Below are 57,376 nucleotides of genomic sequence, written 5' to 3'. Positions count from 1 at the left end.
GAAGGAGCCGGCGCAGTTATGGATCTCAGTCACGTCCGCGAAGGCCGCCGTGCCGCCCACCAGGATCTCAGGCGCGTCGAAGTCGACGATTGCCACGTTGACGGGTTGTGTCAGACCGTGCGTGCGGAGCCACCGCATGACGCGAGCTCCTGATTCGCCAGTTCGCACCACCGCGGTCACGTTCGCGCCTGCTTCGGCCAGGGTCATGACGAGGTGTCGTCCGATGAGTCCGGATGCTCCGAAAATTAGTGCATGTCGTGACGTTCTATGAGTTTTCATCGGGCCTCTTCCGTGTTGTTGATGCGATGTGCGATGAGTTCGGACACAACTTCGGCGGCCGTGTGCAGCGGCTGGGTGCTACGCGTCGCGCGGGAGACAATGACTGCGCCCTCGATCGTCGAGACAATGACGGTCGCTAGGCTGCGGGCGTTCTCGGTAGCGAGCCCGTTCGCTTCGAGGAACCTCGCAGTCGGAGCGATCCATGATTCAAAGGCCGTTGCGCAGGCATGACGCAGCCGCTCGCTCTCCGCACCCATTTCGAGAGTAACGACGGATACCGGGCAGCCGAGCCGGAAGTCGCTCTCGCCCACGATGGTGGCCAAAGTCTCGACGACGGTGCGTGCCGCTGCGGCAGCGCCGCCCGACGAGGCCACAGATTCGGCGATCAGAGCCTCGAACTGCTGAGTGGCGAGTTCGATCGCGGCGACCCCCAAACCCTCCTTCCCGTCAGGAAAGTGGAAGTAGATCGATCCCTTGGGGGCCGTGGCGTGCTCGATCACTGCGTTCAGACCAGTGCCGCTGTAGCCGCTGGTTTGGATGAGTTCGAGCATCGATTCGGCGAGCCGAGCCCGGGTCTTGTCTCCCTTGGATGCCATGACCCAAAGAATAGACCGGTCTATAGATTTTGCGCAAGTGATCCGCCTCAGCTCGAGGCCTGGTCGGGTAGGACCGCCGCGTTGCTGCGGCGGTCCCCCTCAGAGGGCGGTATGCGAGTTTTTGCCTTGTATATGACTCTGCTAGGGGATTGGCGTGCAGATCAGGGCTGTTAACGAGTGCCGGTCACATGGCGAGGACGAACAAATCGACTGGGATTCGGCCTGGCGGACGTGTTGCCGCCGCCCGGTGCCCTGGCATGGGACCGAGCAAAAGGGCCATCTCGGCCCGGGCTCGGCGGCATACTGCGGTCATGAGCGGAGAGGATTCGACACGGCTGGCGAGAGCCCTCATCGAGTTCCGAGAGGCCGAGGGCATCTCGGAGCGTGAACTCGCGCGCCGCACCTGGCTGAGTGAGGCGACCATCAGGACCTTTGAACGCGACCGTGGGGACCTGCCCACCCCGACCGTTGCCCGAAGCTTCGAGGAAGTACTCGGCTGGGCTCCGGGCAGCATCAAGACCGCGCCGTCCGAGGCGATGGGCCGTGAGACATCGGCCGACGCGGCCATGGACCTCGAGTAGGCGTGCTGGTCAGGGCTGAGTTCCGGGCGATTGCGGTCGTGGCCTGGCGAAGAGTCCTGGCTCGGTCTCGGCCAGGATTCCGCGGCCGGCCAGCCGCTTGAGCTTGAGGCGGACGTTGTTGATGTTGTTGGGCGCGACCGCCACGTCCATCGCCTCGCACACCTGCCGCGCACGCAGCGGATGGTCGGCCGCGGTGAACACCGCCATGATCTGCTGGTAGGCCGGATGATCCGGCAGTTTCGGTGCCGGCGGCGCGGGCGGCCCGGGGTCGGGCAGCGCCAGCAGTGTCTTGCGGGTGATCCGGACTTCTTCGGCGGCCCGGCCGAGTTCGTCGAGCCGGGCGGTCAGCTGCGTGATCTGTTCCCGCGTCGTCTCGGCCTGCGCGGTGATCTCCCGTTCCCGCTCCTCCAGCCGTGCCAGTACCGCGCCGAGCGTCAGCTCCCCACCGGTCATGCGGTGCGCCAGGCGGGTACGGTCGCCGCGGTCAGCCGCCGCAGTATCACCGCAGTCATCGCCCAGTACACCCGCGACTCCGAAGTGCGGGGCAGATGCTCGTAGTCGCGCACCAGCCTGCGGTGCAACATCAAGATCCCACAGGCGCGTTCCACGACCCACCGCTTGGCCTGGGGAACGAACCCGGTCTGCGCGGGATTGCGCTCGACAATCTCCACCTCGATGCCCACCTTCTGACCATGCGCGACGACGGCGTTCTTGAAGCCCTGGTCGACCAGGGCCTTCTCCACGGCGTCGGTGTCGGCGGCGACCTTGTCCAGCAGCGCGATCCCGACGGCGTTCTCGTGCGCCGACGCGGCCGCCACGACCACCGCGATCACCAGCCCCAGAACGTCAACAGCCAGGCCGCGCTTGCGGCCCGGTACTTTTTTGCCGCATCACACCCCGTCGACACCGCGGGCACCCCGGCCGCCGCGTGAACGCTCTGGGTGTCGAGCACCACCAGGCCCGGGTCCGCCTTCCGGCGCTGTCGGGGCTTGGTTTATGTCGCCGGTTGGTGGGTCTGCGTAGGGAGGGTTTCTGTGGGCTGGGGTTTCGCGGGTTGACTGGGTGATCTTCTGTTCAGGGGGTGGGGTTCCAAGCCGGGTGTGCGCGGCGGTCACCAGCCAGGTCCAGCGGTCGGCGGCCTCGCAGTCGCGCAGGCGGGGCCGGGTCCAGCCGAGGGTCTGCTTGAGCAGGCGGAAGGTGTGCTCCAGGTCGAAGCGGCGGAGGAACGCCTGCCAGCAGCGGTCAACGTCGGTCGGGGCGGCGTCGGTGCGTGACCACCAGAGCCAGACCGGCCGGTTCACCCCGCCACTGGGCAGCTTGTCGACCGCGAGCCGGATTACCGTGCCCTCGATCACCGGCAGCGGCCCGTTGTGCTCCAGCCATGCCGCCCGCCGGGTCAGCCGCGGGTGCAGCCGGTCCCAGGCCCGGACGTAGCGGCGGGTCGCGGTGGTGGTCACTGCCTGCTCGGTGCCCCAGGTGGCGGGGGCGCCGAAGATGAACTCGCCACCGTGCTTGGGCGGTCGGCCACCGGCCGGGTTCGCCGCAGCGAACTCCGCGCGACTGGGCGCCGGTCGGCGCATCACCCGGTCCGAGCGGAGCCTGCCCAGGACCTGCACCGGCAGGTCGCCGAGAAGGTGCGCGATCCGTGGGGCGTCGTAGCCGGCGTCCATAACCACCAGGACCTCCGGAGCACCCGCCTTCCACGGCCCGGCACCGATCAACCGGACCATCGTGTTGCGGAGGTGGGCGGCGGTGACGGCAGCGACATCGGCGCCGGGTTCCAGCCGCACTACGTCCGGGACCACCGTCCGCGATGTCCGCCCGGGCTCCAGCGCGACCACGAACGAGTACGGCTGGCCCGGGATCATCTGGTGCTTGGCGTCGCCGCGGCCGAAGGTGTGGCAGAACGAGCGGTCCGGGCAGGTATGCGCGGTCGGCCGCAGCCACGGCGAGACGTCCACCGCGAGCACCAGGCGACCGTCGGCGGCTCGCGGCAGCGGCAGGCCGGCCAGCTCGGTCCGCAGCCGGTCGGCGTCCACCCGGCCCCGGCTCAGCGCGGCGTAGAGGGCGCCGTGCCCGCGCCAGTGCTCGGGCGCCAACGCCAGGTCGACCAGTGTCCTGACCGGCCCGTTGCTGCACAACACCGCCTCGGTCAACTCGAACAGCGCGTCGCGCCGCCCAGTCAGGCAGCCGTAGGAGACCCCCGGAAGCGTGACAGTTCCGCGAACGGCTCGCCCTGCACACCCTGCTGCACCACACTCATCACTGCGGCCTTCGCATCAAGTCCTTTACCTCTTGGTCGAGTTCAGGACCATGCGAAGGCCGCACCGCCGTCCCGGGAACACCCGAACGAGTGATCACTGGACCCTTCTGTTCGAGGCCGGACGCTAAACGACAAGCTGACGCGAGAAGCTACCCGACGAGGCTCGGCGCGCACCAGAGGCACTGGGGGTAGTTGAGGCACGGGGCGTGATGCGTGCTGGGGATATCCGGGATTGGTTGAGACCGTGTGAGCGCGGGTTCGCGGGGGCGTAGGCCTGCTGGTCTGGGGTTGTCTCTTGTCCACCGGGGAACGGGTCGGTCCACGGCAGCTCGACCAGGCGCGTGAGTTCCGCGGGGAGCGTCGCGATCACTCGACCCAGAGACTCGTACACCGCCCCCTGGAAACCTCTCCGCAGAGGACGCTCCGGGGAGCAGGCCCCCGGCCTGGGCGTCGGCGAAACCCCGCCGCAGACGGCCGATCGCGGGATTCGCCTCGGCGGCCAACGCTGCGCCCACGGCGGTCAGCGTGACACGCCGGCCCGTGCGCTCGAACAGCGCCCGCCGACCTGTCCTTCCAGCCGTTTGATCATCTGTGGGACACACCACCGGAGATCCGGGGCCGCTCGGCCGTGCGCCCGGAATGGAGTTCCCCGGACAGCCCCGAAGAACACTCGAGTTCCCACAGGGAGAGGTCCGGCAGGAGCGGAGAGGTCATCACCGGCTGCCGAGACGGGCGACGATCAGACGGGCCGCGGCGATCGCTTCCGTCTGCCGGGCCGTGTGATCCTCCGGGCGGCCGGCCGCGACCCAGCGCGAGGCATCGACCAGTGCACCGTTGAGAAGTACGGCCAGGGTCGAGGCGCTTACCTGTGCGGATACGTCCCCGGCGCGTTGCGCGCGGTCGATCGCGTCGGTGATCGACCGGATGCAGGAAGCAGTGGACGACTCGACCGCAGCGGGCAGCACGGCCGGGGCGTCATGGAAGATGATCTGCTGTACGTCCGGCGCCTGGGTGAGTTCGATATAGGCCACACAGCGGGCCGTCAGAGCGCCCAACGGGTCCGGGGCTTCGGCCGCGGCGGCGTCCAGGCTCACACCCAGTTCGGCGTCCACCGCTTCCACCACAGCCGCCAGCAGACCGCTCTTGCCGCCGAAATGGTGATACAGCGCGCCCCTGGTCAACGAAGCCGAGGCCGTCAGGTCGTCCATCGACGTCGCCGCGTAGCCGAATTCGCCGAAGTGGCGCCGGCCTGCCTCGATCAGGGCTTGCCGGGTGGTGTCCAGCATCTCCGCACGGGTCCTGCGCCCCACGGCTCCTCCGTCCCTCGGTGAGGCACAACGTAATTGACATACGCGGCGTATGTCAATTAGCGTCCTTCACATACGCGATGTATGTGAATGGCTCGCGTTCAATCGGCAGGCAGGAGAATCGTGTTCACTCGCTATGCGACGCTGTTCCGGCATCCCGGTGCCACCCCCATGACCACCGCCGGTGTGCTCGCGCGCATGCCGTTGTCCATGGTCGGTATTGGCATCATCACGATGGTCTCCCGGACCCACGGCAGCTACGCCCTGGCAGGTGCGCTGGCCGCCTGCTACACCCTGGTCGCCGCTGTGGCCTCACCACAGGTGGCCCGCCTCGTCGACCGGTACGGGCAGGGTCGCGTCGTCGTCCCCGTCGCGCTCTTCGGCACCGCCTGGATCTGGGCGATGGCTGCCGCCTCGGCCTCCGACGGGCCCGAGGTCCTCCTGTTCGTCTTCGCCCTGCTGGCCGGAGTGACCCCGAGCGCCCCGGCGTTGGTGCGATCCCGCTGGAGTCACATTCTTCGTGACACGGACGACATACACACTGCGTACTCCTGGGAGACCGTGCTCGACGAGCTCTGTTTCATCCTTGGGCCTCCCCTCTCCATAGGTCTCGGCATCGCCCTGTTCCCCCAGGCGGGACTTGTCGCCGCGAGCATCTTCTCGCTGGCGGGAACGTTGTGGCTGACCGCGCAGCGCCGCACCGAGCCGCCGATCACCGGGACACTGCCCGGTGAAAAGCTGAACGGTTCGGGATTGCTCCGGGTTCTCTCGGATCCGACCGTGGCCCTCGTGGCGGTCGCCATGGCGGCAATGGGAGTGATCATCGGCACCGTTGATGTCGTCTCCGTCGCGTTTGCCGAGGCCGGGGGCAACACGGCACTGGCGAGCATCGTGCTGTCCGCCTACGCGGCAGGATCATGCCTCTCGGGCTTCGTGTTCGGCAGCAGGGTGATCACGCGCCCGATCGACGAACTCCTGCGGGCCGGCCTCATAGCCACCGCGCTGACCACCGTACCCATGGTGTTCGCCGGATCGATCGGCGCACTGTCCGCCACGGTCCTGGTCGCCGGAGTCTTCTTCGCCCCCACCATGATTCTCAGCTCCCGCCTCATCGAGAAGAATGTCCCACAGGCTTCACTCACCGAGGCCCTCACGTGGGCGACCGCGGGATTGAGCCTCGGCACCGCGATCGGTCCCGCAGCCGCCGGGCCCGTGATCGACGGGCTCGGCGCGGGCAACGGATTCTGGGTCGCGGTCGTCGCGGGCGCAGTACTGCTTCTCCCCGTCGTGATCCTCCGACGCGCCCCTGCCTGACGCCGAGAGACGGGCCCTGACCCAAGGCCGGGTAGTTAACGTTTTCGCAGGTCACGCAAGGGGTGTTGGGGTCCATGCAGTGGCGGCGTAGAGGCCGGGGCCAAGTTTGTGGATGAGGCCGGTCTCGGCCCATCTGGAGAGCTGCCGATACATGGTCTCCATGGTGATGTCGCCGAAGTGGGAAGCGATGTCACGGGGGCGCCAGAGGCGGGTGGGGTTTTCCTCGAGCAGGCCCAGGATCCGGTGACGTCGGCGCTCGGCGAGGGCTGTGTGCCGGTCGTCGCGGGAGATGGCGGGGAGTTGAGGGTGCGGTTCGCGAGGTTCGAGGACGCTGATGTCGAGACCGGTGATCGTGCGGCTGGTGTCGGGCCTGCCGTCGTCATGGCGGGTGCTGTAACGGGACATCGGTGACTTGACCTTGCGGGTGCTGACGCGCTGCCGTCGGGGCGGCAGGAGACGGGCCAGGATCCGGTGCCCGATCAGCCCGACGCGGCCGACATCGGCGGGGTCGGTGATGACGGCGGCGGCCTGGACGACCTGGTCGCGGGCGGTCTGGAGCGCGATGGTGAAGCAGCAGCGGTCCGGATCGGTGCCGGGCAGCGACTCGGCGGCCTCGACCATCATGGTGCGCAGGGCCTGGTAGAGGGTGAGAAGGGCCCACATCTCCTGTTCGACGCCGGCCGGGTCGCCCGAGCGCAGGACGCGCCCGTTCGTGATCGTGTGGCGGAGCGCGTAGTACGCAGATTCGTGTTCCCACCGCTGGTGGTAGAGGCCCACCAGCGCGGCCGCCGGGTATCGGCGGGCGTCGGTCAGAGTGGTGACCAGCCTGTAGGAGCCGGTGAAAACGGTGCCGTCCGCGCAGGTCACCGTGATGTTCGCGTCGATCACACGTACCTTCACGGCGGCGATCACCGACAGGTATGAGCCGTCGGCGAGACGTGTCAGGACGGGGGTACGCCGGTTGCTGCGGAGTCGGCCCAGGAACTGGGCGCGGGTCGCGGTGACGGAAGCGAGGAAGTCGTTGCCGTCGAAGCCCTTGTCCCACAGGACGAGCATGTCCGGCCGCAGCAGATGCAGCAGGCGCGAGGCATAGCTGGTCTCGCCCTCGGCGGTGGGTCCGAACACTGCGCCGATCAGGGCCCGTGTCCCGGTCTCGACCAGCGTCATCAACTCCAGTGTGGGATAGCCGTGATGGGAGGTTCGCCCCAGCCAGGCCCTGTTTCGCCCGGAGTCGGGGACCTTCTGCGAACTGCAGCCGTCGAATGACACAGTCCGGTACGGCCCGAACCGCACACCGGGTGTCGTCGGCCGTGCCAGAGGCCCCGCGAGAACCTCGAATAACGCCCGCACCGGCGCACTGCCCAGTCGTCGGCGCAGATCACGCAGGGCCTTCGGCGTGGGGGAGGCCACCGGCACTTCGGCCAGCCCGGCCGTCAGCTTGTCCCAGACCAGCCGGTAGCCGACTTCAGGGAACAGACACATCGCGAGCAGGAAGTAGATCCCGACCCGCGAAGGAAGATCGCGCAGTCGTCTCTGCACCGAGCGGGTCTCCGCCAGGACCGCGTCGATGAGCTCGAACGGCACGACGGGCGTCAACTCGCCCAGACGCCCGGGCGCGAACCGGCCCGCGGCCACTGTGACCGTACGGGTGATGGCCATCACCGAGGCCGGCAGGACATGATGAAACGGCAACGGAGCTCCTCGAGTACAAGCTGTCTTGGACGACTGCCTGTACCAACGAGCTCCGTTGCTCTTGCGTCGGAAATCTTTCAACTGGCGCGCATGACCTGCGAAAACGTTAACTACCCGGCCTTGGGTCAGGGCCCGAGATCGGTACCACCGTCTGGGAGACCCGCGAGGCTGCCCGGGCCGACGTCTTCCGTTACATCGAGATCGAGTACAACCGCAGCCGACTCCGCAGGCATCCCGAGTACGGGTACGTCACCCCGCTCGAAACGAGAACCTTGCTCAGGCAGGACCTCACCCCCGCAGCGTAAACACCCGCTGTCCAGGCCCCGGGGGGAACTTCAGATTGAGAACCGCTGGCCACTGTCGTCACTTGTTCGGGTGGCCTTGCCTCAGGTCCGGCGTGTGCTGTCCGGTCGCACCGAAGCTGACGAATTCTCACCGGATCTCATCCGTGTTGTCGGATTCTCACCGTTTCGCATTCCGGGCGTTCGCGGCAGGACCTGTCCATAGCCGCGCAGCCGTGCGGACCAGGTCGGCCAGGGCGAGGGAGCGGCTGTGCGCGGGCCAGGCGATGTGGGTCACGACGGGAGGTGCGTCGGTCAAGGGGACGGCCGTGTGCTCGGCCCACAGCCAGGAGCGAGCGGAGTCGGGGACGACCGCCACGGTGCGTCCGAGAGCGATCAACTGAGCCAGTTGCGTCTGGTTGTGGATCTCGGGGCCCGGACCGGGTGCGTAGGTGCCGTGGGTGGGCCAGCGGGCGAGCGGCAGATCCGGGACGTCCCTGACATCGGCCAGGGACAAGGTCTCGCGGGCGGCGAGCGGGTGCCCGGCGGGCAGGATGGCGATCTGCCCTTCGGTCGTCAGCGCCTCGCTGTCGAACCCCGCGAGGGAGTTCCACGGTGCGTGCATGAGCGCGACATCGGCACGTCCGTCGCGCAGCAACTCTTCCTGCTCGCACAGACCGCACAGCAGCACCTCGATCTCGGCACTGCCGGGCTCGACCGCGTAGGCGTCGAGGAGCTTCCGCAGCAGTTCGTGCGACGCGGCGGCCTTCACCGCAAGGACCAGCCGGCCGTGGGGGCCGCCAGGGCTGTCGGCACCGCCCGCGCGCCGGGTGCGGCGAGCAGCGGCAGCGGTCGCGTCGAGGGCCGCCAGGCCCTCGCGCAACAGCACTTCTCCGGCACCGGTCAGGAGGACACCGCGGCGGTTGCGCTGCAACAGGCGGACCCCGAGGCGCCGTTCGAGCTGCTGGATCGCCCGCGACAGCGGCGGCTGGGCCATGCCGAGACGCTCGGCGGCGCGTCCGAAGTGCAGTTCCTCGGCGACAGCCACGAAGTACCTCAACTCGCGGGTCTCCAGGGTGTCCACGGCCGCAGCATACGCGGTGATACCCGGAAGGTATGACAGGACACCGTATCGGTGTTGGCCGCGCCACTCGTCCGCGAGCCAACATCATCGGCATGAGCGAAACGATGATTACGCTGGTGACCGGCGCGAACAAGGGCATCGGATACGAGATCGCGGCCGGGCTGGGTGGCCTCGGGTACCGCGTGGGCGTGGGAGCCCGTGACGCGGCCCGGCGCGAAACCGCCGTCGGGAAGCTGCGCGCCGTCGGCGTGGACGCGTTCGGGGTACCGCTGGACGTGACCGACGACCGGAGCGTCACTGATGCCGCGGAACTGATCGAACGGCTGGCCGGGCGTCTGGATGCCCTGGTCAACAATGCCGGCATCTCGGGCGAGATGGGCCCGGGGTGGGTGCAGGACCCGACCGCACTCGACCTGGAGGTGCTTCGCACGGTCGTGGACACCAACGTCATGGGTGTCGTCCGGGTCACCAACGCGATGCTGCCGTTGTTGCGGCGTTCGGCCTCGCCACGCATCGTCAACGTCTCCAGCAGCGTCGGTTCCCTGACCCGGCAATCGGACCCGGACCTCGAGATCGGCCCGATCATGGCGGCCTACGCGCCGTCGAAGTCGTTCCTCAACGCCCTCACCGTGCAGTACGCCCGGCAGTTCGCCGGTACGGGCATCCTGATCAACGCCGCCTGCCCGGGTCTGGTCGCGACCGACTTCACGGGCTTCCAAGGGCCCCGTACCCCTGAACAGGGTGCGACCACGGCGATCCGGCTCGCCACGCTGCCCGACGGCGGCCCGACCGGTTCGTTCTTCGAGGACGACGGCGTCGTCCCCTGGTGATCACGAACCCGCCGTGGATTCCGCAGAAACCAGATGCGCTGAGAGTCCGGGGCCGGGCGTTCTCGTCGAACCTGGCAACCCCGCAGCTCAGCGCAAGATCCACAGACAAGCCCAACGCGACAGGACATGTGCGCCTCACGCGGATGCAAACGTAGTGCTCGCGGAGGAGGCTGCCCACGTTCACTCGTTTGGGGACTCCGTTGCCAGCGGGATATCGCACCGCGGGCAGCCGTTCGCGTGGTCGTCCTGGCAGATGTAGCCGATGGCACCTTCCACGCACCATTCGGCGGCCTCCTCGGACAGCAGGTCGGGCCCGGCATGGAGCAGCCGACGAAGTTCCGTGGTGTCCGCAATGTCGGCCGGGCGGTTGGTGAACCACTCGTCGAACCAAGGCTCGTCCCGGTGCATGCGCCAGTGCGCATTCTCCCGGTTGTTGACAGCTGTAAGGAACCGATCGACGATGCGCTCCCAACTCGGTGCTCCGAACCAGCCGTTGTCGAACGCGCAGAAGTATTCGATCAGGGTTCGCAGGCCGAACTCCTTCTCGCGAAGGCGGTACGTTCGCCCCCAAGCGATCGCGTCCTGTGCCATCTCCGCGAGTTCTTCGCGCGGATCAACCTCGTGCGCCGGGTCGTCAGGGTTGTGGCAGGCCAGCCCGAGCTCGAGCACGGACTGCCCGGTCGGTAGAACCCGGGACGGGTTGACGATCGCGAGACCGAGATCGATCCAGTTGACATGGTCGAACGACAGCATTGAGCGCACGAGTCGGGTGGTTGCCGTGTTGATCCGCATCATCGTGCCGTCGTGCAGCGGACTCTTCCCGGCGTGCCAGTTCTCGACGGGTGTGTTGCGCCACACGGCGAGCGTGATGCGGGTGGCAGCGAGCCACAGCAAGGCGTCGTCGTCGAGGTGCCCGAACCGCTTGGCACACTCCTGGGCGCCGTAGGTGATCAACTCTTCCGGTTTCGGCCACCTGTGGCTGTCGGGCCCTTCAGGCGCGTACTCGTAGTCGCCGGCGTACTCGTCGAGGATCTCGCTCAGTTCGGCTGCGCTGTAAGCCTCGCTATACTCGGAGCCGTCCGGCCCCTCAACGGTGTACATGTCGTGGTCCCAGGAGACGTACACGTCGCCCCAGAGCACGACGTCATCGCACTCGCTGGCGTTGTCCGTCACAACCGGCCTGATGGTGATCGGGGTAGTACGCCCGTCGGTTCCCTCGCCGTCCTTCTCGGCGGCCCATGCGGTGATGACCCCGAGCGGCTTCGGAAGGAGAGGACCGACCTCGGTGATGCTGAACGGCTCGTCGTCGTCATCGGTGGCGAACCGGCTGTTGACGAACGCGACCGCCTCGGAGGGCGTGCTGACGATGGACTGGCTGCCACTCTCGCTGTCAACTACACGCCACAACGCCCTGTTCTTCACGGTGCTCTCCGATCGCGGTGAGTGCACCCGGGGCGGGTGCGGTGCGCCGGGTCGCTCGGCACTGACTCCAATTATGGGCTGATCATCCCGTCCGTAGTACCGCAGGCGCTTGTCGGCGACGACGCTCGGGACGTTCGTGTGCAACCTGCTTTTCGCGACCGCAGCGACACAGCCGAGATCACGCAAAGTGCAACGGCGTGTCCGCGCAACCTGCGCTGCACGTCAACAGGAACTGTACGGTCTCAGACCGCCTGGCACAGTCTCAGTCGGTGGGGTCTCCACTGATCAGCCGAAGTGTCGACTCGCCATATCGTTGGCAGTGCTGGCGACGGCTGGACCGCGCCGGTCGGCAGACCGGCGGTCACCCACGCGATCGGTTGCTCAACTCGAACGATCAGCCCGTCCGACTACCAGAAGCACCGGCCTGCCGCCGCTTCTCCGACCCCCACCCATCTCCTCATCAGTCGGCCCATCTCGGCGAGGGGGAAAATCGCCGCACTCCAGCGAGAACTACTGGGGAGGTGAACCTCTACATTGAAGGACACCGTCAGCCGTATCGAGCGAGCAGTGAAGGTGTGTGAGTGGGTGGAACGGATGGTTGCCGATGCAGGTTCGTAACGCCCCGGACCGCGTTGCAGCCTGCTGGACGGCCTGAGGAAATGACACCGATCTGAGACAGCCGCCTGCCGACACATCGTGAGACTCAAGGGAAACATCCAGGTCACAGGGTCGGCGCCTGACACTGAAGTTGAGAACCTACACGGGCATGACGCGTCGCTGGACGAAGGAGAGTAGCCGTGGCACGCAGCATCCGGCCGGGCACCGCGGATGCCGACGACGTCCTGGTCGTCGACGCGATCGAGCGCACCGCCCAGGAGACGTTCACCGCCGCCCCGCCCGCCCAGGCCAACTTCCTGGTGAAGCAGCTCAAGACGGACCAGGGCCGTCGCCGCCGAACTCGGCATCATCCAGCGTTCCGTCGAGCGCTACCGCAAGGGCCAGCGCAAGAACCCGCCGAAGAACATCGCGGCCCGGATCGAGACCGCGGTCCGGGCCCGGTGGCAGCCCAGGATCCGCCGGCGGGCGAAGAAACGGGCCGCGACCAGTACCGGCATCACCATCGAGACCCGCGCCACCTTCGGCTACCGGGTCCCCGTCGGCACCACCGACGAAGGCCGCCAGCGCCGCCTCACCGTCCACTACGCCAGGCGCCTCTTCGATGCACGGCAGGGCATCGGCGACCAGACACCGAACAAAGTGATCGCCGACGGAATCAAAAAATCTATTTTCAGGACGGCGGACACCGCACCCAGGACCTGGAAATGGAATTCACAAGTATCGAATACGTCGATATTTCCTACTGAAAAAGAAATTCCTGACCCCGGCATTACAGCTGCCGATGAGTCGAAGCAAGGTAGTTGTCACCGGCAGTGTCGTGAGCGGTTGTCGATTGCCGTGGCCAGGTGTTTGGCGTGGTCTTCGAACAGTGGCTTGAGAAGCGATTCCCAAACCGGAAGGCAGGGGACTTGCTCGAACCGTCCTCCAAGCGGGTCTCGTTCAGGCAATCAAGGCTCAGCCGTGCATAGCAGCAGGGCCTCTTGAACATCTCGGTGATGTCGAGTCAGTCGAGGATAAGAGGCCCTGATGTCCCGCTGTGTCGCTCCGCACCTTCCTCGTCCACTTCCGGTGCACCGACGTGTGACTTTCTTGCTGGCCGGGACTGTGGCGCATGGTTGCGAACCTGGGTGGCAACGGAGGCCACTCGGATTGATCGGTGCGGCCGCCTGGTAGGCGGACAATGATCGCCCCTGGATATTCTGTGAATATGAGATCGATGGATCCGTTCCGCGACCTAGCCCGCGACCAGGGCATACCCCAGGACGAGGTCGAGCGGTGGCTCGATACAACAGTCCGTCCATGCGCAATGCTGGGCGCAGGAAAGCCGAGTCACGGCCCGGTGGTCGGACAGCTCGGCGGGCTGCCGCCGATGCCCGAGGACGAGCCCGTGCCGGACTTGCCGTTCCTCGCCTCGGTCGACCTCGCGGCCATCCCACCGGGCGCGACGGACCTCCCGTTGCCGAAGGACGGCACGCTGCTCTTCTTCGCGGACACATCTGAATCTAACCCGTGGACACGACGCGACTGGTCCCGGCTCCTCTATGTCCCGGCTGGCAGGCCAGTCTCCAGACGCGGTCCGGGCGATGAGTGGCCGCCACAGGTCCACTCGGCCCGTGATCTCTATCTGGTGATCGATCCCTCGCTGCCCAACCACGGCGACTACACCGAGGAGTTCCCGCACGGTGAGGAGCTGGGCGAGGTGTGGTGGGAAACCTCCGACGATGTACAGACGAGCGGATCGGTGCAGATAGGCGGCTACCCCTGGGTCTGGAACAACGATCCCGTCACGGACTACGACCACGGCCCGGACGACTGGGTGCTGCTCGCGGAGATCGGGGCGAACGACGGTGATCTTCTGGGCAGGGTCCACTGGGTGATTCGCCGGGACGACCTGGCCGCTGGCCGTTTCACCCGGGCCCGGGCCTGCTACGACATAGTCGGCTGACGTGGTCCAGAAGGCATTCCCAGATGGCGCGAGGTCCGGTCGAACTGTCGTCCTGGCAGGTCTCCTTCAGGTGATCAACGGATGCTGGAGATAAGTGCAGCTCGGGCAGGCCGCAGCCGTGCTGGAGCGGTACCCGCTCTCCGCGCTGGAGACGTGCAGGACGGCCCCGGCCGCAGAGGGAGGCGACGTCGTCGACGAGCTCCTGGGCGGCTACGGCACGGACAGGTTCGAACGGGTCCGGCCGGTGGTGCGCCAGGCCCTGGCGCACCACCGGGCCGACGGCGGCCCCCACGTGCGGATCGCCGACCGGCGCCTCGCCCTGCGTAACACCGGCGCCCCTGTACATGGATTACTGACCCGGCAAGACGAGACCGGATCGAGTCGCCCCGGCAGGGAAGCCGCAGGGCGGTGGTCGGCACCACCGTCCCGCCACCGTTACTTGTCCGGTGTGCCCGTCCTTGCGGCGGCCTGGGCCAGTTCGGGCTGGGCGACAGGTGCGCCGTCGTCGAGCGTGATGCGCACCGTGTGCTGGGTTCCTCTGTCGACGGTGTCGAGTTCGTTGGCGAACCGGTCGTATGCGGTGGCTGCCAGGGCCCAGTCGGCGGTGAGGAACTCGGCCTTGTCCCGGGTGTCCCACAGGGCGATCAGGAGTGCGATGAGCGACCGTCCGGACAAGGCGACACGTACCCGCCCGTCCTTGATGTCGTCGACGTTGGGCGGGGTCCGGAAGTGTGTCTGGTTGGTGCTCAGGCCGGTGAGGTACTCCCATGTGTCGCGGTGGCACACGAGCTCCGCCAGGGCGACACCGGCCGCCTTCATCAGCCGGACACCATGCTGTACCTCCGGCGCGAGCCCGTCGGCGGCGGGCTGCTCCTGGCGGCGGGCCTGCTGCGGGATCACCGGCCCGGACTGCGCGGCGGGGGCCGTGCCGCGGTACGCGTCCGCCGCCGCCTGTTTCAGCGCGTCCTGGCCGTTTCCGTTCTGGAGGCCGGTCCCGGTGGGGCGGATGCCAGGGGCGTGGGGGGCCGGGCCGGGCTCGCTGTGGTTCATGGGCTCCTCTTCGGATTCGGCGGGTTCAGGCAGGGGGCGGGTCTCGGTGGCCGGTGCGGCAGTGTTTTCCGGCAGTGCGGGAGGAAGAGCAGCGCGCAATGCCTGGGCGAGCTCGGTGCGGACTGTTGCCACGTCCTGCCGGGCGTCGGTGACGTCCGAGATCAGCCGTTCCTGGCGGCGGCGCAGTTCCCGGTTCTCCTCGCGCAGTCCGGAGACGCCTGCCTGGCCGGTTTCCAGGATCTTCAGGTACTGCTGGCGTATCGCTTCCTGCCCGTCCGTCACCGGTTTCAGCCGGGCCTCCAGCTGTTCGGCCAGCTCCTTCTGAAGCTTCTGCAGGGCATTCTCGAAGTCCGCTTTCCTCATGTATCTGTCCGATCACCTTCTGTTAGCGATGATCGGAACCTCCCCACCCCGCAGGTCCGGTAATGCGATGATTTCCAGCCGCCCGTACCCCACCTTGGAACGCCGCGGTCCGGAAACAGAGGAGCCCTCGCAGAAGGGGGTATCCGAGCACGGGTACGGGCCCTGATGGAGTGCTCGGAGGGCCGCACGGGTCGGGGCGGCCGTTGCGCGAGGGGGCTGCCGCGTGTTGCCAGGCACCGGCAGCGTTGCAGTGCAACAGCCTGTACTGAATTGGTCCGCCGCCGCCCTGATCAGCCAGAACGCTTACGGCCGGGCGGCTCCGGGCGGTGGCAACAGAACCATCGTTGCCCCCTGTTCTCCGATCACGTACTGCAACGGTTCAGGTGTCCTCCATCCTGTGATTCCCCTTCCGCAATCCGCCGGACGGGTGACCAGCCCCCGGGCACTTCGACGGGGCGGATGAACGGAGATCTTGGTGGACCAGCCGCTGCTGTCACTGAGGACGACCCTGGTGCTCCTGCTCGCCTTACTCGCCGGCGCGGCAGCGGGCGGGCTGACCGCACTCGCGGGGGAAGGCACGCCGCACAGCCTGCTCGCCGCCCTGGCCACCGTGGGACTGGCGGTGCCCTTCTTCAACCACCTGATCGCCGCCGAAGACAACCAGGGCCGGCAGCACGGAGACACGGGTTCTCAGGCCGGGGAAGGAGAGGGAAATGGGTGAGCTGCGACCGCTGGGAGACGACCTCACGGACACCTCCCGCGCACTGGCCCAGGCCCTGCGCGAGCTGTTCGAAGGGCTGGAGGTGTCCGTGCGCCGGTACGCGGCCCGGCGCCGACGTGATCCGGGAACGTTCTCGCGCTACCTGAACGGCACCCGCTTACCCCCGTGGCAGGTGATCACGGACCTCTTCACGGACCTCGCCGAGCACCGTGGAGCCGCGGTCACCACCGATGCCATCGAGTTCGTCCGAGGGCTGTACGGAGCGGCCGTCGATGCCGGGGCCTCTCCCCGGCACGCGGTGGAGATCCTGGAGCAGCAGCTGGCCGACGCCGACCGGGTCTCCCGGCGGTCGAGTGTCCGCGGCGACGTCCTGGGCGACGCGCTGCTGGAACGTACGCACCGCATCGCGGACCTGGAGGTCCGCCTCAGCCAGCTGGAGGCCGACCGGATCGCCGAACGAAGACGGGCCGACGAACTCGCGGCGGCCCACCCCGACATCTCCGGCCTCCTCCAGGAACGCGACGACCTCCAGCTGGACGTGCAGCGGCTGAGGACGGAGCTCCGCGAGGCACAGGCCCTGCGGACCGCGGCCGAGGACCGCTGCACTCTGCTCGAACGCCAGCTGGACGCCGTGGAGAAGCCCCCACCCCCGCTGCCCGCCGCCGCACCCCGGGACATGCCCAAGATACTCATCGTCGACGACCAGCCGGGCAACCTCCTCGCGATGACCGCAGTACTGGCCTCCCTCGACCAGGAACTCGTCACCGTCTCCTCCGGACGCGAAGCACTCAAGGCACTGCTCGACCACGAGGACTTCGCCGTCATCATCATGGACGTGCAGATGCCGGAGATGGACGGCTACGAAACCTGCGCGCACATCAAACGCCGCCCCCGGAACCGCGACGTCCCCATCATCTTCCTCACCGCGATGGGCGTGGACTCCGAACACTCCGCCCGCGGATACGCGGCCGGCGCCGTCGACTACATCAGCAAACCCTTCGACCCCTGGGCCCTGCGCGCCAAGGTCGCCGTCTTCACCTCCATCTACCTGGAACGCCACACCCAGCAGTGATCACCCGCACACCACGGCACACACGTGCGGCCCCCCTGTGCAATGCCGTGCGTACCTGTGGGCGGGCTGCCGGTCCGATGGGAAGGCTTCGGTTCGGGCCGGGCAGGCGCGTTATTGTGGGGTCTTCCTATCTGCGGTTTCGTGATCTGGCAGGAGTACCGGCGTGCCTGAGGACCCCATCGCCCAAAGCGAGCTCGCTGCTCTCACCCGGCGTTTCGAAGAGGTCGCGGAGCAGCACGGCCGCGAGTTCGGGATCATCAAGTCCGACCTGACCGCGGTGCGGCTGCAGGTCGGAAACCTTGATCAGAAGGTGGACCGGCTCGATGGCTGTCTCGACGTGCTCGGCCAGCAGATGGAGCGCAACCAGAAGCAGATCATCGAGCTGCTGACCCAGCTCGTGGGACGGCGCCCGGACACCTACTGACGTTTCCCGGGCCCGACGCCCGGCCCTTCCCCTGTACATGCACATCGGCCCCGACCAGGAAATGCCTGGTCGGGGCCGATGTACATGTACAGGTCAGTTTCCGGTGCGCAGGTGTTCCTGCCGGGTCCGGACCAGGCCGCGCCATGCCGTGCGGACCTCGGGCTCGGGCTTGGTCCAGCGGGTGGCGGAGGGGCCTGGCAAGGGTAGGCCGGCCATGTGGTGGGCGATGTCGGTGAAGTAGGCGAAGTCGCCGGTGGCGGTGAGCGCGCGCAGCCGGCCGATGGTAGCGGCCAGGTCCTGGTCCTCGTCGCGGACGGCATGGTGGAAGGCGAGGGCGAGCTCCACGAGCCGGTGGAGGAAGGGGAGCCCGGCGGCCTCGATGCCGGTGTTCAGGTTCTGGGCGCGGGCGGTGACGTCGTCGGTTCCGGCGTCCTTGATCAGGGCGGCGACCTGGGCGAGGAGGGTGTTGGAGCGCTGGTCGAGGCCCTCGAGGAGCTGGTGGGCGAGGGCGAGCTCGTCTCCGGCCCGGGCGGGGTCGGCGAAGGAGAGGGCCAGGGCGAGACGGACCTGGGCCATGGCGCGCTCGCCGGCGGCGCCGTGCTGTTCGGCTTCGGCGCGGCCGGCTTCGAAGGCATCGACGGCGGCCGCGGTGTCGGCGTGGGACCAGTGGATGTCGCCCAGGACGCGGTGGTGGCGGCCTTTCCAGCCCAGGGAGGGGACGGCGGCCAGGGCGGTGGGGAAGTCCCCGGCCAGGCGGGCCAGGTTGGCAAGGCCCCGGCGGGCCTTGGGCGCGAGGCGGCCCTGGAGGTCGGCGACCTGCTGCATGCCGGTGCGGGCGGCGGTGTTCTCGCTGAGGTCCTTGTACGCCTTGGCCCGGTAGTACAGGGCCATCTCGGTCAGCTCCGTGGGCAGCAGGCCGGTGTCCAGGACGGCGGTGAGGCGCTCGGCGGTGCGCCGGCGGTGTTCGTGCTGGCGGCGGGCGATCGCGGTGAGGAGTTCGGCCACGGCGTCGGCGGGGGTGTCGGGGACCGGACCAGTGGTGGTGGTGGGTGGGGCGAGGGGTTCCCAGACGGAGTCGTCGGTGTAGACGTAGGCGGCCTCGATGAGCCAGTCCAGGTCGGTGAGGTGGTGGTCGCGGGCCAGGCGCAGGCCCTGGCGCAGGCACGCGACGAGCAGCAGCCGGCTCGGGCCGGGGGCGGCGGTGTTCGTCCATTGGTCACCGAGGGCGGCCAGGGCCTCCTCCAGCACGACGTCGTACCGGCACGCCCGGGCATGGGCTTCGACCTCGGCCTGCCAGGCGTAGGTCTCCGGCCGCACCCGCACCCCGGCCGTACGCACGTCCTCCGACAGGAAGGTGCTGTAGTCCGGGTGAGCGGCCTTGTAGGCGTCCCGGTCCACCCGCACCGCACCGTCCCGCCGCCCCAGGGCCGCGTGCACCAGGTCCATCACGAGTGTCTTGCCGCTGCCGGCCTGCCCCGCCACGAATACCGCCACCGGGCGCTCCTGCGGCGCCGCGCCCGCCGTCGACTCCGACACGATCCTCCCGGCGGACAACTCGCCGTACTCCTTCACTGGGGTCTCCCGGCCGTGGTTGTGAGAGCGACCCCTTGCGGGCCGTTCGGTATTGACCCGTCGCAGTGAAGGTTGAGTGATTCTCATCGAAGGTTGAGAGGCTGTTGTCTTTCCGAGTCTGACGGCTGTGTTTTCGCTGTTCAGGGGTAGGGGTGGCGTCGGTGTGGGAGTGATGGGGTGTCGTTTCGTCGCTCTCGTGGAGGTCGAGGATGCCGTCGGTTGTCGGACTGCTGGAACAGCACGAGCTTGCCGCTCGTCGTCGTGTGGACGGGCTGCGCGAGGAAGCCGACCGCGTTCAGGCCGAGCTCGCGACGGCCGAGCAGGAGTGGCTGGAGTGGACGATCGCCCGTGAGCGTGTGGGGGCGGTGCTGTCCGCGCCGGGCGGCGATTCAGCCGACGCGGTGGCCGCCGAACGACCGGGCAGTGCCGGGACGGAAGTGCAGGCGTCACCGCCTCTGGTGGTGAAGGCGAGGTCGCAGGTTCCGGTGTGGCGCGAGGGGCTGGCCCAGACGGCACTGTCGGCGGACTATCAGCGTATCCTGGCCGTGCTCACGGATCGGATCCGTCTCGGTCAAGGGCCGCTGACCTGCCAGGAGATGGCCTCCTTCTTCGGCATGGATGTAGTGCCGGCCAAGGTGGAGGGGCTGCGGTCGAAGGCGAAACGCCTGGTCGCGCGGGGCTGGCTGGCCGAGACAGCACCGGGCCGGTTCACGCTCGCGCGGGGCGTGAGCGGGCCAGGCGACGGGTCATGATCATGGTCATCGACCAGTAGATCATCGCCTCGGCGCTGGTGGTGGATCGTTCGAAGTCACGTGCCAGGCGGCGGCTTCGCATCAGGTGCGCGAAGAGCCGCTCGACGATCCACCGCTTGGGCAGCACCACGAAACCGCGCATGTCGTCGCTGCGCTTGACGATCGCCAGGACGAGCGCGAGCGCGGCCAGGCAGTGCTTGACGAGGCTGCCGGTGTAGCCGCCGTCGGCCCAGACGAGTTCCAGCCGATGATGAGCGTCGGTCACCCGCTCAAGCAGCACCCTCGCGGCAGCGCGGTCACCCATATCCGCCGCGGTGACCATCACGCCCAGCAGCAGGCCGAGGGTGTCGACGACCACGTGCCGTTTACGGCCGTTGATCAGCTTACCGCCGTCGAAACCGCGACTGTCCGCGCCGACGACCGCGTCCGCCTTGACGGACTGCGAGTCGATCACACCGGCCGTCGGTTCCGCATCCCGCCCCGCCTCCTCGCGGACCTGGCCGCGCAGCCGGTCGTGGAACTCCGGGACCAGCACGTGGTCACGCCAGCGGCGGAAGAACGCATAGACCCGGTCCCACGGTGGGAAGTCGGCCGGCATCGCCCGCCACTTGATCCCGTTGTCCACCAGATAGCGCACCGCGTCCAGCATCGCCCGGTGGCAGTACGCCTCCGGCTGCCCGCCCCGGCCCCGCATCCAGCCCGGCACCGGCAGCAGCGGCCGGACCACAGACCACTCCACATCCGTCATGTCCGAGGGATACCGCCGAACACGCTCCGGATGGTCGGCCGCATTCCCGAACCGGTGAGCGACACAATCACACGCCGGAGCGGCCGAGTTGAACTCCACCGGCGCGAGCAAGTACAACTGCGGCAACAGGGTCTCCTGGATCTCGGTCGGCTTCGCAACCCCGAGCTACCGAGAGGCCCTGCCTTCATTCCCACGGCCGCCCGCGATCACCCGAACGAGACTCCCGTTCGACGCCCACCCCTCACGATCGGAACGACAACAGCTACTGACATATCGGTTGATCTGATTCCTGATGAGGCTGGCGGGCCCTCGTCAGAAGAAGCCCGACACTCTACGCCTGCTGAGGCGGGGGCATGTTCTCGAACGTCTCGACCGGTACCGGGCCGAGGATCACGTACGGCACAGTGACGTGGACTCCGCCCTCAGTTCCCGCGTCGATCACCCCATGGCTCACCGGTCCGAGTAGGGCAAGCCTAGAGGAGACTTCCTGCACCGGTTCCCCATCGGGGACCATGCCTGCGCTGCGCAGGAGGTCGTGTACACGACTTTGTCTTCGATCTTCCTGATGATCTGGTGTGGGAGGCGCCGCGAGTTGACGATGCGTAACTCCGGCAGCAGCACCACAGCGAACACCTCACCCATGATGGCCCACTCCCACGTCAAGGACTTCTCGACGTCCTCCCGCACCTGACGGTCGATGCGGTTGAACTGGTGAGGCTCGCGGGCTTCGTGCGCGTAGAAGGCCTTGAACTCCACCACTCCGTGTGGTTGTGGAATGCGGCTACTGCGGCGCCTCGGCTTTTCAACCACCGCCAGGTCCACACTCCGTTTGGCGGGCTCTCCGCTTTTGCCTGTCGTGAACAGCCCGGTCCACTCGCGGCCCACGTCCAGCCGCGTCCCCTTGAGTTGCCGGTGCATTGCGTAGGCCATCCGGTCGCGGACTGGATTCTCAATTTGCGAGGTCAGCGCCAGATAGGCCAGCTCCCCCTCTCCGAAGGAACGGCCCGCGCTCTGCAGGCAGGAGTCAAGGGAATTCGCAGTGAGGCGCCTGAACCGCCCCGGGTTCGGTAGAGATCTCAGATTGTGGTTGTGACCTGGGGTTTCGTGGATTCCATGTAGTAGTTGGCTTCGTACTCGACGGGCGGGACGTGGCCTATCTCACCGTGGAGCCTGCGGTGGTTGTACCAGTCGGTCCATTCGGCGGTGGCCAGCTCGACCTGGGCGAGCGATTTCCAGGGCCGCCGGGGCTTGATCAGCTCGGTTTTGTACAGGCCGATCGTGCTCTCCATCAGGGCATTGTCGTAGGCGTCACCGACCGATCCGATCGAGGCGGCGATGCCGGCGGTGTCCAGATGCTCGGCGAGCCGGAAACTCGTATATTGCGATCCGGCATCCGAGTGGTGGATCAACTCGCCCGGCCGCACCGGATGTTGGTCTCGGTCACGTTGCCACACGGCCATCTCCAGGGCGTCCAGGACGAAGATCGTTTCCTTCACGGTGGCTGCGGACCAGCCCACGATCCGGCGGGAAAACGTATCCACGACGAAGGCGACGTGGACGACACCGGACCAGGTTTTGACGTGGGTGAAGTCCGCGACCCAGCAGCGGTTCGGGGCAGCGGCGACGAAGTCGCGGTCCAGCAGATCCGGCGCCCGTTCGGACTGGCCGCCGGGCAGCGTGGTGATCACGCGCTTGCCGCGGACCGCTCCGGCGATGCCAAGTTCACGCATCAGGCGCTCGACGGTGCAGCGGGCCACGCGGTGGCCCTGCCGGTTCAGCTCACGCCAGATCTTCCTCGCCCCGTAGACACGGTAGTTGGCCTGGAAGGCCTCGCTGATCCGTTCCTTCAGTTCGGTATCGCGCACGGTCCTGGCCGACGGTGTGCTCCGGCGTTTGTGGTGGGCGTAGTAGGTGGAAGGGGCGATCTTGCAGTCGTGCTCGGTGAGCGTCCTGCAGATCGGCTCGACGCCGCCGAAGCGGCCCTTGTGCTCGTCGATGAACGCTACGAGCGTGTGTGTGGCCGGTCGAGCTCGGCCGCGAAGAAAGACGCCGCCGCCTTCAGGATCTCGTTGGCCCGCTTCAGCTCGGCGTTCTCCTTCTTCAACGCCTTGAGCTGGGCGGACTCCTCCGTCGTCGTCCCCGGCCGCTGCCCGGCGTCGATCTCGTGCTGCTTGACCCAGTTCCGCAGCGTCTCGCGGGAGCCGATGTCCAGCTTCTCGACCACCGCCTGCAAGGCCGCGGTCTCGGTCGGGTGGTCGCCGCGGACCTCGGCGACCATGCGCACCGCACGTCGGCGCAGCTCAAGCGGGTAACGGGAAGGTCGTGCCATGACTCGATCCTTTCATGAAATCGAGTCTCCACTTCACCCGGGGCGGTTCAGTCAGTTTTCCTGATCAGCGGGATGACGTCCTGGTGGTGCACTGCGGGCGCCGCGTAGGCCTGTGGCTTGTGTGGTGTGGCGGGTGTGCAGGTTGGTTGGGCGGCTGGTCAGCTCTACCGAGTGTGGGTATGAAGCGTGTGCTGGAACCCACACGGAGGGGTGCGTGGGGCTACTGCCTTGGTGGACCATGCAGCATGCTCACGGATGACTGGCAACTCACTGAAGACATCGATGTCTTCCTCGCTCACACCGGGGACTTTCTGCGCTCGCGGCCTGCTCTCCACAACACGCCGTTGACGGACATCGAGAAGCTGCGTGTCAGCGGTACAGGCGCACAGGCCGAGGCGGCCGTCTTCGGCTGGTTTGCGTCACAAGGCGAGGTCCGCGCCATCTTCTACCGCACTCCGCGTGGCCGTTTGGGCCTTACCCCGCTCTCTGCCTCGCAGGCCGATGGCCTCGCTGCCCGTCTGACCCGGCAGGGCCACTTGCCGGTGAACGTCATTGCGGACCACGACACCGCCACCGTTTTCGCACGGGCATGGCAGCAGCGCACAGGAGCAGTATCGGAGATCTTCTGGCGGACTCACCTCTACCGTCTCGGTACGCTCACCCCACCGCAGCCCCGCCCCGAGGGACAGGGGCGTATCGCGGACGGGACAGACCATGAGCAAGTTGTGCGCTGGTGCCGCGAGTTCTGCGTGGATGTCAAAGAGCAGTCCTCCATCGATTTGATCGATGCCGGTCGTTGGGTCGACTCGCGTTTCGGTGACCGGCACTTCACGTTCTGGCATACCTCGGACGGCACTCCCGTCTCCATGGCAGCCACGACCTCGCTTGTCGGCGGCATGATCCGGCTGGACCCCGTCTACACCCCATCCCACCTGAGGGGCCGCGGATTCGCGGGCGCCGTGACCGCCGAGGCGAGCCGCGCCGCGTTGGCCGCGGGCGCGACGGACGTTGTCCTGTTCACGGACCCGGACAACCCCACCAGTAACGCTCTCTATCAGCGCCTCGGATACATCCACGTCGGCGACTTCGCCGGGTACCGGTTCTCTTACACCGGGCCGGACACCCCGTCCGCCTCGCAGCCCTGACGGTCGGCGTGTCGTTTGAGGGCCCAGGTCAGGGGCGCCACGTGCAGGGGTGCCGCGCTCGCGTCGCCGTGGCGGCTGTTCAGCCAGCGCTGTAGTTCGCTGCGTGCGTGTCGGGCGAGCCATCGAGCGAGGGTTCCCGCCTCGTCGGCGGGGTCTGGGCCGGTGTTCGTCCGGAGTGCGTCGGACAGAAGGCCAGCCAAGTGCTCTTCGGCTGCGGCGTGTTGGTACGCGTCCGCGTCCGCGGTCATCGCGGTGAGGGCTTCGGCCAGAGCGAAGGTCTCGGGATAGGTGACCAGGTCGCGGGCGATGATCCACCACGGCCACACCTTGCCCATACGACCGGCCTGTGCGGCCAGGGCGTCAAGGCGCTTGTTCCACGAAACCGGCACAGTGCCCGACATCAATTTCTGGTCGGTGTAGAGGTGTTGGATGGTGCCGCGGGCCCACAGCCACGCCTCGGCGGCTATGCCGCCTGGGTCGGTGAGGTCCTGGTGGCGTCGGTGTGCGGCCAGGATGCGGGCGGCTTCGTGTTGGCCCAGGTGATCGAGCGGTATCTGGGTCGGTCCGGTGTAGCCCGCCTCGCCGCCGACGAGCCAGATGCGATGCGTGTGGCAGACGCGCTGGTGCCGGCCCCGGTACTGCCATACCTGCTGTCCGCGGCTGCGTGGTGCGGTGCATTTGAGGCACCCGGCCATGACCGACGCGGCCGTGTGCGTGGTGGGGGACTGCCAGTGCGCGGCCGGCCCGGTGTGGTGCCGTAGAACATCCAGGTCGAGCGGCCAGGCGGGCAGTACGCGTGCCAGGACCTGCTCCTCGATGCGGCTGTAGGCGGCCACGCGTTCGCGGGCCGCGGCATTGAGGTAGAGCTCGGCGCCCAGCGCGCTCCGGCCGCTCACAGTGGCGCGGCCCTCTTGCTGAAGGACGGCTCGGAGGTAAGGACTTGCGGGCAGGTGGTAGCGGGCTGCGCACCGGGTGATCCATGAAGCGGTCGTCTCGCCTTCGAGGGGCGCGGTGCGTATCGCGCCCGCGGCCAGGCGGCTTTGGACAGGTGGGGACAGGGGCATAGCGTGGTGAGGTCAGCTTTCGACTGGCCGGTGGACGCCCGCAGATGGGGACGTCCACCAAACAAGCAGAACAAGAGGCAGGGGCGAGTACGTGCTGTTCAGGCGGCCGTCCGGGAGTGGCCGGACGGGGCCTGCTCGGCTGGGGGCCGTGCATCCTGCTCAGCGAGATGGTCGAGACGGACGGCATCGAGTTGTTTCTTGGTGATCTTCTCGGTGCCGTCCAGAATCGCGGTGATCGCTCCTTCGCGGATCAGCGCGGACAGACTCCCGAGCCGCCCGCCGGTGCGCTCGTGCAGATAGCGGGCCATGCGCCCCAGCGATCCGGGACGGTGCCGCTCAAGACGCAGCGCGTTCTCCATGCCGTCCAGCAGCCCGCGCCACGCTGCCTGCTGCTCCCGACTCCCGTATGCCAGGGGAGGGTTGGACAGGAGCTTGAACCGCCCCGCCAGCTGCGCCCCGCGGATTCCGCTCAGCAGGGGCGAGTCCTCGACGGCGACTCCGGCGTAGACGAAGGTGGCGCCGACACGTTCGGACAGGTACTTCATCTGGTCGGACGTCTCGGCGCCCACGCGGGTGCGGGTGTCCAGGAGGTGGATGTCGTCCAGTTTACCGACCGCAGGAGCTCGGAAACCGGCTCTGAACTGCGACGATTCATAGACTACATGTCCGTGATGGAGAGTTGCTGTCGTTCGTCTGTGTGGTCTCGTGAGACGGCTGTCCGCGTACTCCCCGAAGTTCAGCCGAGTATTGATGAACGGGCTCAACTCACGGCAGTTGAATACACGCCGCTACCAGGCCCCAGGACCAGATACCGTTCACGAGTCCCGGCGCCGCATCCGCTTCGTCAAGGCTCGGCGCCCCTGAGTGGCTCCCAGGAGACCCTGTGCGATTCGTGGTCCAAGCCGATCGACAGTCCCCGTCGGACGAAGGCCCCCAAGAAGCCATCCTCGTCCCAGTTGCCGGGGACGACCACGGCTACCAGACCAGCTACGACCTCTGGTTTCGGGACGAAAACAGACAGATCCAGCGCCTGGGCCGCGTCAAGATCGCCCTCGGCGCCCAGGAACCGGGGCCCAGTCCCCTCCCCGTAGGGCAGTTCGAGCACCTTGACTCCCTCCGCAGGCCCGAGTTGTTCTCCCTGGGCCAAGACGACCTGTACTACGACAGCATCAGGAAACTCGGCACCCAGGTACGCTTGGAGATCCTCATCGGACTGGGTGATATCGCTCTCTCATCAAAGCGTCTGGACTTCGCCCTCCAATACGACGTGACGGCCCTCTCGCTGCTGCGCAGCGTCGAGAAGCGTACGGTCATGGCCCAGTTCAAGCGCATCGCCAGCGGTGGTTCCCGGCTCACCGAGTACCGCTTCAACTACCTCGTTCCCGCGCCAGACAGCGACGTCCCGCCGCCCCCGCCACTCAGCTTCGTGGTCACCCCCCGCACCACCCCGTCCAGCAACATTCACGTCCTGATCGGACGCAACGGAGTCGGCAAAACCACCCTGCTGCGCAACATGGCCCAAGCGGCCGTCCACCCTGACCGCGCCGACGTCAATGCCGGCCGAATCGAACACCTCCCCACCCCCACCGCGGAGGACGGTGAACCCTTCGTCAACGTCGTCTCCGTCACCTTCAGTGCCTTCGACCCCTTCGTCAGTGTGGTTGGCGACCCCGACCACGCAGCGACCACGTACGCGTACGTGGGGCTCGCTAGCGCTGGGAACAACCTCGGCGAGCCCAAATCACATGAACAACTGGGCTCGGAGTTCGCCAGTTGCCTCAAAGAGGTTTGGGCGGCCGGACGGCTCGGACGGTGGGTCCATGCCCTGCGCATTCTGAGCAGTGACCCGCATTTCGCCGCCTCCCCGTCCATGACTTCGCTCGACGCCTCCGTGAGCAGTCGCCACAGACATTCACGGAGAGCGATCAAGAGGCAGCCCGAAGGATCTTTGGCCAACTCAGTTCAGGCCACTCGATCGTGCTGCTGACCATCACGAAGCTGGCCACGCTCGTGGCCGAGCAGTCCCTGGTGCTCCTAGACGAACCCGAGGCCCACCTGCACCCACCGCTCCTATCTTCCTTCATCAGGACGTTGTCGTACCTGATGGATGACCGCAACGCAGTCGCGGTCATCGCCACCCACTCCCCTGTCGTCCTCCAAGAGGTCCCCCGCTCCTGCATCTGGAAACTGAGCCGTTGGGGCAACCGTCAGGCCGAGCGGCCCACCATCGAGACTTTCGGTGAGAACGTCGGTGTCCTCACACACGAGATCTTCGGCTTGGAGGTGAAGGAGTCCGGCTTCTACGCGGAAGTCAAAAGGGCGGTCAGGGCCCATGGCACCTACGAAGAAGTCCTTGCCCACTTCGGCGGCCAGCTGGGCGGCGAGGCCAAGGGGCTGGTGCGGATCCTCCTCGCAGACAAGGCCGCAGGAGAGAGCCGCTGATGTGGCCGCTGGAGCCCCCCGCCGAGACAGCCCGCGAGAGCTACGACGCATGTGTGAGCAGCACCCGGGACACCAGTCGGCAAGAGAAGTTGACAGCCGCGGCCGAAGCCGTCGAAGCTGCAGGAGAGCGCTTCCGGGAAGCAGCCCACAGCCAGACGTTGCACGCCCTGGAAGCCGCCGAGTTCAAGGTTCCAGGCATCGACGACAAGGCCGCCGTGACCTGGGCGTACGAGAACGGGATGCGGGGAACCAAAAAGGGCCGCCTAATCTATGACAAGCTCATGGGCGCCCCCGTCGACGAGAGGTGCCCCCTGTGCGGGCACGGAACCGTCCGTCAGCTCGACCACGTCCTGCCTAAGATGTCCTTCCCCGCTCTTTGCGTGGCCCCACTCAATCTGGTGCCAGCCTGCAGCGACTGCAACCACATCAAAGGCGATCAAAAGCCGACCACGGTTGAGACCACACCTTTACACCCGTATCTCGACCGTATCGACGACGTGACCTGGCTGCAGGCCAAAGTCATTCACGACGCCCCCGTGCGGCTGGAGTTCTTCGTGACCCCGCCACCAACATGGGGGCAGGGCCTCATAGCCCGGGCCACGCACCACTTCACTATGTTCGGGTTGGCGAAGACCTACGCAGTGCAGGCCAACCGGACCCTGAGGAACATCCAACACACCCTCGAAGGACAGTTCAAGGCTGGCGGCAAGGAGCTCGTGCACGAATACCTCGCGGCCGAAGCCGCCACTCGACTCGCTGTCCAACCCAACGGGTGGGAAGGCGTGACCTACCGGACCCTCGCAGCGGATGGTGCCTTCTGTAACGGAGGATTCCTGGAGTGACTGCAGGCCACTTTCACGTGTACGCCGACATGGCCCGTCCACCGGACGGAGAACGGGCCATGAGGCCGGAAGAGCGAAGGCGAGGTCAGATGCCTGACGCTGGGTCAACGATCCGGGCTTCGAGGTCAGCGACGCGGCGGTCCTGGAAGCGGAGGTTGGAGCGGGCCGCCTTGAGCCGCTCGTCAAGGCTGCGGTTGTCGGCCGTGAGCTGACGGACTCGCTGTTTGAGGGTGGTGTTCTCGGTAGTGATCCGCTGGACGGCCTCCTCGGCCCATTCGGCCTCCAAGTCCCGCACCTGGCCGATGAGTTCACCGATGCGATTCCGCTGGGCGAGGATCTCGCTGTGAGCGGTCTTGAGGGCGTCTTCGGCATTCAGAGCGCGTTCACGCCAGGTCGCCTCACGTTCCTCGCCCTGGTCGGCGAGCAACTGGGTCCGGCGCTCTCCAGCCTCGGCCATCGCGGAGGCGATGACGGCTCTGGCCTCGGGATTGTCGTAGAGGAAGGTGCGGGAGACGTCCGCTCGACGGGCGACGGCGGTCACGCTGACCTGGGCCTTCTCACGCCGGAGCCGGATGATGGCTTCACGGACCCGCTTCAGGGCGGTCTCGGTCTTGTGGCGGCGGGCGGCCAGGGCGGCGGCCGTGCGGGGTTCTGGAACGGCAGAGGTCTTCATGCGATGTCCTGCTCGGGGTCGTTGTCGGTTGTGCACGTATCGCTGTACTCGCTCTGCTCGTCGTCGCCCGCGTCGGCGAGGTCGGCGGCGCGGAAGGCCGTGGACCACACGCGGTGGAAGTAGTCCTGGGGTTTGCGCAGGTCAAGGGCGAGGGCGTCGCCGAGGAGGCCGAGGCCGACCAGGGCCTTCTCCAGGCCGTCGATGGCGCGGGCTGTGGGCTCGAAGTAGCGGTGGAGATAGTCGGCGATCGCGTCGTCCGGGGCGCCTTCGGCCAGCAGCCGCCACTGTTCGCGTTTGCGCCGCCAGTAGAGGAGGTCGGCGCCGGAGAGGACGAACTTGTCGCAGTTGTGGCAGTCGAGGTTCCAGGGGCAGGCGCCGCCGTCGACGACGGGCTGGAAGGTGCAGAACCCGCCCTCGGAGGGGGTGCTGCGGCGTGAGAGGTCGATGGCGAGGGCCTGGGCCTGCTCTCGGGTGAGTGGGGTGGTCTCTCCGGCGAGGAGTTCGCCGGGTTGGGCGGTGCCGGGGCCGGTGACCCAGACGTGCTGGAGGACGTTCTCCAGGTCTTCGCTGGTCAGGTGGACGTAGTGCTCGGCCATCCGGTCCGAGACCTGGCCGAGATAGCGGCGGATGTGGGTGAGGCTCGCCCCGGCCCGAAGCAGGCTGGTGGCCAGAGTGTGGCGAGCCTGATGGGGGACGAGCTGGCCGAGGTCGAGCTCGGTGGCCCACTCCCGGAACCTTCGGTGGAACCACTGGTAGGACAGAGCGGTAGCGCCGTCGGGGTTGCGGACCTTGCTGGTGAACAGGGCAAGCTGAGCGCGTTCGGTGCCGGTCGGGCGGCGTCCGTGCCGGGCGACGAACCGGTCCAGTGTCTTGCGCTGCCGTTCGGCGAGGAGGTCGTAGAGCCGGTCGGGGATACGGATTGCGGTGTCGTAGTTGCCGACCTTGGTCTGGTCGTGCCAGAACATCGGCAGGCCGCCGTAGCGGCCGATGCAGTTCCAGCGCAGCTTGAGGACCTCGTTCACGCGGCGGCCGGTCAGCACGATGGTCTCCCAGACGTCCCGCATCCCCTGGTCATCGGGGTCGTACTGCTCTGTGAGCTGGGCGAGGTTGGCCTCGTCGGCCAGGGCTCGGGCGACCTCGTCGGGAAACGGACGCCGGGCTCGCAGCGGCTCGCCGCCGGCGAATGGCATGGCGATGATGAACTCGCGGTCCAGGCCGAGCCGTTCGGCGGCGCCGTTCTCCATCGCGTTCCGCAGCAGCTTGCGGACGCCGTTGAACACGTCGGTGCGGGTGACGGAGGTGACCGTCGACGGCTTTCCGTAGAGCCCCTTCATCACCAGCGAGGGCAGCCCGTGGCGTTCACGATGGCGCTGATCGGCGATGAACCGGTGCATGTGCTCCACCCGCAAGGCGCTCGGGTCGTGGCCGCCGCCGGGGGCGTCGACCTCTATGAACGCGCTCAGCTCGGTGCAGGCCCGGCGGATGCCGTCGATGGGCACTGCGGTGCGTGGGCGGTGGGGCGAGCGGATGAGCTCGGCGGTGTAGTCCCAGAGCAGGTCACGCAGCCAGCGCTGGGTGATGCGGGTCAGGTCGATGTGGCTGGCCCGGTGAGGGAAGCGGATGCCGAAGTGGTCGGTCTCGAGGAACCCGGCGTCCCGCGTCTGCTCGGGGTGAAGTAGACCAGCCGCAGGTAGTGGAGCATCTTCTTCACAATCGAGGTGTGAAACCGCGGGAAGTCGTCCAAGTCCAGGTCGGTCAGCGAGCCGGCGTCGCGCTCTCGCGCGAGGTTGACGAGCTTCTGGATCCAGTCCAGGCGCCAGATGCTGTGCCGGTCCTGCTGGGTGTGGGCGAACAGGGTGTACTGGATCTCGGCTCGCAGCAGCGGCCGCAGACCGCGCAGGTTGACCAGTCCCGGCCTCGGGGCCGGATCGACCCTCGCGCACCAGGTGCGGAAGGCGTTCTCGTCCGTGCAGGAGACGGGGACGGAGCGTCCCTGGCTCTCGTATCGCTGCCACCAGCTGGCCGGAAGGGCCGCCCCGCCGGGGCGGCGGTCGCGCTTGTAACGGTGCCAGTGCCAGCTGCACAAACCCAGCGGCGACTCCGCCAGCCCGGGGCAGACCGTGACCTTGCAGTTGCCGTAACCCCCGCGGGGCTCCTGTTCAGCAGCCCACTGCTCAAAGTCCGCCCCGGAATCGCGCGGGGCGACGTAGTACTTCCAGGAGCTGTAGTGGGCGCGGCACAACCGCAGGTCGGTTCGCGGCTCCGCCGGCCGATCGGGGCAGATCGAGCACGGGCCCTCGCGCTCGAACTCGGCCCGGGACAGCGGCTGTGCCGCAGTGAGGAACTCCGCCCGGGTCGTGCCCGATTCCCGCGCCTTTCCCCACTGCCGGAGATGGTTGGAGCACAGGTCCGTCCCTCCGGAGCGGACGCGTTCGCAGGCGCCGACGACGCATCCCCACTGGTAGACGGAGTGGTCTTGGGGAACCCGGACGAGTACTCCACGGAAGATCGGGTCGAAAAAGGGGCACTGATCAGCGCGGTGAGGATCTCCAGCCTGTCACGGCCCTCGCGGTCGGAACGTTCGGTGTAGAGGGGCAGCAGCGAGTTCGCGGTCACTTCGTCTCACCCCAGACCGTGCGAAGCGCGGCATCGAAGACCGGGTCGTGGACATCGACGTGCCCGTAGACCTCATCGACCATCGCGGCCGACGCCCAGCCGCCGGCGTCCCGGGCGATCAGGGTGTTGCCGTCCGCGGCATCGAGAACCGCCGAGGTGAAGGTGTGCCGGAAGGCATGGGGTTTCACCAGCCCCAACCCGGCGCGTTTCCCGGCCCGGCCGAGCATCCGGCGGGCGCCGACCGGAGCCCACGGCTGGCCGCTATCGGCGCCGTGCAGCTGGACCAGGAGCATGCCGTGCCCGGCGCCCCGCGGGTACTCGGTCGTCATGTACTCGAAGTAGGAGTGCACCATCGCCGGGCTGACCCGCTTGATCAGCCCGCCGGTCACCGTCCCGCGCTCGACCCGCCAGGGATGTTTGGTCTTGGCCTCGGCCCGGTTCGGGTTGCCGGGCCGGTGGCAGACGTGCAGGTGCGGGGTGCGGCACTCGCCGCAGGCCGCGTTCTCGCGCAGGTGCAGGTCGACCAGGTGCAGCCCGCAGAGTTCGCCGATCCGAAGTCCGCCGTCGGCGAGCCAGTCGATAACCAGCCGGTCCCGGGCGGCGTTCACTGTCCCCAGCAGCCTCTCCCTGGCCTTTTCCGGCAGCATCTTCGGGTGCCGGCGGTGCGGCCCCTTCGGTGCCAGTGGGTTGGTCGGCAGCTTGTTCTTCACGTGCCCGAGGAACGAGCGGCGCTTGTCGGCCCGCGTCGGCAGACGGGACTTGTCGAGCTTCTTGCCGAGTTCGCCGTTGATGCCGCGAGAAGCCTGCTGCAGGTAGAAGCCCTTCAAGCAGGCCGCCGCGGTCGACAGCGCCGAGCGGCCGTAGGGGCGCTTGCCCACCCGCCACGGTTCCCCGAGCGGTATGCGGACCTCGGCGCCGACGATCCCCATATACCGTTCCAGGTCACGCAGTTGGACCGTGTCGAAGGCCAGGCACTCGCGCTCCAGCCACCGCAGGTGGTCCACCAGGTAGTACGCGTACGTCCTCTGCGTGCCCGAGCCCTCGTGCTCACGCAGGAACCGGTCCGCCTCCGCGTGCAGTGTTCCCTCGGGCCAGACGATCGTCCATGACCGCTGCCCGTCCTTCCGCTCGATCCGCTGGACCCTCAGGTCCCCCACCACAACGTGCCGTACCACTTGTCCTCCGTACCGACTCCAGAACATGACAGACGTCCCGGACCCGGTCGGTAAACAAGCCCAGGACGTGCTGGTCACAGTCCCAGACGGACATCACGGGCAGGACTACGGGCGGTCGGTAAAGTCGATGATCCCCAGCTGGGACTCGCAGGATAGAACGCAGTCGAGCGCGTGACTGGCCAAGGTGGCGGCATTGGCGCGGTCGGCGGCCGGGTGGCCGTAGAACTCGCAGATCATCCGGTTCAGGGTCCGCAGTGTGGTGTTGGAGGTCAGCCCGACACGGAAGACGGGGATGCGCTCGTGCCCGGCGTCGGTGACCTGGCCCAGGCGGCGCATCTGCTGGCGGTCGAAGGTGCGGCCGAAGAGGTTGGCGATGGTGGTCTTGCCCAGACCCGGCAGGGCGTCGATGACGGCCGCGGAACGGATGCGGTCGCCGTCTTGCCGGTTGGACGCGACGATCTCGTCCAACGCATCGTGGACGGAGGCCAGCTGGGGTGTCTGCACGATGCCGAAGTTGGCATGCCAGTCGTGCCGGGCGTCGTTGTAGTCCTCGGCCGCCTCCTCGCCCAGGGCCGCCAGCTGGCGCCGGGTGAGGGTCGCGGGGCGCTGCCGGGCCGGCTCGTCGACGAAGCGGCGCCAGCCCTCCTTGCGGGAGAGGCTGAACAGATGCGGCTGCCTCATTCGATCACCTCGAAGGCATCGGCGTAGTAGTCCTCGCCCTGCGGGGCATCGAAGAGCTCGTCCTCGTCGTCGCTGTCGCCGAGGGGAGGATCTGGCACCACCGTCAGCTCCGGCCGGCTCGTGGCCGTGGCCTGGTCCGGCAGGGTGGGCAGGGACAGCGCGGCCCGCTCGGCCGACAGCCGCACCGCCATGCGACGCTCGCGGCGGTCGGTGACCAGCCCCTGGTCCCAGCGGGCCAGCAGATCTCCCAGAGCCTTCGAGGCATCGATGTGCCGTCCGGTGCGGGCGGCCAGCCGCCGGGCGTAGGCGGCGGCCTCGGTGCTGAAGGCCATGTTCAGCGCGGGAGCGTGTTCCCATTCCAGGGCATGCCAGGAGCCGTCGTCGGGGTCCTGGAAGTAGACGAACCGCACGTCGTCGGGGTTGACGCGGATCGGCCACCGCCCGGCCAGACGCCCGCCGTAGGGGCTCGTCGTCCCGCGCAGCCCGTCCAGCGCGGGCCCGTTGTAACGCAGCCCGTCGACATCGACGCCGTAGTGCTGAATGGTGCGCGGCCTGACCTGCAGGAACTCGAAGGCCAGCTCGGCGGTGGCGGGCATCCGCAGCCGTCCGGCCCGGTGCACTCCGACGCGGAGCATCTCCAGCGGGGACAACTGCAGGTGGGGCCAGTGCGGGACGGTGAGTCCCTCATGGGCGCGGCGGTGGAACACCTCGCTGATCCACTCGCGGACGATCTCCTCGACCTCGTGGAGGTAGAAGAACGCCTGGTCCTCGATCCTCTCCCCGCGGCTGTGGATGTCCGGGCCCTTGTAGGCGGGCAGATGCTGGATCAGCCCCTCCCGCAGCGTTCGGAAGAAGCGCTCGACGGTTGGCTTGTCGGTGGGCTTCTTCGGCTGGGCAGGCTGGATCGACATGCCCAGCCGGGTGCAGACACTGATCACGTGGGCCGACATGAATGCCTTGCCGTGGTCGACGACCAGCGTCTCCGGCGGACACAGCCCCCGCCCGGGAACCGCGTCCTCCTCGGTGAACACCACGTGGTCCCACAGCCCGTGATAGGGAGCGAGCTCGGGGCGGTCCGCAGTGTCCATGGGCGGGCAGACGGCTTCGAACAGCACCCCGGCGACGTCGACCGCCTTGGTGGAGCACGCTGTCACCCGCAGGCCCACGATGCAGCGGGAGAACAGGTCCTGGGCGACAGTGAGCTGGACGGGAACCCAGCGGCAGGTGACCGGCTCCATCGCGTAGATGTCCAGGTCCTGCGTGTCGAGCACCACGTACTCACCCGGCCGCGTCGCCCGCAGCCGACCGTAGGCGCCGCGGGGCCGGTCCGCGATCGAGCGGCGGGACTTGGCACTGCCGGACACCGCGCTCGTGCCCTTCGTCAGCTCCGCCAGGCGCCGGTAGGCCGTAGCGCGCGAGGGAAGAGGCACCGTCCCGGCCCCGAACTCCTCTTCCAGTCGATCTTCGGTGCGGCGCAGCACCGCGGACCGGGTGGGGGTAGAGGCGTTCACCAACTCGGCCAGCACCCAGCGCAGGGCCTCCTCCCAGCGCGGATCCACCCGCGAACCCCGGCCCTTGACGGCTCGGGCGTCCACCAGCCCGGCCTCGCCTGCTTCACGGTAGGCAGCCACCCACCGGTCGATCGTCCGAGGTGAGACCTTCAGCTCCGTCGCCTTGGCCGCGGTGCGGTCCCCGAGCGGCAGATCCGGCTGGAACTGCGGGCGCGGCTCGTCGGCCGCGGCGCCGTCCGGGTGCCCGGCTCGGAAGCCGGTCAGCACCTCCCGGACATGCCGAGCCCTCTCATGCAGCCTCGCCCGCCGGGCCGGGGACAGGTTCGCCAGCAGGACAGACCCATCCTGCGTCTCCGGCTCACTCCCCGCCCCCAGGGACCGGGCGTCGGCCGCCAACCGCCCGAGCGGCAGTGTGCTGAACTCACCCGTCCGCTCGTTGCGCAGCGTGGCCGTGAGTCCTTCCAGCTCGACAACCTCGGCCACGTCGCCGCAGTAGAGCAGCCGCACCCCCGGGAAGACGGTCACTGCCCGGCCGGTCATGACGCCACCTCGATCGAGGTGGCCGCCGCCAGGGGCGCCGCAGGTCCGCGACCAGGGCTCCCGACCAGATCAGGTGCAGCACCAGCGGACGGACCGCATGTGCCGGAAACCGAGCGGCCAGGGCCGCCTCGATGCCGCCGATGGTCGACTGGCCCCGGGCCGCCGCGAGCACTGCCGGCGCCCGGTCCATCTCCAGCAGCTGAGGGCGCCGGTAGCCCGCGAGGAACCGTACGTTCTCCACCACGGCCCGATCGCCGCCCGACCAGGTCTCGTAGGACCAGCCGCGACGAGCGCAGATGCGCTTCGTCCAGGCGAACTGTGCAGTCACTTTCGGGTCCTTCATGCGTGAGGGGCTTTGACATCGACGACGGTCACCAGACCGTCAGAGTGGACAAGCAGCAGGTCAGGGATGTGCCGCCGAAGCCGGTCACCGTCACGACCGGCCAGCTGGAAGGGCTGGGAGGCGATCTCCACGACACCGCGGTCGAAATCGGCCAGCAGAATCCGAGCCAGCTCCAACCGGCTCTCGTAGGCCACCAGCCGCCCCACTGTGGCGGCGTGGTACCAGCCCGAGTAATGACGACGGCCCTTGTACCAGCGGAAATCCCGTACCGGCAGGCCGCCGGTCACCTCGGGAACGATGAGGCGGTCCAGGACCGCTTCAACGAACTGGCCATCCGCTTGCCGGTAGCGGACCGAGACCGTCTCACCTTCTGTCGTGCTCTTCTGGCTCGAAGCGCGTGCCACAGCGACCCCTTGTGTAGGCGGAACCGACACCGGGACGATGGCGCGTGGCCAGCGGGAATCTGCACGGAAGGCATGGAAAACCAAGCGAAAGGCTGGTTCTCGAACCGAGATGACGTTCGTCGTTTACGTCGAGCCCGTCCTGTAACTCGGGCTGCTGGACGACAAGTTGATGACAGAACACTGAGACAACGACATCTCCAATGAGAATCTACACGACTTCATAGCACTCGGCGTACGTCCCAGTCGTACCGCTCCCAGTACCCGGACGTTGAGGTGGTCTCGACGGTCTTTCCGGGCCGGGGCGCGTGGACCATGGTGTTGTTGCCGGTGTAGAGGCCGACGTGTCCCCAGTTTCCGTCGTTGTTGATGACGATGAGGTCGCCGGGCCGGATCTGCGAGCGGGGGACCCGGGTACCGGAGTGCCGCATCTGCTGGGAGGTGCGGGGAAGCGTGACCCGGGCGCCCTGGTAGAAGGCGTAGAGCATCAGGCCCGAGCAGTCGTAGCCGCCCTTGGTGGGGCCCGTGGTACTGCCGCCGCCCCACACGTAGGGAGTGCCGCGCTGTGCCAGCGCGGCGTCGACGACGGCGCCGGCCCGGCCGGTCGCCGACCCCGCCGTGCTGTCTTGGGCGGCGGGGAGGTGGTCGTACTCGTCGACGTAGCCGGTGACGTCGCCCACGTACGCCTCGGAACGGTTGTAGCGGTAGACCGCCTTGCGCAGCTGGTCGGTCCGGGACAGGTCGGTGGTCCCGGTTCCGCACAGGTAGACGGCGGTTCCGAGCGCGGCGTCGAACGCGTTGTGCGGGTCCTTCACCCCGTCACCGTTTCCGTCCTGGCCGCTGGGGCCGTTCCAGGTGGAGGGCAGGAACTGCATGGGGCCGACTGCCCGGTCGTACGCGGTGTCGCCGTCGAGCCGGCCGTGGTCGGTGTCGGAGAAGACGCTCGTGTTCCCCCCGGCCCCGGATCCGTTGAGCCGGACCCCGAGAATACGCGGGCGGACATCCCCGCCGACTGTGATGGTGCGCCCGGAGGCGTGGTTGGACTCGACCTTGCCGATCCCAGCGATGACGGACCACCGCATGCCCGTGCACTTCGGCCGCAGGGCGCGCACGTTCGCGGCGGCGCGGGTGTAGGCGGACAGCATCACCGGACTGATGCCGGCCACCGCCCCGGGGCCGCCCCGGACACGGACGGCGGGGCGGCGGCCTCCTTCTCGTGTCCGGCCGCCCCGTTTGCGACAGCGGCAATGAACAGCACCAGGACGCCGACGACACCCACAGCCGAAACCAGTACAGGGAAACGGCCAAGGCCACTTTCCGTGCGCCGCTCATGAGCGCCCTCCCAGGCGCGGCGCGGCCTGCGAACGACGCGCAGGGGCGGAGGGGACGGGCGCAGGCGGGGTGCTGCTCCCGGTGTTCCGCGGCTGGCGCATGCGGTGCAGGCGCTGCTGGAGCATGGCCTGGGCCGCGCTGGAGGGCGGTTGGGCGACGCGCGGCGGCGCAGGGCGCCGCCGGACGGGCGGTGCGGGGGCCGGCTGGGGTGCAGGAGCCGGCCGGGCGGGGCGGGGCGCCGGTGCCCGCCGGGGACCGGGAACAGCGGCCCGGGGCGGGGTGTAGGGGCCGAGCCCGGGCCGGCCCCGGACGATCCGGCCGAGGGAGCGCACGTTGTGCCGGTACTCCCCGGCGAACTGCTGGGCGGGCTGGACGTAGCTCCGGTGGAAACTCTGCGCGCTCTGCTGGAGGTTCTGGACGGCGCTGCTGACCCGGCCTGCGGCCTGGGCGGGCAGAGCGGTCGCAGCCGCGCCGACCCTGCGGGCCGCGCGCGGCCCGTACACCGGCAGTCCGACAGTGGCTTTGAGGCCGAACACCCCGGCCTTCACGGTGCCTTTCGCCCCGGCCTCGATGGTGCGGCCGGTGAGCCGGGTCAGCCCCGCCACGGCACGGCCCCCGCCGTGAGCGAGCCAGCCGCCGATGCGTCCGGCGAGCCGGGTGGAGCCGATGCGTCCGGCGCCGCCGAGCACAGCACCGGTTCCCCCGGTGGCGGCGGCCGCGCCGAGCATGAGCCCGCCGAGCAGCAGGCCCTTGCCGAGCCCGCCGCGCCTCGGCATGTCGACGGGGGCGGGGGAGACGGATCCGCCCAGGGGCGAGTTGCCGAGGCGGTGACGGGCGCGTGCCACCGCTCCGCGGGTGGAGCGGGCGAGCTTCTTGCGGTAGATGAACGCGGCGACGCAGACGCAGTCCAAAAGGACGAACCGGACGGTGAGACCGCCCGGCAGGTCGCTTTCCGGTGTGTTCAGCACGGCGTTGACGACGACGATGAAGACGGACATGGAGGCGATGGAGGCGAGCATCAGGGCGAGGCCGCGGGCGATGGCCGCGGCCCGGCCCCACAGCCAGGCCCGGCCGGGGCCGGGCAGGATCCCCGCCGCGAGGGCCACCTTTGCGATCATCGCCTCGATGGCGATCTGTAGCTGGGCGAAGAGGAATGCACCGTCCAGGACGATGACGAACATGCAGGTGAGGAACGCGGCCAGGAGCATGAAGAGCGCGCCGCCGACCTTGTCCATCGACGCCTTCTTCAGTGTGCCGGCGTTTTGGACGCAGGCCTTCTCGAACGCCTTGATGGGGCCGGACGCGTGGACCTGTTCCAGCATCTGGGAGGTGGCGGCGTCGACGGTGGTGTCGACCATCCAGTTCTTGACGCTGTCGGGCAGCGCGATCCCGAAGCCCGGCAGGTCCTTGAGGAAGGACTTGCCTTTCTCCATCTTGGTGTCGACCAGCTGGTCGAACACGGCCTGCTGGACCCGTGAATCGCGGAACTTCTTCCCGCACCTGCCCTCGAAGGTCCGCCCGTAGGACAGGAGCATGGCCGGCCGGGCCACGAACGCGTCCACGAGGGCGTCGGTGATGGGGCGGGCCAGCGCGCTCGGCGAGGACCGGACCTGCGCACCCACGGTCGACCCGGACGGCTTCTTCTCCCATCCGCTCTCAGTGGTCGGCCGGGCCGTGTCGATGGCTTCCTTGTCCAGGACCAGGGCGGCGGTCTCGACCGCCAGGTCCCGCACCACGCCCACCACCCCGGTGTCCTTGCTGAGCAGGAGCTGCGGGGAGAGGCGAGAGCACCGAGCGCGAGTGCGGAGATGACCAGGGCAGCCGCCATCTCGCCCCAGCCGCGCACCCGGTTTCCGAACAGCAGATGCCACGACGCGACGACCATCGTGAAGGTGAGGAACAGCACCGGCAGACCCATCTGCACGACAACGCTCCCGTACAGCGACGTCGACACCTGCAGCGCCGGCTTGAGCATCAGCCCGGCCAGGGAGAACGCCAGGCTCCAGGTCAAGAGGAAGCAGGCGAAGCTGACGATCCACTTGTTCCCCATGAACATCATCTCGACGAGGAACCCCTGCACACTCAGGTCCCAGTCGTTCCAGTCCCCGGTGTCGGAGTAGATGCGGTACGAGCTGACCGGATTCCCGTCCCGGTCGGTCACCTCGAACGCGGACAGCACCCCGCCCTGCGCGGCCCGGTCCTTCTTGTACTTCTCCACCAGCTTGTCGAACTCGGCGCGGGCGGCCTTCTCCTCCTTCTCGGCCTCCTTGATCCCGTCCCGGATCAGCGGGGAGTCATCCGGCCGGCCCGACGTACCCGGCTGGGGGACGAGCGGGCTCGGCTCGAGCGGGTTCTGCGGGCCGGGCAGCGTCGGACCCACCGAAGGCGAAGGCGCCGGCGTCGGTGTGGGGGCCGCGCTCGCCGACACGCCCGCCAGCACCAGCGACACCAGGAACGACAGCACCAGCAGCATCAGCCCCGCAGCCATGGACCGCCCGGGGCGCGCCCACCGCTTCACCCCCTGCAGCACCCCCACGCCCCGGGCCCGGGCGCGCGCCCTCGGTGTCCCCGCCGATGCGGCAGCCCGCCTGGTCATGCTGCTGCGCTCTGCATGGGCTGGGAATGGATGTGGGCCACAGCCTGCTCGTCGGCGGGCAGTGTGACCTGCATGGCACCGATTCGGCCGGTCAGGTCGCGGTGCAGACATTCACCGGCCCGCGCCGCCCGTTCCTCGTCACCGAACTCGGCGCTGTTGGGCGACAGCCCGGTCATGACCAGGGCGAGGAGGTCCTCGTCGTCCGGGTTGCAGCCGAGGAAGAGCAGGGTACGGCGGGCGAGATTGCGGTCCGTCTGCCGGAAGACGAACTTGCGGGGGATCAGCCCGCGCAGGATCTGCCCGCCCTCGTCGTCAGGGCCGATGTCGTCATCGTCGTGCCCGCCGAAGAGAGCACCGGCATTGTGCTTACGCCCGTCCTTGACCAGCTCCAGCGCCAGCGCCAGGCCCTCCGGGCTGGACGTCAGCCACCAGCACTCGTCCCACACCACCAGCGCGAACTCGTCCAGGTCCGCATAGGCGACCTTCCGGGACAGGGCGGCGATCAGGTACATCACCGCACGCCCGAAGATCTTCTCGAACTCCATCTTCTCCAGCCGCTCCCCGCCGCGCAGTTCGCTCTTGGTGGGCAACGCCAGCGAGGACACCGAGAAGACCAGGGTGTCGGCCGACGAGCCGCGGACCACGGGCAGCGACTCGTCGAACACCGCGCGAGCCAGGTCCTTGCGCCTCACCGCCGACAGGCGGCGGGCAGCCATCGCCGAATGCGTATCACCCGAGGCGCCGCGGTTGGTGAGCTCCTCGACCAGGACCCGCATCGAGGGATGCGGCTCGGCCAGCACCGCCTCGACCGCCTCCGACAGGGCGATGCCCTCATCGCTCATGGGAGCCAGCCCCAGCAGCAGTGTCAAGAACGACTCGGTGAACCGCTGCGCTTCCCGCCCGGCGAACAGCCGCAAAGGATCGAGAGAAACGGCCGCCTGGTCGTCGATGGTGATGCACTCGGTCTCGCCGGGGCACGCCTGCGCGTAGCGGAGCCATTCCTGGCGCGGGGTCCGGTCCACGATCACGGCCCGGCCCCGCCGGGTACCGCCCCGCAGCCGCCGGCCCGCGGCGAGCACGGAATACACGGCCGACTTCATCGCGGTCGTCTTGCCCGCACCGAGCTCCCCGATGAACGCCGCGGTCGCCGAGGTGTTCTCCCGCGGGCCGCGCGCCCAGTCCGTCAGCACCGGCCTGACCCCGCCGCCGGCCAGCTGCAGCCCGAACAACGGCCCCGAGGCATCCCCCAGCCCGCTGCCCGTGAAAGGGCCGGCCATCGCGAAGTCCCGCGCCACCAGGTACTGCGCGTACTGGGCCATGACCCGCGGAGTGCGGGTACCAGGCAGCATCCCGTACCAGAGGTTCTCCTGCTCACCGTGCGGCCGGGTGAAGGTGTACTCGTTGCCGGTGAAGTGCCCGGCGAGCTCCCCGGCCCGCCGCTCGGCCTCCTCCGGGGTGCCGCCCCACACGCACAGGGCGGTCATGGCACGGACCTCGACCTCCGTCTGCGAGGCGGTCAGCCGCTCGCGGTACTCGTCCAGCCCGCCCACTGCCTTGTCGACGCTGGCCGGGACACCCGCGGTCTCACCGTCGTATTCGCTGTACTGGTTGGCGAGCTCACGCGCCTGACGCCGCGTCTTCGCCTCCGCCTCGGTACCGGAGGAGACGCTCAGGCGCACCACCCAGTCCACCGGGAACGAGAACGCATCCAGGGAGGACAGATACTCCGACCCGGGAAACGCGAACGCCTCGGGCATCTCGGAGAGCGCGAGCATCACCTGATACGAGGGCCCCCACTCCGTGGTCACCTCCAGCCAGCGCCGCGCGAACGGATTCGCTCGCCCTGCCTTCTGCCTCCCCGCCCGGACAGAACCGGCCCCGCCACCGCCCAGGCCCTGCCCGTCGAGTTCGTCGAACAGGTTGCCGCCCTCGGCGAGCACCACCTGGCCGAGCGCCGCCGCACCCCGCCCCCGGCCCCGCATCCCCGGCCCCGCACCCTCCGGCAGCACCGGCTCGAACACCCCACGACGGGCACTGTGCCCGTAGATCCACAAAACCTCCGCCGTCGTCGCCGGACGCAGAGCAATACCCGGCGGCCACACCGACGCCATCCGCTGCGCCTGGGCCAGGCGCTCGTCCTCCTCGCGCGCCGACACCGGCCGCGGAAGCAGCCCCAGCTGCAGAGCAACATCCGCACGCGCCGCCGCGAAAACCTCCCGTACCGACTCCCCGCGCGTCATCGCAAGCGGAACTGCGAGCCAGTCCGTACGCCCCGTCAGCTCCAACTGCTCCAACTGCCCCCGCAGCACACCGATGGCCTGCCGGTACCGGCCACAGCCCGCCAGATCGATCCCCTCGGTCATCTTCGCGACCACACTCGCCGGGTCGACGGCCGGGCACAGACTCAGCAGCATCGACTCACCCTTGAGCGCCTTGACCAGCGCCTCCAGCTGCCCCAGCCGCTGCTCCTTCGCCCGCCGCGAGGCATGAGCGGCATCCGCCCCCGCCACCCGGTAGACCGCCCAGACCTGACCGTGCACCGTCCACATCACATTCCCGGCCACATGCCGGATCGGCATCCGCATCACAGGTCACTCCCCTCGCTGCGCCACAGGCGCATCACTCGTGCTGAACTGGCGGCCGCGGCGCCGGGCGGCGAGCAACGAAGCCGCGACCGGCGCCGGCCGACGGCCAACCGCTCCACGGGCTGCGCCGACGTCCTTCCGGCCGACGGGCACAGGGCTCTCGGACACAGAAGCGCTTGTGGTGGTGCGGCCGGCGCCCATCACACGGGAGGCCGCAGCCTGAGACCGGACCGGGCGGAGCACGGGGCGGCCCGCGCCCCTGGCACCTGCCCCGGGCTGCGGTGCGGCCCAGGTCACGCTGCACACCCCGATCAGCGGCTGGTGACCACCCCGCGACCTGAGCGGACGACCGCCCAGCCGCCCTCCCCGCGGCCGCGCCACCAGCGAGGCGGAACTCGCGGCCACCGCCAGCGGATTACGGCCGTCGACCCGGATATGGCGCACCAGCAGCGACAACCCATAGGGCCCACCGATCGCGATCGCATAGTTGAACAGCCCGAAATGAGCCCACACCCCCCGCGTCAGCACCAGGCCCGCGAGCGAGGCGGCCAGGACCACGATCTGCGGCACCGTGTACGGACCACCCCAGATCCGGCCCCGCCCACCCGGCCACTTCCCGATCATCAAAGGGTGACGGCGCGCCCGGGTGTAGCACCGGCCAACCAGCACTTCCGGCGCCGCAACGCCGCTCACCGCTGCTCACCGGCCGCAGGTTCGATGCCCCGGACCACCGTGTGACCGGCGCCCGCGCTCTTCACGGAACCGTCGAAGACGATCTCGACACCGGCGCTGTCGTGGAACACGGCCGCCAGGAGCACGTACAAGAAGAGCGCCGTGCCGACGAGTACTGCGACCGAAGAAAACAGTGAGCGGACCTTGGCCCATACATGCGACACCGAGAAGAGCACCACAACTGCCGTCAGGAAGACGGCGAGAACGCTGGTCATCGCCGCGCACCGTCCACCGGTTCGACGACTCGGACCACCGCATGAACAGCGCCCGCGTTCTTCACGGAGCCGCTGTTCGGAGCGATGTCCTCGCCCACACTGTCGCGGAACACCGCAGCATTCATCACCGCGAACCACAACGCCACGCCACCGGCGAGCGCCACACCGGCAGCCAGAATCGATTTCGACTTGGCCCAGGCAGTCACCACTGCCGCAACCACCATGAACGACATCACCGAGCCGACCAGCAAACCGGTGATCCTCTGGGTGAGCTGGTCGACGTCGTCGATCGCCCCAGCCAGTACCGTCACGTCCATCACTGCGCGCTCTCCTTCGTCCCGGCCCCGACCGGCTCCTTGCTCAGCACGGGGGCCCCTTCCACGGATGCGATCTCCCAGCGCCCGTCCCGCGCGGTGATCGTGACGGCGTACGTCAGCGGCCGTTCCTGCCCGCCGGCATCGGATGCGGTGACATCGACGAGGAGCTGCCTGCGCTCCCCGTCGGACACGGGAACGCCCCGCTCGTCGGTGCCAAACGGGTCGTTCGTGCCGACCTCGGCGAACCGGGCCACCTCGACCCGCCCGTACGGGGCAGGCGACACCGCGGCCAGGGCCGTCCCGGGGGACAAGTAGCGGTCGAGCTCGCCGCGGCCGGCCAGATAGGCGGCAAAGAACCCCGTGAGCGTCTGCGCAGCAGGATCGGTACTGCGGACCGGGACCGACTGCCCATACGCCAGCGACGGAGCCTCACCCGACAACGGCGCACCCACCTCGGCCGGGAGCGCCACAGCCGCCAAACCCCCGCCCGCACCGGCCCTGACCGGAACCTGGAAATACCGCAGCACCGGCCCGGCCCCACCCGGTTCCAGCCCTGTCTTCTTCCCGCCCGCGGCACCGGCCGAGACCACCCGGGCAGCCACGGTCACCGACCAGTACCCGGCAGACACGGCCCGCACCCTTACCGCCGCGACCTCCTGCGCCCGCTGCACGCCCGGATCAGCCGTCAGACTCACCTCGCGGGCATTCGGCAAGAACGGCGCCAAGAACTCCTCGGTGCCCTCCCCAGCCGTCAAATACGCGCTCACGAACAACTCGGCGAACCCACCCGGCCCCGCAGGCTGCCCGGCCGCCGGCTGCTCCTGGCGCACCGGGGCCGCAGGCGCCGTGACCGCAGGCCGGGACACGAGCGCCCACCCCGCCAGAACCGGCCCGGCCACCAACAGCACCCAGGCCGTACGGCGGATCACCGTTACCGCGTTCGCCGCACCGCCCAGGGAACCCAGCGCCCAACCACCCGCCTCGGCAGGCAGCACATCCTGCGGCTGCTCCTTGCGGCGCTTCACGGCTGCTCCTGCCGCATCCGGGCGGCCAGCGTGTCCCGAGCCGCTTTCGGCAACGCGGCCCAGCGGGCGAACGCGGCCTGGGCCGGTGCCGCATCCTCATCGAGGTAGGCGCGCATGGACCGCGCCGTTCGGTCAGCGAACGGCGCCACCTCCAGCTGCACCACCAGATCACGCAACCGTCGACGCGCCCGCACCAGCAGCTCGATGTCCCCGCCGTCCTCCGCCGCGAGCACCGGATCCGCCATGTCCCGCTCACCCCTTCCAAGCCCGAGTACGGCAGCCGTTCCGCCGCACACCCAGACCAAGGAGCGCCCGCCCCCCAGACGTGACAGCCACAGCCGAGAAATCTGAGAAATCGTCATCACGCCGCCTGCACCCACCGGTCCGCGACCGACCGCAGCTGCCGCACGGTCCGGCTCCGACGCTGCCGCCACGCAATCGCGGACACACCAGCCCGCTCCGCGCTCTCCCGCGCCCCAGCCCGGGACTCTTCCGCGATCACCCGAGCCCGTACCACCTCGAGCAGTCCGGCAGCCACAGCCCACACCAGCAGCTCGACCAGCTCGCCCCGCGCACCGTCCGGGACCTCACCAGCTGCGAGGAGCCCGGCCTCAACAGCCTGCCGTCCGACGACCGTCTGCCAGACCTCTTCCGCCGGATCGGCCACCGGCCCGTCAAACACCACCGCCGATTCGAGGGCCGGGTGCCACGGCAGCGCGTCCGTCTCCGCATCCGCCCTCAGCTCACGGCTCGCCAGATGCAGCGTCTCCAAAAGGAGGTTCGCCGCGACCCCGCCCGCCCTCTGCAACGGGTACCGGCGTACGACCTGGTACAGGCACGCGACGACGACCTGCCCCACCTCGTCGAAATCCCGGCCGGCCCGCAACAGCCGCTGCGTCAGCCGCACCGCACCCGGCACCATCGCCTGCACCACCACCCGCGCAGCCAACTGCGCACCAACACCCTCACCGGCCGCCCGCTCCAGCAGCACCCGCATCCACCGGTCACTGTGCACACGCCCCTGCCCCCGGTCCCGACCCCCCAGTTCGGCCAGCACATCCTCGAGACCTGCTGCTCGCCCGCAGCTGAGGACCACCCCGCCCTCCTGCAACCAGCCCAGCACCATCTCGGCGCTCCCGGCCTCGGCGCAGACCAGCGCCCATTCGGCATCCAGCGACTCAAAAACCCGCGTTCCAGTCACGACAGCTCCCGTTCAGGTGATGCCGTGAACTCTTCTCAGCACCCCTGACCCGACCGCTGACCCAAACCATCAAATGCGCAGGTCAGAAGGTTGCCCAAAAGCAGACCCACGTCGCACTGAGCGCTCGCGCTGACCCGGGTAACCACCAGATGCCACTACTGCCGTTGGCCGCCACAGGCCCATCACCGGGATATCCACAGGCCCCGGCAAGCCCAGACGTTCCGTCGTAGCGTGCTCTCCTGCCGATCACCGGGGGTGCGCAGAATGCGGTACGTACGGCTGGAGTGGCTGGCCGCGGAGGTGATGGACGGGCTGCCGTCCGCCGCGGCGCGGAGCACTGTGCAGGACCTGATCGTCGACGTCGCGAAGCGACCCGACCGGTGGCCGACGCCCGGCGGCGAGGACGTTGTCGACGTGTTCGGGAGCCGGTGCTGGGTCTCGTACGTGGCCTACCGCGACGGTCTGGAGGTCCGTGACATCGGGTGGGCGGGCTGACCGAGGCCCGAGCATCCGGCCGTCCTCACGAGACGAAGGAACCCCCGGGGATGGAAACCTTCTCCGACCCGAGGGTTCCTTCATCCCGTGCCACCGGGGGAGCCGCAGAGGTCAGGAGTCCTCGGGCGCGGGCCGGGGTTGGGGAGCCGGTCCAGCGCCCGGTACAGCGCTTTCACCAGCCGGGCCCGTTGCTGGGCGTACGCAAGGGTGGTCCGGGAAGTGACCGACAGGCGGCGCTCCGCTTCCTGGAGGACCTGGTCGATCAGCGGCCGCAGGTCACTGTCCTTGGGCAGGTTTTCGAAGCGCCGGCCCACTTCGGCGGCGACGACGCGGGCGTGCCCTGTGAGGAGCAGCGCGATCTGCGCGCAGTCGCCCGCCCGTAGACCCTTCACGTTCTTCCGGGCCAGAATCGCGTCGGCCAGCGCCGTGACGGGGGTACGGTCGAGCGGCAGCTCCTCGGCCAGGAGCGCCTCGGGGTCGTGCAGCACGCCGTAGCTCATGCCCGTGATTCCTCCGGTTCCAGACCCGTGACCGTGTCGGTGGCGGTGACGAACAGATTGCGGCCCAGCAGCCAGGACCGTTGCGCGTTCCAGTCGTGCCAGCGGTAGGCGATGTGCGCGAACGAAGGGACGACGATCCCGGAAATCCGGCCGCCGTCCACCGCTGCGCGGATGCGTGCCCAGCCCGGCCGCAGCTCCGTCTCCTGGTCGAGTGGCCCGGTGTCGGTCACCGCACACCCGGCCGGAACCCTCCAGTCCCGTGCCTCTGCGTGCGCGGCCAGAGGAGGCAGCACCAGGTGTTCGGTGCCCGGCACCGGTACCACGGCATACAGCGCCACCGCGGTCACCGGGACGACGAGGGGCCCGTCTGATGCCGGGGCGCGGAGCGCTGCGATCTTCCTGCGCACCCGGGCCGGTAAGGGCCGGGCGGTGCGGTGGTGGCCGGACGAGTTCGGCATGAGGGCCTCCCCGGGACGGTTGTCGGCGTACTCCCAGACAACCGCGACACGTTCGGGTGGGCTCAGGCCGGATTCCGGGCAAGTACCGGCCAGGGACCGGACAGTTTTACCAACAGGAGAAAACCGGCAGGACTACCGTCCGCGCCGCGACCGGTACTTACGGGGGGACCTGATGGACAGGCAGCGGAACACCCGGCTCGAGGCGGTGATGGCCGAGTACGGCTTCACACACCAGGGCCTAGCCGACGAGATCAACCAGGTCACCGCCCGGATCTTCGGGGAGAACCACCCCCGCAAGTGCACCGACCGCCACGTACGGCGCTGGATCAGCGGCGAGGTCCGATGGCCCTGGACCCGCTACCTTCACGCCCTGGAACAGCTCTTCGACCGCCCGGCGCAGGCACTCGGCTTCATCCCCCGAGGCAAAAACAGCGCGAACCTGCCCACCCCCCCAAGGCCTCCCGCACCGACGAAGGAGGTGCCCGTGCGCCGCCGCCGTTTCATCATCGCCACCGCCGCCACCACAGTCGCCCTCGCCCTCAGCATCGACGAAACCCCCACCGGCGGCCGCCTCGCGATGAGCGACATCACCCGCGCCCGGGAGAGGATCAACCGCCTCGACGCCCACTTCGCAGCGATCGGCGGCGAACCCCTCCTGACCGTCGCCACCACCTACCTCGACCGCCTGACCACCGCAGCCGACCACTGCACCTACGGCCCCCGCGTCGAACAGGCACTCCACACCACGATCGCATCGCTGTGCAGCTCTGCCGGATGGGCCGCCGACGACGCCGGCAACCTGGACGCAGCACACCGGTGGCGCACCACCGCCCTGCAAAGAGCCATCCTCGGATCCAACCCGCAGGCCCAGGCCCGAGCCTGGTCCGACCTCGCCATCCACGCCCGCCGCGGCGGCCACCACCGCGAAGCTCTGCGCATCAGCCAGACCGCCCTCACCAGCCGCGCAGCCCGCCAGAACCCCCGCTACACCGCCCTGCTCCAATCCCGCCTGGCCATCAGCCACGCCCACACCGGCAACCGCCCCGCCGCAGCCCGCGCCCTGCTCGCCGCCCAGACCGCACACGACCGCATCGACCCCACCCAGCCCGCACCCCGGTGGCTGAACTTCCTCACCACGGCCGAGATCAGCGGACTCGCCGCCATCACCCACCAGGCGATGGGGCATCTCGCCGACGCCGAGACCGCCACCGCCCAGGCCCTCACCCTCCTCGAACCCGGCCTGCGCCGCAGCCACGCGTACTACACCGTCCAGCTCGCCGAACTCCAGCTCGCCCAGGGAAACACCACCGACGCCCACACCACCACAGCCGCCATCGACACCACACACATCGGCAGCCGCGCCATCACCGACCGGCTTGCCACCCTCCACCGCGCCCTCGCCACCGCATAGGAGAACCACCCGAAGTGACCACCGGCATAGAAATCCGCCACTACACCACCCGCCACACCCCCCGCCTGCGCCCGCTCCTGCTGGACATCTACGCCGAGGTCTACGCGAAGGAGGCACAGAGCGACCCGTTCTGCGCCCTCGACCGGTTCGCCGAAGGACTCGACAGCTGGATGACCCGCCCCGGCTGGACCTGCACCGTCGCCTACGACCACGACCAGCCCGTCGGCTACGCCTACGGAGCCCCGCTGCCTCCCGCCAGCCGGTGGTGGAGCGGACTGCTCACCGACACACCCGCCGACACCATCACCGAGACCGGCACTCGCACCTACGCACTCAGCGAGCTCATGGTCCGCGCCCCCTGGCGCAAGACCGGCACCGCCCGCCGACTCCACGACGCACTGCTCATACCCCGGCCCGAACAACGCGCCACGCTCCTGGTCCTCCAGGAGCACCCCAAGGTCCGGGCACTGTACGAATCATGGGGCTGGCAGACACTGGGCGGCCTACGCCCGACCCTCCCGGCCGCCCCGCTCTTCCACGCCATGCTGCTCGATCTCCCACCACACGACGGAACCGTCGCCACCATGTCGACGTAAAGCCCGCAGGCCCACCGGTTGCTCAACAGGTTGCGTAACGGGTTGCCTAACAGGTTGCGCAACGGGTTGCTCAACAGGTTGCCAACGGTGGATTCGCTTGCCCGCTGTCCTCGCAGGTCAGCGGCATGGGTCAGCGTGACGCAGCCGCCGACACCTCTTCCCCCGAAGGGGAAGAGCACCTTTCCCTTTCCCTCGGCCTGGGCGCCGACCCACTGTGCCGGGGTCGTCCGCGCCGGGGTCGTCTCCGGCACCAGGACGCCGACCTCAGCGAACTTTGGCGTGGACAGGAGGACACCCATTCCGGACCATGCAGGCGCGCCCTCCTCCTGTCCACGCGCCACAATGGCCCCGCTGGACAGATAGTCGACACCGGTCAAGGTCACCGGGGCGCTCCACACTTCCGGATACAACGGACCGCCGTCCGAGGCTCCCTGTACGGGCTGGCACCGGGCCGGGGTTCGGACGATGTCGCCCGGACCGACCGCGTCCCACATGGTGAAGCGCCATCCCTGGGGTGGCTCAGTGCGCCGCCGCATGTTGCGCGCCATGTCGGCTTCAGCAGCGACCCGCATGTCAATCAGCGCTACGAGTCGGGCCGCTGCTGCCGCGCGGCTGGTGTGACTGGTCGCATGCTCTTCGGAAAGGCCGATGGCCAACCATGTGCAGCGAATTCGGTAGACGTGGCCGACAAACGCGCCATCGACCGTCACCGGGTAGCATCCCCGGTCGTCGCATCGCCTGAATCGGTACCGGGGCACGCCTTTGACGGGTGTTGGTACTACGGGCGCGTCGGAGACAGGTTCTGCCACCTGCAGGAGAATCTCGCTCGACCCGTTCGCATTAACGCCCTGACAGGGCGCTGTCGGGCAGGGATCATCGACGCCCGGAACCGTGCCGCCGCCCTCCCACGTCTGGACACTGCCCGGGTCGGACACCCTGGTAGGCGCCGGCGTGCTAGCCCCCGTCGGTGCTCCGGTCTTGATCTCTCCGGCCTCCGCGCTCTGGCTGATTGTGGTCTCGGCCGCTGCCTGGCACTCGACGAGCCCCGAGGGACCGGCAGCCCCTTCAAAAGTGGCGACGTCCTCGGCCTCCTCCTCGATGATCTCCTCGTAGCTCACCGAGTCGCCCCATTTGGCCAGTACGTCAGCCGGGGACCAGTCCGCACGCGGGGCCTTGCGCGGCTTGATGATGCTCGGGGCCGGGGTCCACTTCGGAGCCGGGCCATCGGCCGCGGCCTTGATGATCCCACGCACTTTGGACTCACGGCCACGCCGCTCCTCTACCCGGGCGATCATCAGGGCTTCCGCCTCTGCCCGGCTCCGGATCGGGCGGCGGTCCGAGTGTCGGACCTGCTCAGACTTGCGCCACTGCTTCGGGTTCTTACTGAGGTCCGCCGGGTGCATTCGCTCGCGAGTGATGAACCACTCCCCTTGTGTTGTGCCACCCAGAAGCCGTGACCGCGCCATGAGGCCGTGACCTCCCACCTGTTCAGGGCCCCGGCGCCGCCTTCGCCCCAGCACAGCACCACACGCGCGGAGTCATCAGGGTTGCCCGTTCGGAGGATCGGCCCTTTGGCCACCATGGCAAGGGTGTTCCGGGCGTTGCGCACCGCCACAGTCGCCGTCTCAGACACGGGTGTCGGGAGTTTGCTCACGGTCATTCCACAGGTCCTTCCGGGGCGATGCCGCAGGGCTTGCCCGTGCGGTTGGTGCAGCCCCCACCGTAGCCAACTTTCAGTACCGCTTCAAGTGTCACTGAAAGTTGCTCGCGGTGGAGTCGCGCCAACCGCAGCTTTCCGCTGCCGCTCCCCCCGACTAGCTGCACAGCATGTAGAAGGGCACCGAAAGCAGGACCCATAGAGCCCCCATTGCGCTACTGCGCCCACTCCAGCCCGAGGCCAGCCAGCGCCTGGCGCTTGTCGGTCAGGTCGTCTCACTCCGAACTGAACTGGTCCTGGCCGCGCCGCAGTTCGGTGAGGGGAGCGGCCCAAGCTCCCAGGCCCTACACGCACACCAGTGCGATGCCGCAGCTCGGAACCCCCGGGCATCGCACCTCAGTGCGTGTAGGACCTGGGAGAGGCGTCCCCGGCCCCGGACAGTGGAGGACCCCGGGCCGCCCTGCGCCCCGGGGTCCCTCCGCCGGTCTTACCACCGCCGCTCACCAGTCGTCAGGTGTGCTGCCCACCCACGCTATCGGCTGGCCCTCGCTGTTGCGGCCCCAGTGCGGTTCCTCCATCGAGGTCTCATGCCCGTCGGGCAGGACGCAGATCCGCCCCCAGCGGCCGTGCTTGCCCGGGCAGATCCCGGGAGCCGGGCCACGTCGCCACCCGCCACGGCCTGGTCATAGCGGTCCTGGAACGACTGGAGACGGATGCACAGCTCCATGCCGAGCTCCGTCTCCGCCGTCCACCCGCCCCCGCGTCACCTGCACCCGAGGGTCGGACAGCACAGCCGAGACGAAGCCCTCCGCCTCCGCGAAGGCCCTGGTGCGGGCGTGCCGCCGCACAGCATCCTGCACACCCCGCTCTTCCGCGGCTGCGATCATCACGCCGCTCCTTCCATGGCCGCCCACTCCAGCCCGAGGCCGGCCAACGCGACGAGCTTGTCGACGGTCAGCTTCGCGCGCCTGGACTTGGTGTTGGACAGGAAGACTCCGAGCTTGACCTCCGACCCGTCCGGCAACACCTCCACGTGAGCCCTGGGCACCTTCACAGAGCCCGTGCGGGCCTTGTACTGCTCCAGGGCCGCCACGCCCCTCTCGAAGGCGCTCACAGGCGCCGTGGACGACTCGGCGGGCATGCTTGGCTCCGCCAGGGCCGGGGCCGGGGCAGGGACTTCCGGGAGCACGGTCACCGGGAGCGGGGTGACACCGACCGCCTCCAGGCGCTCGCGCTGACCCTGTACCAGGGCCGCCCAGACCTCGGGCCTGCGCTGCTGGGCCAGCCACTTGCCGACGTCCATGCCGTGCACGGTGAACCCGGGCAGAACCTCCGCCGGCCCTTCCTCGTCGCGCACCAGCTCCCGCAGCGCGGCGAAGTGCCGCTGCCACTGCGCCGGCCACGACGGATTCCAGTCCTCGTCCAGGGCCACCAGCGCGGCCTCCCACTCCGGGTGCCCGGCCAGCGCGCCGGGACGGCGCAGGTTGGACAGCCACTGCCCCACCGGCCTGTCCAGCACCGCCGCCGACCGGGGCGCGCACAGCGTCCAGTGCTGCTCGTAGTACACCCTCGCCGCCGCCAGATTCTCCTGGAACCGCGCATCAGCGGCCGACCAGGCCATGCCCAGCTTCTCCAGCCGCCGGGCACGCACCCCGGCCATCTGCCCCGCCCCGAACGCCCGCCGCTGCTCCGCGACCCACCGCCCCAGAGGAAACGCCCTCTCGCGGTGCTCGTACGGCACCCGGGCGTGCCCCTCGCGCTCGACGAAGCCCCTGAGCGCCGCCCAGCCACGAGCCCAGTCCTGCCGCTCCGTGTCGATCACGTTGAAGCTGACCCAGTCCGCGACCATCACAGGGTCCCTGGGAGCCGCGAAACGGAGCAGCAACCGGGTTTCCTCCTCGTTATCACCAGGCGCAGCACCGAGGTATCTGGAGGGCTGCACGACGTCCTTCTGCGGCTCCTGCGGAATAGCCAGCAACTCGATTGCCTCTTCATCGTGAGCCCGCAGACCTTCCAATACCTTCACCAAAGGCCGGTACGAACCAGAGGTGAACATATCCTCCGGGCTTTCGTCAGGCCGGAGGAATACCGGCACGATCAGGGAAGCGAGCTTTCCTTCACCGGGCTTCTGACGTAGAGCGCGGCCGATCGCCTGCACGATGTCGTGCGGGGCCCCCTTGGGGTCCAGCAGGGCCACCGAGTCCACGGCCCGGATATCCACGCCCTCACCCAGGACGCGGCAGTTCGAGAGCACAGCCCGCCGGGCGGTGGAGCCGAACCCGCGCAGCACCTCCCGCCGACGCTCCGGCACGTGCTCACCGCACAGCCAGTCCGCCCAGATCCGAGCCGGGTACTTCTCGGGCCGGTCGGCGTGCAGCCGCTCGGCCACCCGCTCCAGACCCTCCGCATACGCCGCGGCCTCTATGGTCCGGTGGTGGAAGGTGATGCACGTCGACAGGTTGTGCTGCTCCATCGTGTGCAGCAGCGCAGCCTGGAGGGCACCCAGGCGCTGCCCGCGGACCTCCTCGGTGTGCCGCTCCTCACCCATCAGCCGCTCCGGCGTCACGACCGGGTCCTGGAGCTCCAGAACGATGATCTGGTACCGCGCCAGCAACTTGCGCGACACCGCCGACGCCAGCGACAGCTTGTAGAGGACCGGCCCGAAGACCTTCTCGTCATCCATCGAGGCCGCCATCTCCCGCGGCAACGGGTCACGCACCCCCTCGGCCACTTCACGGTTCAGCCGCTCCTCCCAGATCCGCGGCGTCGCCGTCAGATACAGCCGCCGGCGCGCCGGGATCTTCGTCTGGTCATGGATGTCCGCCCACGCCTTCCCCATCGACCCCGACGTCCGGTGCGCCTCATCGACACAGGCGAGGTCCACCGGGCCGAGTTTCTGGCCGTAGGCGCCCTCAAAGGCTTCCCTGAGCACGCCCAGCGAGGCGTAGGTGGCGTAGATGGTCACTGGCCCCGTGGCGTGCCACAGCGCCAGCTGCACGGGGTTCGTGGTGCACCGCACTCCCAGGTGCCACAGCTCCGGATCCTCCAGCGGCGAGCACACCATGACCGCCGGCCCTCTGTGCCCGACGCTGCTCCACGCCTTCACGGTCTGCGCCAGGAGATCGAGGGTCGGCACCACCACGAGAACGCGGCCCTTGGGAACAATCCTTTTCGCGGAGGCCGCCGCGATGATGGTCTTTCCCGTTCCGCACGCGGCGTGCACCTGGCCGCGCAGACCATTCCAGGGAATACCGCCCGGCGGGATATCGAGACCGCGCACAATCGCGCTCACGGCCTCGATCTGGTGGTCACGCAGCTTCATCACGGTCATGTCCCGTGTTCTCCTTTTCGCGGGTGACGCGTAATCAGGAAGGAAGCACCGATGCGGTGCCCCGCCTCGGGGAGGCCCGCTTCCGTGCGCTCGTTGTCAGGGGTGGTCTCTCAGGCACGGGCCTCGGGGGCGCCGTCCTGGAGCGCCGCGGCTGCGGTGAGGAGCCGTTCCCAGGTGCGGGGTGTACCTCCGTGCTCTGCGGCCAGTTCGGCGGCGATGCGGCTCTTGGGCGCGCTGTTCGCCGCAGCGAGGGCCTCACTGGCGGTACGGAGCCGCGGGTCTCCTTCGTAGGAGTGCTGTTTGCGGGGGACTTGAGGTTCGCCGGCGCGGCGGCCGCCGCCCTTTCCCTGGCCCGGCGGGTTGTCGCGGCGCTTGTTGACTTCGCGGCGGGGCCACAGCCGGGCTCCGTAGACGGTCGTGCCGGCCGAGAGGTAGCCCTGAACGGCGTAGGCGCGGACAGTGCCCGGGTTGATGCCGAGGACCGCGGCGGCCTCGTCGGCGGTGAGCAGGTCCTCGGGGTGCTCGTCCTGCGGCAGTGCGGGGATCGGCTTGCCGTCGATGTAGGCCTCGGCCTGGGCCAGGTCGTAGACCAGGTAGCGACTCTCAGGGAGCAGGCTGGGGACGCGGCTGCGGAAGCCAGGAGCGTCGCGGCGGCGCCAGGTGGCCAGCGGCACGCCGATGCGGCGGGCGACGTCGGCTTCGTTGATGACCGGCCGGTTACGGGGGATCACATCGTCTCCTCGAGGGCTGCTGTGCCGCAGGTGCGACCTGTAGAGTTTGGGTGCAGGCTGGTTCCTTTTCCGGGCCTGCGACGTGGTTACGAGGCCGGCGGTGTGCCGGGTCGCTCTCAGAGCGGCTCTCCGTCGGCCTCGACCTTTTCCCGACCCAGCATTCGACAGTTACAACATTACAGTATCTAAGACTCTTCGGTGCCGCCTTCATCCCCTGCGACCCGCTCACCGTCCCGAGAGCTGCCGCGCGAGCCATGCATCCGCCTCCCGCCCACTGCGGAGCCGTACGACACGGACGCCCAGCTCGGCCGTCTCGGCGACCTGCCGGGCATACCGGGGGCGGTTGTTGCGATACTTCCGGACAGCCGTGCGCAGCAGGGACCGCCGCCCGAAGAAGGCACGCTTCCACGTGAGCCGCTGCGCCTGGATGCTCGCGTCCAGGCCGGTGAGCTGGCGCAGGCTCCGGTACACGATCCGGCGCACGATCAGGGGCAACGGGAGGTCGAGCCAGACCAGGACATCCGCCCGGTGCCACACCACGTCTGCAAGCTTTGAGTAATTCCCCTCGACCACCCACGATTCCCCCCGCGTGATCCGCTCGGCCTTGCCCCGGAATTCATCGAGTGGAAGAGGACCGTTCTCGGTGAACAGCACATTGTCAAGGTCAGTGCAAGGAATTTCCAGCGAAGCGGAAAGTTCTTTCGCGATCGTCGTTTTCCCGCTCGCAGGAGGGCCGAATAAGGCGATCTTCTTCATCGGATATTCCTAACTGTTTGTCGAGCGATCCAGGCAGTGCAGCGGAAATTAATTATCCCGGACTCGGGAGCATTTTCCACCCCATTTTGCCTAATCCTGTTTTTCCGGGGCGGGCCCTCCCCGGAGGCAGCGACGCGACCACTCGGCGTCGACGGTCCGACAAGGCCGGCCATGGTGCACCTGCACGTACCCGCTGGGAGGGCGTGCCGAGGAGGCAGGCGCACCTGACACGACAGCGAACCGACGGGCGGGGTGTGGGTGTGGGCCTCGGCGCGGCCCTGGCCGAGCGCGGCCGCCCGCTAGCGCCGAACTGTCGTCGGCCAGCACCTCGCCGAGGCCCACACCCACACCCCGCCCGTCACACCGCTGCGCCCCTCCGCGCTACCGGCCTTACTACCCGCCACGATCAGGCCGCAGCGCAGGCCCGGAACGCGGAGTGCGGGGGCCAAGGCGCGGCGATGCGGGGGCTGGGGAGCGCCCAAGCACGGGCTGGAGAGCCTGACGGCTCTTCAGCCGCGCCTGACGGCCCGAATTCCGCCCGGCTGCGGGGCAGGGTGCAGAGGGGGCCGTGCCTGACGGCATGACGGGCGCAGCATGCAGCCGTCGACGGGACGGGGCACAGGGGCGGGGAGCGGCGCGGGCGTGCTGGGGCGCGCCTGAGGACCTTTCCCGGGGGGCTGGGGCCGGTGCCGCGCCGCCCCGGGCGTGCCCGGGGCGCTCCGCCCCCCGGGCACGCCCTGTTGTGGCTGGTGCCGTCGGTTC

General features: G+C 68.7%; 52 protein-coding genes and 2 pseudogenes (1 of these 54 cut by a window edge). 17 read left to right on the top strand and 37 right to left on the bottom strand.

Going from position 1 to position 57,376, the window contains the following annotated elements:
• Both OCT49_RS00270 and OCT49_RS00265 read right to left on the bottom strand, forming a co-directional pair.
• Positions 1-279: the 5' end (the start) of an alpha/beta fold hydrolase gene (locus OCT49_RS00270; RefSeq protein WP_283849854.1), read on the bottom strand. The gene continues 1,512 nt to the left of window position 1, outside the view; 279 of the gene's 1,791 nt are visible here — the first part of the coding sequence; it begins with the start codon at positions 277-279; its stop codon lies beyond the left edge, outside the window.
• Positions 276-875, bottom strand: a complete 600-nt coding sequence (locus OCT49_RS00265; protein ID WP_283849853.1) for a TetR/AcrR family transcriptional regulator — start codon at positions 873-875, stop codon at positions 276-278. The genes OCT49_RS00270 and OCT49_RS00265 overlap by 4 nt, the downstream gene beginning before the upstream one ends.
• 311 nt (positions 876-1,186) lie before the next feature.
• Between OCT49_RS00265 and OCT49_RS00260 the strand changes: the two genes are divergently transcribed.
• Positions 1,187-1,456 carry a helix-turn-helix domain-containing protein gene (locus OCT49_RS00260; protein ID WP_283849852.1) on the top strand — a complete coding sequence of 90 codons (270 nt, stop codon included), beginning with the start codon at positions 1,187-1,189 and terminating at the stop codon, positions 1,454-1,456.
• Between the two features lie 9 nt (positions 1,457-1,465).
• Here OCT49_RS00260 and OCT49_RS00255 read toward each other — a convergent pair whose 3' ends face one another.
• The 4 genes and pseudogenes from OCT49_RS00255 to OCT49_RS00240 form a co-directional block, all read right to left on the bottom strand.
• Positions 1,466-1,909, bottom strand: coding sequence for a hypothetical protein (locus OCT49_RS00255; RefSeq protein WP_283849851.1), 444 nt, complete (start codon positions 1,907-1,909; stop codon positions 1,466-1,468).
• Positions 1,906-2,447, bottom strand: a pseudogene (locus OCT49_RS00250) (transposase); the annotation flags it as partial. The gene OCT49_RS00255 and the pseudogene OCT49_RS00250, both read right to left, overlap by 4 nt.
• Positions 2,347-3,719: pseudogene (locus tag OCT49_RS00245) on the bottom strand (transposase). The pseudogenes OCT49_RS00250 and OCT49_RS00245, both read right to left, overlap by 101 nt.
• Positions 3,720-4,432: 713 nt before the next feature.
• Positions 4,433-5,005 carry a TetR/AcrR family transcriptional regulator gene (locus OCT49_RS00240; RefSeq protein ID WP_283849850.1) on the bottom strand — a complete coding sequence of 191 codons (573 nt, stop codon included), beginning with the start codon at positions 5,003-5,005 and terminating at the stop codon, positions 4,433-4,435.
• Positions 5,006-5,149: 144 nt separating this feature from the next.
• Here OCT49_RS00240 and OCT49_RS00235 point away from each other — a divergent pair, with 144 nt between their 5' ends.
• Positions 5,150-6,340 carry an MFS transporter gene (locus OCT49_RS00235; protein ID WP_283849849.1) on the top strand — a complete coding sequence of 397 codons (1,191 nt, stop codon included), beginning with the start codon at positions 5,150-5,152 and terminating at the stop codon, positions 6,338-6,340.
• A 51-nt stretch (positions 6,341-6,391) separates the two neighbouring features.
• On the opposite strand, the gene OCT49_RS00230 is transcribed toward OCT49_RS00235, so the two are convergent.
• Positions 6,392-8,032 (bottom strand): IS4 family transposase, encoded by a 1,641-nt coding sequence (locus tag OCT49_RS00230; protein ID WP_283849848.1) that lies wholly within the window; start codon positions 8,030-8,032, stop codon positions 6,392-6,394.
• Positions 8,033-8,494: 462 nt separating this feature from the next.
• Positions 8,495-9,397 (bottom strand): LysR family transcriptional regulator, encoded by a 903-nt coding sequence (locus OCT49_RS00225; RefSeq protein WP_283849847.1) that lies wholly within the window; start codon positions 9,395-9,397, stop codon positions 8,495-8,497.
• Between the two features lie 92 nt (positions 9,398-9,489).
• On the opposite strand from OCT49_RS00225, the gene OCT49_RS00220 reads away from it, so the two are divergent.
• On the top strand, positions 9,490-10,227 hold the full coding sequence (locus OCT49_RS00220) for an SDR family oxidoreductase (protein WP_283849846.1): 738 nt from the start codon (positions 9,490-9,492) through the stop codon (positions 10,225-10,227).
• Positions 10,228-10,407: 180 nt separating this feature from the next.
• Here the strand turns inward: OCT49_RS00220 and OCT49_RS00215 are convergent, their stop codons facing one another.
• Positions 10,408-11,649: a hypothetical protein gene (locus OCT49_RS00215; RefSeq protein WP_283849845.1), complete on the bottom strand. Its 1,242-nt coding sequence runs from the start codon at positions 11,647-11,649 to the stop codon at positions 10,408-10,410.
• A gap of 963 nt (positions 11,650-12,612) precedes the next feature.
• Between OCT49_RS00215 and tpg the strand changes: the two genes are divergently transcribed.
• Positions 12,613-13,251 carry a telomere-protecting terminal protein Tpg gene (tpg, locus tag OCT49_RS39985; RefSeq protein WP_502963444.1) on the top strand — a complete coding sequence of 213 codons (639 nt, stop codon included), beginning with the start codon at positions 12,613-12,615 and terminating at the stop codon, positions 13,249-13,251.
• Positions 13,252-13,474: 223 nt separating this feature from the next.
• Positions 13,475-14,212 carry a DUF1963 domain-containing protein gene (locus OCT49_RS00205; protein WP_283849844.1) on the top strand — a complete coding sequence of 246 codons (738 nt, stop codon included), beginning with the start codon at positions 13,475-13,477 and terminating at the stop codon, positions 14,210-14,212.
• Between the two features lie 435 nt (positions 14,213-14,647).
• On the opposite strand, the gene OCT49_RS00200 is transcribed toward OCT49_RS00205, so the two are convergent.
• Positions 14,648-15,625 carry a hypothetical protein gene (locus OCT49_RS00200; RefSeq protein ID WP_283849843.1) on the bottom strand — a complete coding sequence of 326 codons (978 nt, stop codon included), beginning with the start codon at positions 15,623-15,625 and terminating at the stop codon, positions 14,648-14,650.
• A 475-nt stretch (positions 15,626-16,100) separates the two neighbouring features.
• Between OCT49_RS00200 and OCT49_RS00195 the strand changes: the two genes are divergently transcribed.
• From OCT49_RS00195 to OCT49_RS00185, 3 genes are all read left to right on the top strand, one after another.
• Positions 16,101-16,346, top strand: a complete 246-nt coding sequence (locus tag OCT49_RS00195) for a hypothetical protein (RefSeq protein WP_283849842.1) — start codon at positions 16,101-16,103, stop codon at positions 16,344-16,346.
• A complete protein-coding gene (locus tag OCT49_RS00190) occupies positions 16,339-17,418 on the top strand; it encodes a response regulator (RefSeq protein WP_283849841.1) in 1,080 nt (359 codons plus the stop codon). Before OCT49_RS00195 ends, OCT49_RS00190 begins: the two co-directional genes overlap by 8 nt.
• Before the next feature lie 163 nt (positions 17,419-17,581).
• Positions 17,582-17,842, top strand: a complete 261-nt coding sequence (locus OCT49_RS00185) for a hypothetical protein (RefSeq protein WP_283849840.1) — start codon at positions 17,582-17,584, stop codon at positions 17,840-17,842.
• Between the two features lie 93 nt (positions 17,843-17,935).
• Here OCT49_RS00185 and OCT49_RS00180 read toward each other — a convergent pair whose 3' ends face one another.
• Complete coding sequence (locus tag OCT49_RS00180) at positions 17,936-19,414, bottom strand: zeta toxin family protein (protein ID WP_283849839.1); 1,479 nt, start codon at positions 19,412-19,414, stop codon at positions 17,936-17,938.
• 209 nt (positions 19,415-19,623) lie between these two features.
• Here OCT49_RS00180 and OCT49_RS00175 point away from each other — a divergent pair, with 209 nt between their 5' ends.
• On the top strand, positions 19,624-20,166 hold the full coding sequence (locus tag OCT49_RS00175; RefSeq protein ID WP_283849838.1) for a hypothetical protein: 543 nt from the start codon (positions 19,624-19,626) through the stop codon (positions 20,164-20,166).
• On the opposite strand, the gene OCT49_RS00170 is transcribed toward OCT49_RS00175, so the two are convergent.
• The 3 genes from OCT49_RS00170 to OCT49_RS00160 form a co-directional block, all read right to left on the bottom strand.
• Complete coding sequence (locus OCT49_RS00170; RefSeq protein WP_283849837.1) at positions 20,123-20,914, bottom strand: IS5 family transposase; 792 nt, start codon at positions 20,912-20,914, stop codon at positions 20,123-20,125. The two genes, OCT49_RS00175 and OCT49_RS00170, sit on opposite strands and share 44 nt — an antisense overlap.
• A gap of 450 nt (positions 20,915-21,364) precedes the next feature.
• Positions 21,365-21,844 (bottom strand): hypothetical protein, encoded by a 480-nt coding sequence (locus OCT49_RS00165; protein WP_283849836.1) that lies wholly within the window; start codon positions 21,842-21,844, stop codon positions 21,365-21,367.
• A gap of 146 nt (positions 21,845-21,990) precedes the next feature.
• A protein-coding gene (locus tag OCT49_RS00160; RefSeq protein WP_283849835.1) for an IS3 family transposase occupies positions 21,991-23,243 on the bottom strand; the annotation gives its coding sequence in 2 pieces (ribosomal slippage) (positions 21,991-22,961 and positions 22,961-23,243; 1,254 coding nt in all).
• A 245-nt stretch (positions 23,244-23,488) separates the two neighbouring features.
• Here OCT49_RS00160 and OCT49_RS00155 point away from each other — a divergent pair.
• Positions 23,489-24,388, top strand: a complete 900-nt coding sequence (locus OCT49_RS00155) for a GNAT family N-acetyltransferase (RefSeq protein ID WP_283849834.1) — start codon at positions 23,489-23,491, stop codon at positions 24,386-24,388.
• Here the strand turns inward: OCT49_RS00155 and OCT49_RS00150 are convergent.
• Both OCT49_RS00150 and OCT49_RS00145 read right to left on the bottom strand, forming a co-directional pair.
• Complete coding sequence (locus OCT49_RS00150) at positions 24,349-25,452, bottom strand: TniQ family protein (protein ID WP_283849833.1); 1,104 nt, start codon at positions 25,450-25,452, stop codon at positions 24,349-24,351. The two genes, OCT49_RS00155 and OCT49_RS00150, sit on opposite strands and share 40 nt — an antisense overlap.
• 98 nt (positions 25,453-25,550) lie before the next feature.
• Positions 25,551-26,021 carry an ATP/GTP-binding protein gene (locus OCT49_RS00145; protein ID WP_283849832.1) on the bottom strand — a complete coding sequence of 157 codons (471 nt, stop codon included), beginning with the start codon at positions 26,019-26,021 and terminating at the stop codon, positions 25,551-25,553.
• 314 nt (positions 26,022-26,335) lie between these two features.
• Here OCT49_RS00145 and OCT49_RS00140 point away from each other — a divergent pair, with 314 nt between their 5' ends.
• From OCT49_RS00140 to OCT49_RS00130, 3 genes are read left to right on the top strand one after another with little or no spacing between them, the layout of a single operon-like run.
• Positions 26,336-27,439, top strand: coding sequence for a hypothetical protein (locus OCT49_RS00140; RefSeq protein ID WP_283849831.1), 1,104 nt, complete (start codon positions 26,336-26,338; stop codon positions 27,437-27,439).
• Positions 27,397-27,894 (top strand): AAA family ATPase, encoded by a 498-nt coding sequence (locus OCT49_RS00135; RefSeq protein ID WP_283855626.1) that lies wholly within the window; start codon positions 27,397-27,399, stop codon positions 27,892-27,894. Before OCT49_RS00140 ends, OCT49_RS00135 begins: the two co-directional genes overlap by 43 nt.
• A 53-nt stretch (positions 27,895-27,947) precedes the next feature.
• On the top strand, positions 27,948-28,736 hold the full coding sequence (locus OCT49_RS00130) for an HNH endonuclease (protein ID WP_283849830.1): 789 nt from the start codon (positions 27,948-27,950) through the stop codon (positions 28,734-28,736).
• A gap of 85 nt (positions 28,737-28,821) precedes the next feature.
• On the opposite strand, the gene OCT49_RS00125 is transcribed toward OCT49_RS00130, so the two are convergent.
• From OCT49_RS00125 to OCT49_RS00085, 9 genes are all read right to left on the bottom strand, one after another.
• Positions 28,822-29,409 (bottom strand): DUF6262 family protein, encoded by a 588-nt coding sequence (locus OCT49_RS00125; protein WP_283849829.1) that lies wholly within the window; start codon positions 29,407-29,409, stop codon positions 28,822-28,824.
• Positions 29,406-30,908: a tyrosine-type recombinase/integrase gene (locus OCT49_RS00120; RefSeq protein WP_283849828.1), complete on the bottom strand. Its 1,503-nt coding sequence runs from the start codon at positions 30,906-30,908 to the stop codon at positions 29,406-29,408. Before OCT49_RS00120 ends, OCT49_RS00125 begins: the two co-directional genes overlap by 4 nt.
• An 86-nt stretch (positions 30,909-30,994) precedes the next feature.
• Entirely contained in the window at positions 30,995-31,651 is a 657-nt protein-coding gene (locus tag OCT49_RS00115; protein ID WP_283849827.1) for a hypothetical protein, read from the bottom strand.
• A 370-nt stretch (positions 31,652-32,021) separates the two neighbouring features.
• Complete coding sequence (locus OCT49_RS00110; RefSeq protein WP_283849826.1) at positions 32,022-33,200, bottom strand: tyrosine-type recombinase/integrase; 1,179 nt, start codon at positions 33,198-33,200, stop codon at positions 32,022-32,024.
• Positions 33,201-33,305: 105 nt separating this feature from the next.
• The gene (locus OCT49_RS00105) at positions 33,306-33,881 is read right to left on the bottom strand and encodes an AAA family ATPase (protein WP_283849825.1); all 576 of its coding nucleotides are present in this window, start codon (positions 33,879-33,881) and stop codon (positions 33,306-33,308) included.
• A complete protein-coding gene (locus OCT49_RS00100) occupies positions 33,878-35,932 on the bottom strand; it encodes a TnsB C-terminal domain-containing protein (protein ID WP_283849824.1) in 2,055 nt (684 codons plus the stop codon). Before OCT49_RS00100 ends, OCT49_RS00105 begins: the two co-directional genes overlap by 4 nt.
• A gap of 339 nt (positions 35,933-36,271) precedes the next feature.
• Positions 36,272-36,679: a TnsA-like heteromeric transposase endonuclease subunit gene (locus OCT49_RS00095; RefSeq protein WP_283849823.1), complete on the bottom strand. Its 408-nt coding sequence runs from the start codon at positions 36,677-36,679 to the stop codon at positions 36,272-36,274.
• A gap of 218 nt (positions 36,680-36,897) precedes the next feature.
• The gene (locus OCT49_RS00090) at positions 36,898-37,842 is read right to left on the bottom strand and encodes a C40 family peptidase (protein WP_283849822.1); all 945 of its coding nucleotides are present in this window, start codon (positions 37,840-37,842) and stop codon (positions 36,898-36,900) included.
• 162 nt (positions 37,843-38,004) lie between these two features.
• Positions 38,005-39,753: a hypothetical protein gene (locus OCT49_RS00085; RefSeq protein ID WP_283849821.1), complete on the bottom strand. Its 1,749-nt coding sequence runs from the start codon at positions 39,751-39,753 to the stop codon at positions 38,005-38,007.
• A 63-nt stretch (positions 39,754-39,816) separates the two neighbouring features.
• Here OCT49_RS00085 and OCT49_RS00080 point away from each other — a divergent pair, with 63 nt between their 5' ends.
• Entirely contained in the window at positions 39,817-40,128 is a 312-nt protein-coding gene (locus OCT49_RS00080; protein WP_283849820.1) for a hypothetical protein, read from the top strand.
• Positions 40,129-40,600: 472 nt separating this feature from the next.
• On the opposite strand, the gene OCT49_RS00075 is transcribed toward OCT49_RS00080, so the two are convergent.
• From OCT49_RS00075 to OCT49_RS00045, 7 genes are all read right to left on the bottom strand, one after another.
• Positions 40,601-43,189, bottom strand: coding sequence for an ATP-binding protein (locus tag OCT49_RS00075; RefSeq protein ID WP_283849819.1), 2,589 nt, complete (start codon positions 43,187-43,189; stop codon positions 40,601-40,603).
• A 6-nt stretch (positions 43,190-43,195) separates the two neighbouring features.
• Positions 43,196-43,759 carry a hypothetical protein gene (locus tag OCT49_RS00070; RefSeq protein ID WP_283849818.1) on the bottom strand — a complete coding sequence of 188 codons (564 nt, stop codon included), beginning with the start codon at positions 43,757-43,759 and terminating at the stop codon, positions 43,196-43,198.
• 119 nt (positions 43,760-43,878) lie between these two features.
• Complete coding sequence (locus tag OCT49_RS00065; protein WP_283849817.1) at positions 43,879-44,136, bottom strand: hypothetical protein; 258 nt, start codon at positions 44,134-44,136, stop codon at positions 43,879-43,881.
• Positions 44,133-44,453, bottom strand: a complete 321-nt coding sequence (locus OCT49_RS00060) for a hypothetical protein (RefSeq protein ID WP_283849816.1) — start codon at positions 44,451-44,453, stop codon at positions 44,133-44,135. Before OCT49_RS00060 ends, OCT49_RS00065 begins: the two co-directional genes overlap by 4 nt.
• Complete coding sequence (locus OCT49_RS00055) at positions 44,453-45,478, bottom strand: conjugal transfer protein (protein ID WP_283849815.1); 1,026 nt, start codon at positions 45,476-45,478, stop codon at positions 44,453-44,455. Before OCT49_RS00055 ends, OCT49_RS00060 begins: the two co-directional genes overlap by 1 nt.
• Positions 45,475-45,723 (bottom strand): hypothetical protein, encoded by a 249-nt coding sequence (locus OCT49_RS00050; protein ID WP_283849814.1) that lies wholly within the window; start codon positions 45,721-45,723, stop codon positions 45,475-45,477. Before OCT49_RS00050 ends, OCT49_RS00055 begins: the two co-directional genes overlap by 4 nt.
• Before the next feature lie 116 nt (positions 45,724-45,839).
• Positions 45,840-46,679, bottom strand: coding sequence for a hypothetical protein (locus OCT49_RS00045; protein ID WP_283849813.1), 840 nt, complete (start codon positions 46,677-46,679; stop codon positions 45,840-45,842).
• 264 nt (positions 46,680-46,943) lie between these two features.
• Between OCT49_RS00045 and OCT49_RS00040 the strand changes: the two genes are divergently transcribed.
• Complete coding sequence (locus OCT49_RS00040) at positions 46,944-47,174, top strand: hypothetical protein (RefSeq protein WP_283849812.1); 231 nt, start codon at positions 46,944-46,946, stop codon at positions 47,172-47,174.
• An 80-nt stretch (positions 47,175-47,254) separates the two neighbouring features.
• Here OCT49_RS00040 and OCT49_RS00035 read toward each other — a convergent pair whose 3' ends face one another.
• The gene (locus tag OCT49_RS00035; RefSeq protein ID WP_283849811.1) at positions 47,255-47,674 is read right to left on the bottom strand and encodes a DUF6415 family natural product biosynthesis protein; all 420 of its coding nucleotides are present in this window, start codon (positions 47,672-47,674) and stop codon (positions 47,255-47,257) included.
• Positions 47,671-48,132, bottom strand: a complete 462-nt coding sequence (locus OCT49_RS00030; protein ID WP_283849810.1) for a hypothetical protein — start codon at positions 48,130-48,132, stop codon at positions 47,671-47,673. Before OCT49_RS00030 ends, OCT49_RS00035 begins: the two co-directional genes overlap by 4 nt.
• Positions 48,133-48,304: 172 nt before the next feature.
• Between OCT49_RS00030 and OCT49_RS00025 the strand changes: the two genes are divergently transcribed.
• Together OCT49_RS00025 and OCT49_RS00020 are read left to right on the top strand one after the other, a co-directional pair.
• The gene (locus tag OCT49_RS00025; protein WP_283849809.1) at positions 48,305-49,543 is read left to right on the top strand and encodes an NsdA family TPR-like regulatory protein; all 1,239 of its coding nucleotides are present in this window, start codon (positions 48,305-48,307) and stop codon (positions 49,541-49,543) included.
• A gap of 14 nt (positions 49,544-49,557) precedes the next feature.
• Positions 49,558-50,139, top strand: a complete 582-nt coding sequence (locus OCT49_RS00020) for a GNAT family N-acetyltransferase (RefSeq protein WP_283849808.1) — start codon at positions 49,558-49,560, stop codon at positions 50,137-50,139.
• Positions 50,140-52,682: 2,543 nt separating this feature from the next.
• Here the strand turns inward: OCT49_RS00020 and OCT49_RS00015 are convergent.
• The 3 genes from OCT49_RS00015 to OCT49_RS00005 form a co-directional block, all read right to left on the bottom strand.
• Positions 52,683-55,127 carry a DEAD/DEAH box helicase gene (locus OCT49_RS00015; protein WP_283849807.1) on the bottom strand — a complete coding sequence of 815 codons (2,445 nt, stop codon included), beginning with the start codon at positions 55,125-55,127 and terminating at the stop codon, positions 52,683-52,685.
• A 110-nt stretch (positions 55,128-55,237) separates the two neighbouring features.
• Positions 55,238-55,858 carry a helix-turn-helix domain-containing protein gene (locus tag OCT49_RS00010; protein ID WP_283849806.1) on the bottom strand — a complete coding sequence of 207 codons (621 nt, stop codon included), beginning with the start codon at positions 55,856-55,858 and terminating at the stop codon, positions 55,238-55,240.
• 225 nt (positions 55,859-56,083) lie between these two features.
• Positions 56,084-56,614 (bottom strand): P-loop NTPase family protein, encoded by a 531-nt coding sequence (locus OCT49_RS00005; RefSeq protein WP_283849805.1) that lies wholly within the window; start codon positions 56,612-56,614, stop codon positions 56,084-56,086.
• Positions 56,615-57,376 lie beyond the last annotated feature (762 nt).

The sequence above is a fragment of the Streptomyces sp. ML-6 genome (genome assembly GCF_030116705.1).
In the GTDB taxonomy this organism is placed as follows: domain Bacteria; phylum Actinomycetota; class Actinomycetes; order Streptomycetales; family Streptomycetaceae; genus Streptomyces.
Note: the sequence above shows the minus strand (reverse complement) of the source record. Positions and strands in the feature narration are given on the sequence as shown.

Bases quoted from the DNA above. Each gene is read 5' to 3' on its own strand.
- OCT49_RS00190 (WP_283849841.1), top strand. From the start codon at position 16,339: ATGGGTGAGCTGCGACCGCTGGGAGACGACCTCACGGACACCTCCCGC.
- OCT49_RS00260 (WP_283849852.1), top strand. From the start codon at position 1,187: ATGAGCGGAGAGGATTCGACACGGCTGGCGAGAGCCCTCATCGAGTTC.
- OCT49_RS00075 (WP_283849819.1), bottom strand. From the start codon at position 43,189: ATGCGGATGCCGATCCGGCATGTGGCCGGGAATGTGATGTGGACGGTG.
- OCT49_RS00265 (WP_283849853.1), bottom strand. From the start codon at position 875: ATGGCATCCAAGGGAGACAAGACCCGGGCTCGGCTCGCCGAATCGATG.
- OCT49_RS00240 (WP_283849850.1), bottom strand. From the start codon at position 5,005: ATGCTGGACACCACCCGGCAAGCCCTGATCGAGGCAGGCCGGCGCCAC.
- OCT49_RS00205 (WP_283849844.1), top strand. From the start codon at position 13,475: ATGAGATCGATGGATCCGTTCCGCGACCTAGCCCGCGACCAGGGCATA.
- OCT49_RS00005 (WP_283849805.1), bottom strand. From the start codon at position 56,614: ATGAAGAAGATCGCCTTATTCGGCCCTCCTGCGAGCGGGAAAACGACG.
- OCT49_RS00030 (WP_283849810.1), bottom strand. From the start codon at position 48,132: ATGCCGAACTCGTCCGGCCACCACCGCACCGCCCGGCCCTTACCGGCC.
- OCT49_RS00040 (WP_283849812.1), top strand. From the start codon at position 46,944: ATGCGGTACGTACGGCTGGAGTGGCTGGCCGCGGAGGTGATGGACGGG.
- OCT49_RS00125 (WP_283849829.1), bottom strand. From the start codon at position 29,409: ATGAAGACCTCTGCCGTTCCAGAACCCCGCACGGCCGCCGCCCTGGCC.
- OCT49_RS00015 (WP_283849807.1), bottom strand. From the start codon at position 55,127: ATGACCGTGATGAAGCTGCGTGACCACCAGATCGAGGCCGTGAGCGCG.
- OCT49_RS00175 (WP_283849838.1), top strand. From the start codon at position 19,624: ATGCCGTCGGTTGTCGGACTGCTGGAACAGCACGAGCTTGCCGCTCGT.
- OCT49_RS00220 (WP_283849846.1), top strand. From the start codon at position 9,490: ATGAGCGAAACGATGATTACGCTGGTGACCGGCGCGAACAAGGGCATC.
- OCT49_RS00170 (WP_283849837.1), bottom strand. From the start codon at position 20,914: ATGACGGATGTGGAGTGGTCTGTGGTCCGGCCGCTGCTGCCGGTGCCG.
- OCT49_RS00255 (WP_283849851.1), bottom strand. From the start codon at position 1,909: ATGACCGGTGGGGAGCTGACGCTCGGCGCGGTACTGGCACGGCTGGAG.
- OCT49_RS00060 (WP_283849816.1), bottom strand. From the start codon at position 44,453: ATGGACGTGACGGTACTGGCTGGGGCGATCGACGACGTCGACCAGCTC.
- OCT49_RS00200 (WP_283849843.1), bottom strand. From the start codon at position 15,625: ATGAGGAAAGCGGACTTCGAGAATGCCCTGCAGAAGCTTCAGAAGGAG.
- OCT49_RS00050 (WP_283849814.1), bottom strand. From the start codon at position 45,723: ATGGCGGATCCGGTGCTCGCGGCGGAGGACGGCGGGGACATCGAGCTG.
- OCT49_RS00155 (WP_283849834.1), top strand. From the start codon at position 23,489: ATGCTCACGGATGACTGGCAACTCACTGAAGACATCGATGTCTTCCTC.
- OCT49_RS00035 (WP_283849811.1), bottom strand. From the start codon at position 47,674: ATGAGCTACGGCGTGCTGCACGACCCCGAGGCGCTCCTGGCCGAGGAG.
- OCT49_RS00165 (WP_283849836.1), bottom strand. From the start codon at position 21,844: ATGGCCTACGCAATGCACCGGCAACTCAAGGGGACGCGGCTGGACGTG.
- OCT49_RS00105 (WP_283849825.1), bottom strand. From the start codon at position 33,881: ATGAGGCAGCCGCATCTGTTCAGCCTCTCCCGCAAGGAGGGCTGGCGC.
- OCT49_RS00100 (WP_283849824.1), bottom strand. From the start codon at position 35,932: ATGACCGGCCGGGCAGTGACCGTCTTCCCGGGGGTGCGGCTGCTCTAC.
- OCT49_RS00150 (WP_283849833.1), bottom strand. From the start codon at position 25,452: ATGCCCCTGTCCCCACCTGTCCAAAGCCGCCTGGCCGCGGGCGCGATA.
- OCT49_RS00065 (WP_283849817.1), bottom strand. From the start codon at position 44,136: ATGACCAGCGTTCTCGCCGTCTTCCTGACGGCAGTTGTGGTGCTCTTC.
- OCT49_RS00080 (WP_283849820.1), top strand. From the start codon at position 39,817: ATGACCAGGGCAGCCGCCATCTCGCCCCAGCCGCGCACCCGGTTTCCG.
- OCT49_RS00025 (WP_283849809.1), top strand. From the start codon at position 48,305: ATGGACAGGCAGCGGAACACCCGGCTCGAGGCGGTGATGGCCGAGTAC.